Here is a 53,336-nt window from a genome sequence, read left to right on the forward strand (position 1 = left end):
CCTAAGTTTTATAAGTGATGCATTCAGTTCAAAGCCTAATAACAACATATTCGAGTTGAGCCAGATATAGAACATCAATATTAATAACGCTCCAATAGATCCATACAACTCATTATAATTTGAAAAGTTAGTTATATACAGACTAAACAAATAAGTAGTAATTAATATTAGCAGGGTCGTAAAAGAAGCTCCCACCGAAAAAAATCTGGCTTTTCTGGCTTCCCGGGTTCCAAAATAATACAAAATTGCAACAGATGTATAGATCAGGATAACAAATCCCACATATTTAATTAACTCTGCACTGGTTCCTTCAGCATTTACAAGACCCAGATCATTAAGATCATCTATTGCATACGCCATATAAACTGCACCTATTACAGAAATAAGCAACAACAGTGCCAATATAAGTGAAACTCCCACAGCCACAGCATATTGTCTTGCAATAGGTCTTTTTGCATTGGTATGGTAACTATGCTCGAAGCCAGTGAAAATTGCATTTATCCCATTTGTCATTAGAAATATGGACAATACAAAGGCAACAGACAAAAGACCTCCGCGAGGTGTACTGGCGATATCTTCAAAAATATTTCCGAAGAATTCTGAAGTTTCCGGCGGCAGCAAACTGTCCATGAAAACTAGAAACTCTATCTGAAAGTCATCGATAAACGTGATGTACGGGATAAGATTCAGTACAAATAATAAAAATGGAAAGATGGCCATAAAAAAGCTGAAAGCAATAGAACTGGCTCTTGTAGAAAAAGTTCCTTTAACTATACCGCCCCAGTAAATAATCCAGAGATTATAAAGCGACAAACCATCAAGCCCCGGAAGTATTACCTGCTTGGAGGTTCTTTTCCACCATACAGCAAGTTCCTTGAGTTTTGAATTGATCGCCTTTTGCGGGGCCATGCTAAACTGCTTTTAAGCTAAGATCCAGATTGTGCACAGAATGGGTAAGAGCTCCGCTCGAAATATAATCTACTCCACATTCAGCATAGCTTCTTGCAGTTTCAAGGGTTATACCACCGCTGGATTCTGTAAGACATTTTCCATTTATTAAGTCAACAGCTTTTTTTGTTTCCTCAAAATTGAAGTTATCGATAAGAATTCTGTAAACCCCATCGGTTTTTAAGATTTCCCGAATCTCTTCCATATTTCTGGCCTCTACAATAATTTTAAGGTCCAGGTCATTACGCTTCAAATAGCTTTTAGTCTTTTCAATGGCCTTGCCTACACCACCGGCAAAATCAATATGATTATCCTTGAGCATAATCATATCATACAGAGCAAAACGATGATTTTCACCTCCCCCAATTTTAACAGCCCATTTTTCCAGCGCACGAATTCCAGGCGTGGTTTTTCTGGTGTCTAAAATTTTGGTTTTTGTGCCTTCAAGTTTTTTCACAAATGCATTAGTCTTGGTAGCAATGGCGCTCATTCGCTGCACTGCATTTAAGACAAGCCTTTCAGCTTTTAAAATAGATTGAGAAGAACCTTCTACATATAAAACCACATCACCACGGGTCATTTCTTCACCATCCTTCATTCTAACACTTACTTCAAGATCTGGATCCACATAGGCAAAAACCTTTTTAGCAAACTCAACACCTGCAAGTATCCCCTGATCCTTTACCAGCAACTTAGCTTTCCCAACAGCGCTTTTAGGAATACAGGCTAAGGAGCTATGGTCCCCTTCCCCAACATCTTCACGAATAGCATTCTCAATAATTAGTTCAATTTCTTTTTCGAATTGTTTCGATGAGATCATTTTCTCTGCTTATTTTTGTAAATGTAGTAAAGTCTGTACTAAAATCACGGGATGACCATAAAATTAGTGTGTATCGGTAAGACCGATAATAAGGAACTTGAATCTTTGATCGAAATTTATAAAAACCGGCTTCAGCATTATATCAGGTTCGAACTTGAGATAATTCCCGACCTTAAAAAGGTGAAAAATCTGGATGAGAATCAGCAGAAGACCAAAGAAGGAGAACTGATTCTAAATGGCATACAAAATTCAGATTTCGTGGTTCTACTGGATGAAAACGGAAAACAGTTCAGCTCTGAAACCTTTTCTGATTATCTTCAGAAGAGAATGAACACAGGACTAAAGAAGCTAATATTTGTTATAGGTGGACCCTATGGTTTTTCTGAAGATGTTTACTCCAGAGCCGATTCAAAGATTTCTTTATCAAAAATGACTTTCTCACATCAAATGGTTAGGTTATTTTTCACGGAACAGCTTTACAGAGCCTTTACGATTTTAAAAAATGAACCCTATCATCACAGATAAAATTGAATTATGGAATTAGTTTTCGCCACTCATAACCTGAATAAACTGAAGGAGATAAAAAGTATGCTTCCTTCCTATATTAAATTATTATCACTGGATGATATTGGATGTACTGAAGATATCCCTGAAACAGGCCACACCATTGATGAGAATGCAATAATCAAAGCCGAATACGTAAGTAGCCGCTATGGATATAATTGTTTTGCTGATGATACCGGACTGGAAGTTAAATCCCTCGCCGGTGCCCCGGGAGTTTATTCAGCGCGATATGCAGGGGAAGAAAAAAATGACGAGGCCAATCAGGAGAAACTTTTAAGACAATTAGAGGAACGAGTAGATCGTTCTGCCAGATTTAAAACGGTTATCGCCCTAAAGCTGGATGGAAATGAAAATTTGTTCACCGGTATTTGCGAAGGCAGTATCGTTAATGAAAAACGCGGCACAAATGGGTTTGGTTATGACCCTATATTTCAACCAAAAGGTTATGATAAGACCTTCGCAGAGATGGATTTAAGTGAGAAATCAAAAATTAGTCATCGGGCCAAAGCTTTTAACGAATTGATGGATTACCTTTCTCAGTAATTAATCTTTATCTTTGAAATTAAAACCGTAAAACATTGTATTACAGTGATTTATTTTTGATCACTAAAAATTAGGTTGTGTGAGATAATTATGTATCTTTGCAGCTTGAAATTCCTCAGGGTGAGGATGTGTTACGGAAGTTTAGGTTTAAGTATGTCGATTCGCTTCTTATGTAACACTTACATAATATAATCGAATACTTACATAGACGAATGAACGCATTCCAAAAACTTGGACTGGACGCAGATTTGCTACAGGCCATTAACGACATGGGCTTTGAAACCCCAAGTGAAGTACAGGAAAAATCAATCCCAATTTTATTAGAACAGGAAACCGACCTTGTGTCTTTGGCACAAACAGGAACAGGTAAAACTGCCGCTTTTGGTTTTCCGCTAATCCAGAAAATTGACTCCAATTCCAAAAAAACTCAGGCATTAATTCTTTCACCAACCCGTGAACTGTGTTTACAGATCACGAATGAACTTAAGAACTACTCGAAGTATAAAAAATCTTTGAACGTAGTTGCAGTTTATGGTGGAGCAAGCATTACAGATCAGGCAAAATCCATTGAAAGAGGAGCTCAGATCATCGTTGCTACTCCGGGAAGAATGCAGGATATGATTAGAAGAAGACTGGCTAACATCTCTTCTATTGGTTACTGTGTACTGGATGAGGCAGATGAAATGCTTAACATGGGATTCTATGAGGATATAAAAAGTATCCTTTCCCATACTCCTAAAGAAAAGAAGACCTGGTTGTTCTCTGCAACCATGCCTAAAGAAGTTGCTAAGATCGCTCAAAAATTCATGAGTAACCCGGTTGAAATTACTGTTGGTTCCAAGAATATGGGTACATCTAATGTAGCTCACGAATATTACCTGGTAAATCACCGTAACAGATACGATGCATTAAAAAGGCTTGCTGATGCGAATCCTGATATATTTTCTGTAATCTTCTGTAGAACCAAAAGAGATACTCAAAAGGTTGCTGAGAAGCTTATTGAAGATGGATATAACGCTGCAGCGCTACATGGAGATCTAAGCCAGAACCAGAGAGACCTGGTTATGAAAAGTTTTAGATCCCGTCAAATTCAAATGCTGGTTGCAACAGATGTTGCTGCCCGTGGAATTGATGTAGATGATATTACTCACGTAATCAACTATCAGTTACCAGACGAAATAGAGACTTATACTCACCGTAGTGGTAGAACAGGTAGAGCTGGTAAAAGTGGTGTTTCTATGGTCATCATCTCTAAAAGTGAAGTTCGAAAGATCAGAACTATTGAGAAGATCATTCAGCAGAAATTCGAAGAAAAAGAAATTCCTGACGGAATGGAAATTTGTAAAACGCAACTTTTCCATTTAGCCAATGATATAAGCAAGACGGAGATCAATCATGAAATTGATCCTTATCTTCCTACAATTAACGAAGCGCTTGAAGACTTCACGAAAGAAGAATTGATCAAGAAATTTTTCTCTGTTGAATTCACCCGTTTTTTTAACTACTACCAAAAGGCTCCGGACCTTAGTGCGGAATCTGCCGGAGGTAGACCAGAAGTTTCAGAAGGAAATACCAGATACTTTATTAATGTTGGAACCAAGGATGGTTATGACTGGAAAAGCCTGAAAGATTTCCTTACCGAAGAACTTAATCTGGACAGGGATGATGTATTTAAAGTTGATGTTAAAGCGAGTTTCTCTTTCTTTAATACAGATGAAAAACATACTGACCTTATTTTAAAGACCTTTACAGAGTACAAACAAAATGGAAGGTTTGTAAATGTTGAAGTTACCAAAGACCAGAAGTCTGAAAAAGGCGGCGGTAGACGAAGAGAACGTTCCGGCGGCGGAGGCGGTGGAGGAAGAAGAAACTCCAAAAGCTTCGACGACAATAAAGGCAGCAAATTTGGAGGTCGAAAAAGATCTGAAAGAAGAGGAGATGATAAAGGACCACGAAAAGGTAGTCGCAATAAAAACATCGAGAATTCTATAAAAAGAAGAAGGTCTAAAGCCTAAATCATAAAGATGCCAAACTTAACTTTTAAGTTTGGCATTGTTTTTTATAAGGATTTTATACTTTTAGGCCCAATTGTTATGAAGAACACTTTACTTTTTATTTTTATCCTTATCACAGGAGTGGGCCTTGCACAGGAAATAGATTTCGTTTCGGGGACAGTGATGAACGCCGCAAACGATAAACCTATCGAGAATGTACATATTGTAAACCTTAATCAGGTTAAAGGATCGGTCACCAAAGAAGATGGAAAATTTGAATTACAGGCTACTGTAAATGATACTTTATACTTCTCCTATCTTGGTTTTAGATCCATTAGAGTTAGAGTTACTAACGACTGGCTAAAGTATGGCAATGTCAAGGTTAAAATGACCGAGCTTGGCTTCGCTTTGGAAGAAGTAACGGTAAACTCTAACAATCTTACAGGTTACCTGGAAATAGACGCTAAAAACATTCCTATTTACGATAATTACAGGTATAGTATTTCGGGACTTAATTCCGGATACGAAGGAGGCGACAAATCACCCGGTGCTGTTACCAAGGCATTAAGATCTCTGTCTAATCCTGCAGATCTGGTTTATAATATTTTCGGGGCACGACCAAAGCAAATGCGTAAGCTAAGGGAAATGAAGAAGGATGACAATATTAAAGAATTGCTTCGGAATAAATTCGATCGTGAAACTTTAATGGCCTTACTTCAGGTAAATCGCGCTGAAATTGATGAGATCCTTAACAATTGCAATTATTCTGAAGACTTCATGAAAACAGCGAACGATCTTCAAATCCTGAATGCGATCAATAGCTGTTACGAGGAGTACAAGGTATTGAAGAAAAACTAATTAGTTTCCAAAATCTTTTTTAGATCCTTTAAACCCTGGTCAAACTTTTCACCCAAAGCCTTTTCCGGAGAATAGAACAAACTGATAATGGTTAATGGAAATGCCAGATTACCTCTGGTTCCCCATACCATTTTACTTTTTTCATCTTCAATCTCCTTAACCCCCATATAAGTAAGTGCATTCACTTTGATGGGTTTTATGAACAGAATTCGGGTTTCGAAAACCCTCCCCTGTTTAGCCTTTACAATTTTTTGAACCCCTTCACCTACTCTATTGTTTCCTTTCCAGTAAAAACTAGCACCTTCTCTTCCGTCGTGTCCTTTGTATTTCATAATGGCATTAGGATCCCTTTGGAACCACGGATTCCATAGAGGCTGATTTCTTAATTGTCGGACAAAATTATAAATTTCCTCTCGGGACTTGTTAATTACAACAGTCCGGCTTACATCATAATCTTTTTTAGCCCATGCATGTAAAAAAGCAAAAAAGGTGATGGCAGCAATTATCAGATAAAAAAATAGGGTCATTAATAAACTTTAAGGCGTTGAAAAGTTACAAATATTTACTGACTCAAAAAACGTTCTATAATTTCTTCAGAATTTTTTATTGTTTTCTTCGTCCAGCTCATCCTGATCTCGTGTTTTTCCATTTCACTGTACTGCCAGGGAATATTGGAAGAGTCTAATCTCGATCTCAAACTTTGGAGAATAATAGCCGCAGCTACTGAAATATTCAGGCTTTCAGTGAACCCATACATTGGGATAGTAATGCTTTCATCGGCCGCATTTAATACTTCCTCTGAAAGCCCATCCTTTTCCGTTCCAAAAAATATTGCCGCTGGTTTGCTTAGGTCAAATTTTTCCAGTGTTGTGGAATTTCCATGCGGGCTGGTAGCCACTATTCTGTATCCTTTGGCTTTTAGATTCGAAATACATTCTTTCGTGGAATTATAGCGATGAACATCCACCCATTTCTGCGCCCCCATAGCGATCTCCTTATCAATTCTACGAGGTAGATTTTCTTCTATGATATGCAAATTTTGAATTCCGAAAACATCACAACTTCTAACCACAGCACTTGTATTATGAAGTTGATATACATCCTGAACTGCTACGGTTAAATGATCTGTTCTTTGAGACAGCACTTTTTCAAAAAGTTCTTTTCTACGTGGTGTCAAATATTCCTGAAGGTGTTCTAGTAAATCTTTATTTTCCATTTCGGGCTTAAAATTATAAAACCCATCTTCAGGAGAAACCTCTTTTTTAATTTAATTTTTAAAAGAATGAAGTTTTTATTATTTCAAATTCACCCTTTCGCTTAAAATTTTTTATCCTCATTCAACATTAAATCTGTACTTTCACAATGGATTGACTTAATTACAGAGTCTAATCTGCAAAATTTCCTAATCCCTAAAAGGAATCTAGATTTTAAATAGTAAAGAATGTCTCGAATAGTAATATTAACCGGCGCCGGTATAAGTGCCGAAAGTGGAATTAAAACATTCAGGGATGCTGATGGATTATGGGAGGGATATGATGTGATGGAAGTCGCCTCGCCCATGGGATGGAAAAAAGACATGGATCTTGTTTTGGATTTTTATAATCAAAGAAGAAGGCAATTGTTGCAGGTTGAGCCTAATGACGCTCATTTTGCTCTGGCCAGATTGGAAAAGAAATTTGAGGTTGAGATCATTACCCAGAATATTGATGATCTTCACGAACGCGCGGGAAGCTCAAGAGTTACACATCTTCATGGAGAACTCCTGAAAGTACGCAGCACTTTTGATGAAAATCTTATTATGGACTGGAAAAAAGATCTTAATCCGGGAGATTTTTGCGAGCATAATTTTCAGTTAAGACCACACGTAGTTTGGTTTGGCGAAGCTGTTCCCATGTTTGAAAAAGCAGCCGAAATCTGTGAGAATGCAGATATTCTTATTGTAATTGGAACATCTTTACAGGTTTATCCCGCAGCCGGCCTTTTGGATTTTATTCCTCATACCTGCCCGGTTTATTTTGTAGATCCTAAACCGAATATCCAGAATACCGGCCGTATCGAAATTATTCAGGAAAAGGCGGTTAAAGGAGTTCCCGCATTAGTGGATAAATTGCTATCTCAGGATTAAATATACCAAGGTCTTATTTTAGAAATTCAATTATAGAATTGATCTTAAGGAAAATGCTTAAGTTATTTTCTGATAAAAATTGAAGCGGTATCTTTAGCCTTTTAATTTTTAAAACTATAAAATGACATCCCTAACTGCAATTTCACCGATTGATGGACGATATAGATCCAAAACAAAAGAACTTTCGACTTACTTCAGTGAAGAAGCATTAATAAAATATAGAATTCTTGTAGAAGTAGAATACTTCATTGCGCTCTACGAGGCAGATTTACCACAGTTAAGGGATGTGGATTCTTCAAATTTCGAAAAGCTTCGTGCCTTATACAAGAACTTTACAAGTATAGATGCTCAGGCTATTAAAAATATCGAGAAGATTACCAACCATGATGTCAAAGCGGTTGAGTATTATTTAAAAGAGGAGTTCGATAAATTAGGAATGCAGGATTCCAAAGAATTCATTCATTTTGGACTTACTTCCCAGGATATCAACAATACAGCCATTCCCCTTAGCATGAAAGATGCTATTGAGCAGGTTTATATTCCAGAGATCAATAAGGTTATCCAAAAACTTGAATCTTTAGTTGAAGATTGGAAAGATATCCCACTCCTGGCACGAACTCATGGCCAGCCCGCTTCACCCACCAGATTAGGAAAAGAGATAGATGTTTTTGTGGTGAGAATTAAAGAGCAATTAAAATTTTTAAAGAACATCCCTCATGCAGCCAAATTTGGCGGTGCCACAGGAAATTATAATGCTCATAAAGTTGCGTATCCGGATACCGACTGGCAAAATTTCGGAAAGAATTTTGTTGAAAATAAGCTTGGTTTACATCACTCCTTCCCTACCACTCAAATTGAACATTACGATCATGCTGCTTCTTTATTTGATGCCTTAAAACGTATCAATAGTATTTTAATTGATCTGGATCGCGACATCTGGACCTACATTTCCATGGATTACTTTAAGCAGAAAATCAAAAAAGGTGAAATTGGCTCTTCAGCCATGCCTCACAAGGTAAACCCTATAGATTTTGAAAATTCTGAAGGAAACCTTGGAATAGCCAATGCGATATTTGAACACCTTTCGGCTAAATTACCAATTAGTAGATTACAAAGAGATCTAACAGACAGTACAGTATTAAGAAATATAGGTGTCCCGGTTGGCCACACCATCATTGGTTTTAAGTCTACGCTAAAAGGTTTAAACAAATTATTGCTGAATGAAGAGAAACTTAATGCCGACCTTGAAAATAACTGGGCGGTGGCAGCTGAAGCGATACAAACCATTCTAAGACGTGAAGGATATAAAAATCCTTACGAAGCTTTAAAAGGACTTACCAGAACCAATGAAAGGATCACTAAGAAGAGTATCGGAGAATTTATAGATCAGCTTGATGTATCTGATTCTATTAAAGAAGAATTACACCAGATAACGCCTCAAAATTATACAGGTATATAAATTAAAAAGCCCCGGCACAACCGGGGCTTTTTAATTTTCACTGATAATCTAAATTTATTCCTGAGACATCAAGGAGTCGGCAGGTTTTTCATTTTCAATTTTTGCAGAATCATTCTTGTGTGAAGTATGCCCAAAAATATCTATTATACCTTTAATACCATTGGTATTTACATCTTCCTCATGCAGGGATCTCATCATTTTCATGATCTTATCCGGATTCATATTTTCACCTAAAACTCTGGCGATTCCCAATCCCTGGTTGTCATCGTAACCGTACACAATTAGCTCGTCTATAGCACCTTCCTCACCTATAAAGTAAAGTTCTGCCTTTCTCCCGGAACCACCATATTTCATCAATAACTGATATTTTTCATCAGTAAAAATATCATTGAGCTTCTCTTTTTCCGCCTCAAATTTTGCAGGGTTAACCTCTTTTTTAAGCGCCAGTACATTTATCTTTTTAATGGTCTCCAACGTTTCTTTTTGATCAGATTCCAGAGTTTCACTGTTGGTAAACAAACTGGTTGGAACATCCAGGGCCAGGAAATCTGTATCCTGCTGGTTCTCTACATAATATTTCTGAATGGATTTATCATTCTCACAGGCTACCATAACAGCTAATACGAAGAGAATTAATATAGATTTAAATACTTTCATAATTAAGATTTTTTATTGGCTTTTTTAAGCTGTTCAGCTCCCGGAACTTTAAGGTCGGCTGTTAATTTAGATAATTGAGACAGGTCGATCTCGCCAGTGATGCTTAGGATGATACTCATAGGTTCAGCTCCTTCCCCACCTTCCAGATACATGAATAATTCTTTCACATAATTATCATTTTTCCCAGGTAACGAATAGAACTTGATATTTTTTCCATTCTCTGTCACTCTCATAAGTTCTTCCAGGGAACCTTTAGCAAGGTACGACTTAACATCTGAAGCCATTTGCGTCATCACTTTTGGATTGGAAGATTTATATATCTGGATCCGGTCCAGGTTTTCTATTAGCTTCATATATTCCCTGGCTTCAGGATCATTTTCACTAAGATCTACTTTGGCAAGCATTTTAAACATCTTGCTGGTCATTACCATGGCATCCACTTCTTTCATATTCTCATATTTTTCAAAATTCTGAGACTGACTTAAAAATGGCGCGAGGCTTAAAAGAAAGGCAATTATTAATTTATTCATGATTTCTGGTTTTATCTATTTCTATTATTTTACTGGCTGTTTTATTAAACTCTTTTAAATAAACAAGGTCTGCTTTCCCCTCATTCATATAGCTGGAAACCATTTTCAAGGTCTCTTTGGTTTTTTGAAGTGCTAACTCTTTATCACTAATTGTTCCCAAATCATTTTTTGATAAACTTCGGAACGGGTTTTCACTATAGAAAAATAAGCCAATGGCTACCAATATTACAGCGGCGATAGAAGTCCACGCATAATTATATTTTGGTTTTTCCCGGGGTAAATGAAATTCTTTAGAAGCTGTTATCCTCCTTTGATTATCTATATAACTGAATAAGCTCTTATAGTGCACCAACGAAGCAGGAACATTATCACTTTTAAAATATTCTAATAAAAGTTTTTCCTCCTCTCTGCTGGTTTCCCCATTCTCAAATCGGGTTAATAATTCTTTGATCTTATTTAATTCCATAATTGTGTTTCTTAATTAAGTTCTCCCTTATACTTTTGCGTGCCCTTGAAAGTGCTACTCTAATCGCTGCGGGGCTCATCTCCATTATTTCAGATATTTCCTTATAATCATACTGTTCTACATCCCTTAATTGAAAAATCATCTTTTGTTGAGCAGGCAAAGTATTTACAATACCATTTAAAAGTTGCATTTCATCATTAACTTCCACTTTAGCCTGAAGGGATTGATTGGTGCTTTCATAATTTTGATGCACGATCCGGAGATTATTATTCTGCTTGGATTTTAACTGATCCAGACAATAATTTTTGGTGACGGTTATTGCAAAGGCCTCAATACTGGCATAATGCTTGATTCTATTCTTTCGGCTCCATAGTTTTAAAATCACTTCCTGAGTAGCATCTTCGGCCGCTTCTCTTGAAGTCAAGAGTCTTAAGGCCATCCGGAATATATTATCCTTAACCGGATTTATAATTTTTAGGAAGGTTTGTTCTTTCATTTGGTTTTGGTCGGTTATGATGCCTTCTCAACCTTATGACGAATGTATAAGACTTTTGTTACAATTAATTTTTTAATTCTAAATATGTGAGTATTTTTAGCAAAAAATGTTAAGAAAATATTAACCTTATCTTTATTATGAAATTAAATAAGTATTTACTACTTCTTGTGGCAGCAGGAAGTATTTTAACCTCATGTTCCTCAGAGGAAGAAATTCCGAAGACGGATGGTGATGCAGACCTTCAGGAGAAATCAATTGAAGGAAATTTAGAACGTGAGATCAAAGATTTTGTGTGGAAAGGCCTTAATTTTTGGTATCTATACAAAGCAGAAGTCCCTAAACTTCAGGACGATGCATTTGCAACTCAAAATGAATATATAGACTTTATGGATAGCTATTCGTCTCCAGAAAGTTTCTTCAACAATGGTTTACTATATGAAGGAGACCGTTTTAGCTGGATAGTTGACAATTACGAAGATCTAGAAAATTCATTCGCCGGCGTTAGAACCACAACCGGTATCAATTATGGTTTATCATATATAAGCTCAGATTCCAATGATCTGGTAGGTATAATTAGATATGTGGTACCTGGTTCACCGGCAGATAACGAGAATCTTAAAAGAGGAATGTTATTTACCGAAATTGATGGTCAACAACTTACTGTTGAGAATTACAGGTCTTTACTAGGAGGTGAATCTCTTACTTTTGGATTTGCAGATTATACGGCTAATGGAATTGTTACTAATGGGAATGTTGCCACGGTTTCAAAAGTGCAGTTAAACGAAAATCCTATTCTTGTTGCAAAAACACTTGATGTTGACGGTATCAAAGTTGGATATTTAATGTACAATAGTTTTGTACATGATTATGATGGAGAATTAAATGATGCTTTTGGTCAATTTAAAAATGACGGAATTACAGAACTTGTTCTTGACCTTCGATATAATGGTGGTGGACGTGTTTCTTCTGCGGTAGATCTTGCAAGTATGATTACAGGCCAGTTCAATGGAGAAGTAATTATTCGTACTCGGTATAATCCAACCATTGATGTTCAGTTAAGCGAGGCCAGTAAAGTCACCAAGTTTGATAATATGATCTTTGACGGGAACGAAAGTGATCATCCTGGTCATACTCCAACTGCTATTAACAGCCTTAACCTTGATAAGGTATATGTGATCGCGACAAGATCTTCAGCCTCTGCAAGTGAGCTTATAATAAATGGTTTAGCTCCTTATATCGATGTGGTACATGTTGGACAAAAAACTGTTGGTAAAGTTCAGGCTTCTATCACGCTATATGATGCTAATCCTCCATATTATGAGAAAACCGGTTTAAACACTAAGCATAAATATGCCATGCAGCCTCTTATCTCAACTTCGGTTAACGCCAGTGGAGAAGCTTATCCAGAAGGATTAATTCCGGATATTGAAAAAGTTGAAAAGTGGGATAATTTTGGAACCCTTGGTGAAATGGATGAACCTCTTTTAGCTACGGCTTTAAATGAGATCAAAAGCAACAGAAGCTTTGAAAGAACCATTAAGGCAGGTAAATTTATTCCTACTTACGTTGGAGAGAGTTTAGAAGATGAAGATGCTTACCAGAACATGTATATCGATGTTCCTTCTGAAGATTCAGAAATTAAAAAATTGAAGACTACTACTTTTAAGGATTAATTAGTTCTTCATAGAAAATAAAAAACCCGCAATATTGCGGGTTTTTTTATGTTTAAAATTCTTAGTTAAAATAGATGGAATTGGGATTGATTCCGGCGGAATAACTATTCAGTAAATTTCCGGACACTGCATCATATACATTTAGTTTTCCATTTCCTGTAAAATCTGAATTAGGGGAAGCTATATATAAACGCTCGTCTTTAACTTCCAGCCCATATAAAACATCCACATCATTTAATACAAACTGGGGTGCTGATGGTAAGCTCTCCCCTATTTTATAGGTGTATACAGCTTTATCAACATTAAAGTAATAACTGCCATTCGAAAAAATAAGATTTGCAGGGTGAGTACTAATAGATTGGAAAGTTTTTGTTTCCATAAGTTCGTTGGTACTAAGGTTTATAAAAGAAAGACTCCCCGCGGTTTCTTCATCTGCATAAGCCGGTTTCCCGGATGAAAGCACAAAAAGGTTAGAACCTTCTATAACCATGGAATTTGGAAGATAACCCACCTCAATTTCTTTTGCTACTTCTTTAGAACTGCTATCCAGAACCGATATGATATTATTGTATCCAAACCCGCCTTTGTGAGCAACATATAAATTCTGATTGTAAGCCATGACTTTTTCAGGCCCTTCAGCTACTGCCACCTTCTCCTTAAAAGAAAAATCACTTAAATTATATATAGCCACGAAATCATCGTCTTTATTCATTCCATCTCCCCAGTTAGTAACATAGATCTCGTCTCCAACAACTTCAACATAACGCGGATTATCCAAATTTGAATTGATAGTTCCAAGATTTTTAAAAGTAAAACGATTTACAACTTCAATTTTATTGGAAACATTCACTACAATAAAGGCAAGTTCTTCATGAATTTCAATACTCTGTGCGGTATCACCAAGGTCTATTCCATTAACACTTACATATATCGCATTATTAATGGTCCCGGTATCAGTATTTAAGAAAGAAACCGAGGCATTTCCAGATCCAAAATTACCTTCATTTAAAACAATAATCCCTTTTTCATAATCGCTCTCTGGTACAGACACGGGACAACAATCATCATCACTACTGCAGGAGAATAATAACGTAGATGCCATAAAAAGGCTAAATAATCTTTTTTTCATGTTTAAAATTTAAAAGTTAGATGAGTATTAAATGATCTTCCGGGCATAATCCGGCCGGGAAGGCTTTGATATTTGGTATTGAAAATATTATTAATCTCTGCCCCCAATTCCAGAGATGGCTCTTTTAGTAACCTGTATGAAATTTCTAAGCCTGCGATCGAATAGTCTTCCAGATAGTATTGGTTGTCTGAAGATGTATAAATCGATCCATGATAAAGGGATTTAAGAGAGAATATAAATCTATCTAATTCATAAGCAGCAGTAAGATTTGCTTTGTGTAAAGGAGTATAAATTAGCTGATTCCCGGAACTTTGGTCAATTGACTTTGTAAAAGCATAATTTCCACTAATTCTTAAGTGCCGTTGCCCAATCACAGGCTGAGCAGTTAAAAAGACCTCTACGCCATAATTATATACTTCCGCTGTATTTTCAGGGGTCCAGACTCCCGCATTATTTGGAGTCCATCGAATAATTTGATCCAGATCAATATAAAAAGTAGTAAATCCAAACTCCAAATTCTTGAGTTGGATCACATTGCTTATTTCTGCCTGATAAGACTTCTCCGGTTTTAGGTCCGGATTCCCACCTTGCACCCAGAACAGGTCATTCATAGATGGAAGGCGATAATTACGGGAAATATTTAAACCTATGGAATATTGATCTAAAACCAGGTAATCCATCCCTGCTGAAAAAAGCAAAGGGGAATCATAATCTTTATTTAATTCCTGCCTAAGACTAAATTCATAATTTAATTTAGGCAATTCTTGCTTCCAGAATACTGAAAACCCGGTATTAACTCTATCGTCCTGGGAAATTTCTGAACCTTTCCCCGATATTTTTGTAATGTCTGCGATAAAATTAAGAGAACGTGATTTATCTAATTTATACTTTAGCTCATACTTCCCTATTAAAGAATTTGCTTTCCCGACGGAATGATCTTTCGTCTCCCGGTTTTCAAAATACCTGTAAGATTCATTAAGTTGTGCAAGTTTTAGACTGCTCACCAAATCACCATGAAAAGCCTTCCATTCCAGTAGATTTTTAAAATTTTCATCTACAAACTTACTTTTAGACTCAATATTTAAAGTTCCAGAAAATCCTCGTGCTCCCTTATAAAAATTAGAATAGAACTTTATTAAATTCTTATCATTAAACCACCGGCCCGCAGCTATATTGAAACTAAAATTCTTAAAATCACCATTTTGATTTTTTAAATCTTCTCCAGGGTATTTATAATCATTGTTGGAGGCGATTCCACCAAAACCAAAATTTAAACTGTTTTCATTATTTGAAAATGCCCCTTTATACACAGCTTCATAAGTATCAAAACTTCCGTAGCCTGCTTGAATTAACTGAGAATTCCCCGGTGTAAAAGACATTTCATTATTCAGGTGGATAGAACCTCCAATAGCTCCGCTTCCATATACCACACTACCACCGCCGGATTTTAATTTAACGTTGTTATATAATTTCCCATTAACAGCATTAAAATCTGTTTGACCGGTTAATTGAGAGTTGATATTGATCCCATTCCAAACTACGGCGGTATGAGCTGCCCCTGTACCTCTTGACGAAGCGGAAGACACCATTCCATTACCGTTCTCACGAAAGAATAGTGGTGAGTTGAATTTTAATAATTGGGTTAGTGAAGGTTGATTTTTGTTTATAACCGAATCATTAAGCTCCTTTACAATTTGTCCGCCGGAATGTGTTTTGAGCATTACATCGCTAAGCCGGACTTCCTGAAGCCAGTTTATGGAATCTACCTGTGCCGTAACAGAAATGTTACAGACCAATAATACCAGTAAAATGAGAAAGTTTTTTTTCATAATCCATAGACCTTTATCCCGAAAGTCACTCGATATTCGTTGAAATTCAGGCAGGTCTCCTGGCTCGCGTACTACAATTTACCTTCCCGTCTTAAAAGACAGTGGTTTGAAGAATTATTGCAGCCACCCATACGGGCAAAGCTCACAGTTGCGGGAACAGCTCAGGCTTGTAACTTGAAAATTAAAGACTTAAAAAAGTTTTCTGAATTTTCTTTTTTCCTGATTCCCTTTTAATCCACGCAGAAATAAATCGGCGCTGAACCAAAATTTCAATGCGAAAATAAACAAATAAGCTTGTAGGCAGGTTGAAAAATTGAAATAATCTTACTTTTGAAAACCAAACCACTGTTTTGAAAAGTAAAATTCTCCTTTTCTGTTTAATTATTTTTTGTTCCTGTAAGGACAAAGACCAGCAACCTGTGCCTTCCAATATGGAAGGCTCTGAAGTTATAGTTTCAGATGCAGAAGGATTTAAAATAACGGAGTTTGAAGGATATAAAATACTGAGTGTCAAATCACCCTGGCCGCAAGCTAAAGCACCTTTCAAATATCTTCTTAAAGAAAAAGATATTGAAGTACCCGGCAATATTAAATTTGATCAGGTGATTAACATACCTGTTGAAAGTCTTGTAGTAACATCCACTACTCATATTCCGGCTCTTGAAGCATTGGGTGTGGAAAATAAACTGGTTGGTTTCCCCGGCACCCATTACATTTCTTCAGAAATCACCCGCGACCTTATTGATACAGGTGAAATTAAAGAACTGGGTCAAAACGAAAATATTAATACTGAAGTTCTTATAAACCTTTCACCGGATGTTGTGATAGGTTTTGCGATAAATGCTTCAAATAAGGGTTATGAAACCATTCAGGAAACCGGAATTCCCGTTTTATACAATGGAGACTGGACCGAAAAAACTCCATTAGGAAAAGCTGAATGGATCAAGTTTTTTGGAGTTCTTTTAGATAAGCAAAAAGAAGCTGATTCTATCTACGGTCAAATAAAATCTGAATATATTTCTGCTAAAAAATTAGCCAAATCTGCTACAGAAATTCCCAAAGTTTTAAGCGGATCTATGTTCAATGACAAATGGTATTTACCTCATGGAAATTCCTGGCAGGCACAATTTATAAAAGATGCGAATGCGCATTATATCTATGAAAATACTGAAGGTGATGGAAGTTTAGCCCTGGCTTTTGAAAGTGTACTGGAAAAATCTGAAAATGTAGAAATATGGATAAGCTCCGGGCAATATGAATCTTACGAACAACTATTCAATGAATCTGAGCACTATAAAAGGTTTAAAGCGGTAAAAGACCAGGAAGTTTATAGCGTAAGTCTTACCAAAGGAGCTACGGGAGGAATTTTGTTTTATGAACTGGGACCGCAAAGGCCGGATATTATACTAAAAGACCTGATCTCAATTTTTCATCCGGATCTATTAAACAATTACCAACCCGTATTTTATAAGCCATTGCAATAATGTTGATACACAGGAAATTTACATTACCAATTGTCTTTCTATTCGTGGCTGTGATTATTACCTCCTTATTCAACATTAGTCTTGGGTCTGTAAATATTCCCGTTTCTGAGGTTATCGCCTCATTATTAGGGTTGGAAGTCAAGAATGACACCTGGAAATATATCGTTTTGGATTACAGGCTACCAAAAGCAATTACCGCAATTATTACCGGCTCCGGACTTGCAGTAAGCGGATTATTAATGCAGACCCTGTTTAGAAATCCTTTGGCAGGGCCATATGTTCTTGGTTTAAGTAGTGGTGCAAGTCTGGGCGTTGCAATAGTTTTTATGGGAGCTTCCCTGTTTGGTGCGTCAATGGCCGGTTTCCTTCTTTCTGAATGGAGTTTAGTGATCGCATCCAGTCTGGGAAGTTTACTGGTACTATTTGCTGTAATTTTAGCTTCCATTCGGTTAAGAGATACTATGGCTATTCTGGTAATAGGACTAATGTTTGCAAGTCTCACAGCTGCTATTGTAAGTGTTCTAGCCTACTTTAGTCCCGCCGCGCAACTACAGCAATATGTTTTCTGGTCCTATGGCAGCCTGGGAAATCTTAGCTGGAGCGAGGTTTGGATTTTAAGTTTATTCTGGATCACCGGGATCCTGATCGCCATAGGAAGCATTAAAAATTTAAATTCACTGCTATTAGGTGAACATTATGCCAGAAGTTTAGGTACCAATATTAAGAGAAACAGGTTATTGATCATCGTTGCTACGAGTATTCTTGCAGGGAGTATAACCGCATTTGCCGGACCTATTGCTTTTGTTGGATTGGCTGTTCCCCATTTAATCAGGCAGATCATCCCCTCTGCAAATCATATTACGCTGGTTCCTGCGGTAATATTCGGTGGAGCCATCCTTATGCTTTTATGTGATATAATTGCTCAGTTCCCGGGCAGTGAATTTAGCTTACCTATAAACGCTGTAACTTCACTAATTGGAGCACCGGTGGTTATCTGGTTACTTGTAAGAAAAAGAAGATTCAATTTTTAATGAATAAAGATTCTGCTAATATTATTTTAGAAACCAGGAACCTGGAAATAGGCTACAGAAAAAAGAAATCAACTGTATGCGTGGCCAGTGAGATCAATTTAAACATTGAACCCGGAGAACTCACCGCGGTTATTGGTATAAATGGCGCAGGCAAATCTACTTTATTAAAAACTTTAAGCGGAGTTATCCAAAATATTAAAGGTCAGGTTATTATAAAAAATAAAAACATTTTCACCCTTACTCCTTCTGAACTTTCAAAACATATTGGACTGGTACTTACCGAACAGGCAGTTTCAAAAAATTTAAGCGTTATAGAACTGGTAGCTTTAGGCCGGCAACCTTACACTAACTGGATAGGCACATTATCAAGAAAGGACCTTAAAAGGATATCCCAGGCGCTTGATATGGTTAATATCGAAAGCCTGAAGAATAAAAAATGCCACGAATTAAGTGACGGTCAGTTTCAAAAGGTAATGATCGCCAGAGCCATTGCACAGGACACCTCTATTATTATACTTGATGAACCCACGACTCACCTGGACATGTATCATACCGCCTATGTATTGAAATTACTTAAAAAGCTTAGCAGTAAAACCGGCAAAGCAATCCTGTTTGCAACTCACGAGATCAATCTTGCCCTCCAATTGTGCGATAAACTGGTTATTATTAAAGATAAAAAGACGTTGTTTGGAAAACCTGCAGATCTAATTGCTTCAGGTAATTTGAACGACCTGTTTCCTGATGAATTAATAGAGTTCGATAAAAACTCTTCAAGCTTTAGAATAAAGAAATAGTTTCCTTATTTTCATATTTTATTTCCCGGCAAAAGCGCTAACCTAAATGAACGACTATTTCATAATTGCAATTATTTCAATTTTTACTCTGGTTGCCGGTATATTGATTGGCTATTTTATTTCCCGTTTAAAATCACAATCTAAACAGGAAATATTAAAAGAAAAAATTGATCAATTAACTCTACAGATCAACGAACATAAAGAGCTTTTAAACAACACTTTAAGCGAAAACAAGATTGCAATTTCAGAATTAAAAAATGAAGCTAACAGAGAGATAGAGAACTATAAGAATGAATTAAAATCTCTTAGGCTGGAAAAAGAAAACATAAGTCTGGATCTGGTTAAAAAATCTGCCGATTTTGATAATCTGCTTCAGCAAAGTACTGAACAAAAATTAGAGGTTGAGAAGCTTCAGGAAAAATTCAGTAAAGAATTTGAGAATCTGGCTAATAAGATCCTTGAGCAAAAGTCAGAAAAATTCACGAGCTTAAACAAACAGAATATTGAAAATATTCTTGATCCCTTAAATAAGAGAATTAAAGAATTCGAAGAGAAGGTAAGTCTTACCAATATTGAATCTGTTAAACGTCATGCTGAACTTGGAGAAAAATTAAAGATTCTGAACGAACAAAACATCAAGATTAGTGAAGAGGCTACCAATCTAACCCGTGCTTTAAAAGGCAACATCAAAATGCAAGGGAACTGGGGAGAAATGGTACTGGAGAGGGTTCTTGAAAGAAGCGGACTTCAGAAAGACAGTGAATATTTTCTTCAGCAAAATTACAACACTTCAGAAGGTAAAAGGATAATCCCCGATGTGGTGATCCACCTGCCGGGAAACAAGAAAATGATCATCGATTCTAAAGTCTCACTTAACGCCTATGAACGTTATGTAAATGAGGAAGAGGTAACAGAGAAGTCAGGTCACCTTAAAAACCATTTGATCGCCGTACGAAACAGGGTAACAGAATTAAGTCAAAAAGACTACCATGCCCTGCATCAAACAGATAGTCCCGATTTTGTACTTCTTTTCATTCCTATTGAAGCAGCATTTGCCGTAGCTTCTAATGAGTATCCGGGCTTATACAATGAAGCTTTTGACAAGAACATCATTATCGTTACTCCAACTACTTTGCTTGCTGTATTAAAAACGATCGATAGTATGTGGCAGAATGAAAAACAAAAGCAAAATGCCATTGAGATCGCAACCCAGGCGGGAAATTTATATGATGCTTTCACCAATTTAACCACTGAATTACTAAAGGTTGGAAAACAGATAGAAACTGTGCAAAACTCCTACGACGGAGCGATGAAAAAATTGACCGGAAAAGGCAACCTTATTAGAAGAGTTGAAAAATTAAAGAAACTTGGTGCCAAGGCGAGTAAGCAAATTGACAGTAACTTAATAAAGGAAAATAACGAGTAAATTTGAGAGGAATATAGATTTTTGAATAACGAAGAAAGACTTGATCTTCCCCCTTTTTACATCATACAGAACAATTAAAAACATTCAATGAAAAAAACACTATTATATATATTTGGCGGAATTTTTATCCTTTGGCTTTTTTATTACGCCTTCATTCTTTTTGTCCCTTATAGCCAGGGAACCCGAAGCGGTGAACTTATCAAATTCAGTAGAAAAGGTGTAATCGTTAAAACCTGGGAAGGAGAAATAAGCCAGGGAATTAGCGGCGCTCAGATCTTCCAGTTTTCAGTTCTTGATAAGAATGAAGAGGTAATCGAAAACCTTAAGGAATTTGAAGGAAATTATGTGAAACTTACTTATGTAGAACGTTTTGCAACATTTTTCTTTTGGGGTGACACCAAATATTTTATTACAGAAGTAGAAAAGTCTGAAAGTCCACATTTTAGAAGATAATATGCAAGAAGAATTTAAAAACGTAGCCGAAAGTCAGGTTGTAATTTCAGAATTAATGCTTCCCTCCCATTCAAATTTTGGAGGAAAGATACATGGTGGATACATACTTTCCCTATTGGACCAGATCGCATTCGCCTGCGCGTCAAAACACTCAAGAGCTTATTGTGTGACTGCAAGTGTAGATACGGTCGATTTTCTTAGCCCAATTGAGATTGGGGAATTGGTAACAATGAAGGCTTCTGTAAATTATGTAGGGCGCAGTTCTATGGTAATTGGAATTAGAGTAGAAGCCGAAAATATTCAAACCGGAGTGGTAAAACACTGTAATTCCTCGTATTTCACTATGGTAGCAAAGGATAAGGAAGGTAATTCCATTTCGGTTCCCGGTCTTATCTTGAAAACAGATGATCAAATAAGGAGGTTTGCTAAAAGTATCAAACGTAAGGATATGAAGAAGAATCGTTCCCGGGAATTTCATGAAACCGATTTCTCGTCACAAAAATACCTTCATATCGTGGAAAACCATAAAGCTAAAATTGAAATGGAGCATTGAGATCCCACGGCTTTATATTAACCATCTTCCTTGCTATTATAGCGGCTTACCTTTTCCCGGGCGGCACAGAATTGCTTCCATTAAAGTCAATTACCGATGTTGGGATTGGATTAATTTTCTTTTTTTATGGTTTAAAACTGTCTCCGGCGGAGTTTAAGCAAGGCTTTATGAATTATAAAGTTCATATTATAATTCATTTAACCACATTTATAGTTTTTCCACTTCTCTGCCTTTTATGCCTACCTTTATTTAAAGATGGCCTGGAATCTGAATTATGGATTGCCCTATTCATTTTAGGAACTTTGCCTTCAACAGTATCGTCGTCTGTAGTAATGGTAGCGCTGGCAAAAGGAAATTTACCAACCGCAATATTCAATGCAAGCTTATCGGGGTTAATTGGTATTATTGCTACTCCTTTGTGGCTAAGCTTCGTTTTAGAAAAATCTACCGATTTTGACTTTTTAATCGTCCTGCAAAAACTATTCATTCAAATTATAGCTCCATTGATCCTTGGATTAATTTTGCAGAGATATTTGGGAAATATTGCCAGGAAGTATGGTAAACAACTAAGTCTCTTCGATAAAACCACAATCCTTCTTATTATTTATTCAAGCTTTAGCAACTCCTTTTCGTCTGATATTTTTTCAAGCATTGCCTGGATTGATATTCTTAAAATGTCAGCGATAGTTTTTATACTGTTTTTCGTTGTTTATTTTAGTTTAGAAGGGATCAGCAATTTATTAAAATTGAATACTGAAGATAAGATCACCGCACAATTTTGCGGAACAAAAAAATCACTGGTCCACGGGACTGTTATGCTCAGAGTGGTTTTTGGAGCCTCGGCTAACTCAGGCCTCATGTTGCTTCCCATCATGCTCTATCACTCGGCACAGCTAATCCTTATTGCCTGGTTTGCTGAAAAATACAGTAAAAGGGAGTTAAAGATTTAGGATTTTATTCTATTTTTAAAGAAAAAGAAATGAGATCTTTTTTAATTCCTGCCATCATATTTCTAAGTATCCTTCACTCCTGTGATAAAAACAGAAAAACCACCACCGAAAATGAGATTCAGAAATTTTCTGAATTTAAAAACATCGAGCGTATTGAGTGTTATGGCTATTTGAAGGATAGAGACACCATTTATATGGCCTTACATATTAAAAATGACACTTTGATTGAAGGAGACCTATCTTATTCTCTTAATGAGAAAGATTCCCAAAAAGGCTCAATACGTGGAAGGTTAAAAGGCGACAGTCTGTTTGCCGATTATACCTTTTCTGCCGAAGGGAAAAACAGTATTAGAGAAGTATTCTTTTTACGTACAGGGAAAGGATTTATGGAAGGTTCTACTGCATCTATTCAGAAAAAAAACAGAATGGTTTTTACTAACAAAGACTTTGACATTCACAGCGATTTTCCATTGATCAGAATGGATTGCCGATAGTTCACATTTACAGGTACGCTGAAATCTTTACTAATTGATAAGTAAACAAAATCCATCCTGCAATAAGAAACAAACCTCCTATTGGAGTCACCGGACCAAGGATTTTTAGTTTCTTCCCTCTTGAACTGCTATAGGTTAACCCATAAATACTAAAGGAGAACAATACCACGCCAATGATAAAACACCAGGCGGCCATATTCTGCCCACCTTCAGTGAATGGAAAAACAATTCCGCAAATAATTAATACTATAGAGTGGTACATTTGATATTTTACTCCTGTTTCAAAACTTTGCAGCTGATCATCATTAAAAGACCTCTTTAAAATATGGGCTCCAAACGCTCCCAGAATAACCGAAAGAGCTCCAAGTGATCCTCCGGCGATCAAGACTATTTCCTTCATAAATTAAGCGTATAAAAAAAAGTCATTCCAAATATAAAATATTCAGAATGACCTTTATAAATGCAGTTATTTGTTATTTACTCAAATACATTTTACGTCTTGAATAAAGATCGTAGAAATCATCATCTTTCAAACTATCAATAAACAGGATACTTTCCCCGGTACTTTTCATTTCCGGCCCCAGTTGCTTGTTCACATTATAAAACTTATTAAATGAGAACACCGGTTGCTTAATTGCATAGCCTTCCAGTTTAGGATTAAATTTAAAATCTTTCACCTTCTTCTCTCCTAGCATTACCTTGGTTGCATAGTTTACATAAGGCTCTTTATAAGCCTTGGCAATAAAAGGCACCGTTCTCGAAGCACGTGGGTTGGCTTCAATAATAAACACTTTATCATCTTTTATGGCAAACTGTATATTTATAAGGCCAACTGTATTAAGAGCCAGTGCTATCTTTTTAGTATGATCTTTAATTTGCTGCATCACCAGATCCCCAAGGTTAAATGGAGGTAACAACGCATTTGAATCTCCGGAATGTATTCCACAAGGTTCTATATGCTCCATGATCCCGATGATGTAAACATCTTCTCCGTCACAAATCGCATCGGCCTCAGCTTCAATAGCTCCGTCAAGATAATGATCCAGCAATAATTTGTTATTAGGTATCTTCCTTAACAGGTCTACTACATGAGCTTCAAGCTCATCTTTGTTAATTACGATCTTCATTCCCTGACCTCCCAAAACATAGGAAGGACGTACGAGAATTGGAAAATCAAGTTCGTCTGCCAGTTTTAATGCTTCTTCAGCTGTCTCAGCTGTTCCAAAATCAGGATAAGGGATATCATTTTCCTGTAGCAGTTTAGAGAAACTTCCGCGATCTTCAGCAAGATCCAGAGCTTCGAAACTTGTTCCCATGATCTTTATACCATACCTATCCAGCTTTTCAGCAAGTTTAAGAGCAGTTTGCCCTCCAAGTTGCACAATCACCCCTTCAGGCTTCTCATGCTGAATAATGTCATATATATGCTCCCAGAAGACTGGTTCAAAATATAATTTATCGGCAATATCGAAATCTGTAGAAACAGTTTCCGGGTTACAGTTGATCATTATGGTTTCATAACCACATTCTGAAGCAGCAAGTACTCCGTGAACACAGCTATAATCAAACTCAATTCCCTGACCAATCCTGTTAGGTCCGGATCCAAGAACAACGATCTTTTTCTTATCAGAAACTGTACTTTCATTCGAAGTATAGAACTCCCCTTCTTTAGAACGGATTCCTTCTTCGAAAGTAGAATAGTAATATGGAGTTTCGGCTTTAAATTCTGCCGCACAGGTATCTACTAATTTGTATACACGGTTAATGCCTAGTTCTGCTCGTTTTTTATAGACCTCACTTTCATAACAATCAAGCATGTGTGCGATCTGCCTGTCTGCAAAACCTTTTTGTTTTGCCTCCAGCATTAGATCTTTTGGCAAAGAATTTATATCATATCCGCTTATCTCAACTTCAAGGGCATTAAGCTCTTCATATTGTTTAAGAAACCACATATCGATCTTGGTGATCTCGTGGATTCGGCTTAATGGGATTCCCATTTGAATCGCATCATAAATCACAAAGACCCTGTCCCAACTTGGATTTGTAAGCTTATCTATAATCTGGTCATAATCCTTGTATCCTTTTCCATCTGCTCCCAGCCCATTTCTTTTTATCTCCAGAGACTGAGTTGCTTTGTGCAAAGCTTCCTGGAAAGACCTACCAATTCCCATTACTTCACCTACAGATTTCATTTGAAGACCTAAAGTCCTGTCAGACCCCTCAAACTTATCGAAGTTCCAGCGTGGAATTTTTACGATCACATAATCCAGTGATGGCTCAAATAATGCAGAAGTAGATTTCGTAATCTGGTTATCTAGTTCATCCAGGTTATAACCAAGAGCTAATTTGGTAGCGATTTTAGCGATAGGATACCCGGTAGCTTTTGAGGCAAGTGCAGATGATCGCGAAACCCTTGGGTTAATTTCGATTGCTACAATGTCTTCTTTTTCATCCGGGCTTACCGCGAACTGTACATTACAACCACCGGCAAAATCACCAATGCTGCGCATCATCTTGATTGCAAGATCACGCATCTTCTGGAATGTCTTATCACTTAAAGTCATTGCCGGAGCCACTGTTATGGAGTCACCGGTATGGATACCCATTGGATCCATATTTTCTATGGTACATATAATTACCACATTATCATTACGATCCCTTAAAAGCTCCAGCTCGTATTCTTTCCAGCCAAGTAGTGCTTTATCTATAAGTACCTCATGGATTGGAGAAGCCTCCAAACCTCTGGAAAGCATTTCGTCAAAATCTTCAGCTCTATGAACAAAACTTGCTCCTCCTCCACCAAGAGTAAAAGATGCACGAATTACCAAAGGAAAACCAAACTCCTGAGCCACTTCTTTTCCCTGAAGGTAAGAGGTAACCGTTTTGGCAGGTGCGACAGGCACTCCTAATTTCCCCATTAATTGTTTGAACTGCTCTCTGTCTTCGCAAATATTAATTGCGTCGATATCAACACCAATCAATTTTACATTAAAGTCGTTCCAGATTCCTTTTTCATCGGCTTCGATACACAAGTTTAATGCTGTTTGCCCTCCCATGGTAGGCAGTACAGCGTCAATTTCGGGATGATTCTTTAGAATCTCCACTATAGACTTGGTAGTAAGAGGTTTTAAATAAACATGATCTGCCATCGATGGATCGGTCATGATCGTGGCAGGGTTAGAGTTTATAAGGATTGTTTTGATCCCATCTTCTCTAAGAGAACGTAGAGATTGAGTTCCTGAATAGTCGAATTCACAGGCCTGGCCAATTATAATCGGTCCTGAACCTATAATTAAAACGCACTTGATGTTGTTGTTTTTAGGCATGATTATGTGTTGTATTCGCGTTAAGTTGTGTTCGCAATAAAAGTAAGAAGCGTTAGGGTATAAAAAAAGGCGTTACTCAAAAAGTAACACCTTTAATATTTCAATTAATGAGAATCATTAATGTTTATGTCTGTTTTCAGAAGATACAGATAACTTTTTTCTTCCTTTAGCCCTTCTTCTGGCCAGGACTTTTCTACCGTTTGCACTAGCCATACGCTCCCTAAAGCCGTGCTTATTTTTTCTTTTCCTCTTAGATGGTTGAAACGTTCTTTTCATTGTGTGTATCTTTTATCTTCTGTAAATTCGTTTTGGCTGTCTTTAAAACTGCGTGCAAATATACAAAGCTTTTTAAGTACTACAAATACTAAATTGAAAATATTTTTAATTGTTTTTCTTACCTTTGCCGCTCGAAAATCAAGATCCCTATGTTCAATAAGAATATTAAGTTAGTTTTAGCCGGTTTAATAATAGCTGTAGCTATATGGCAGTTTATAGAAGGTAAGATTGGAAACGGTATATTTTTACTATTGCTGTCTGGTATATTTATCTTCCTTTATTTTAAGAATGAAATTTTACTTCTGGCATTCCTAAGACTTAGAAAGCAGGATTTTGAAGGAGCAAAAAAGTGGTTAAATAAAATCAAGGATCCTGAAAAAGCTCTTATTACAAAGCAGCAGGGTTACTTTTGGTATCTTCATGGACTAATGGTTTCTCAAACCAATATCACTCAGGCTGAAAAATTCTTTAAACGAGCGATCAAATTAGGTCTTTCTATGGATCATGATCTGGCCATGGCAAAACTTAATCTTGCAGGAATAGCCATGACAAAAAGAAGAAAACGTGAAGCTACAACTCTGTTGAACGAAGCTAAAAAGCTGGATAAGCATGGGATGATGAACGATCAAATTAGAATGATGAAGGAGCAAATGAAAAAAATATAGCTCAAATTTTTTGTAAAATTATCATAATGCCCTTCTTTAACTAATATCCAAGTACTTTATCGAATAAATTTCTGAACCACTGATATCGAGCGTATTTTCGCGGTGTATACCCCAATACACCTATGAAGAGATATTTACTGGTACTAATATTGCTACTTATCAATAACCATATTTTCTCCCAGCAAAATATGGAAGAAAAGTATTTTTTCTCTGAAGCGCTCTTCGAACACCTTTCCGACTACAACAAAAAAGCCGATCTCGCATATAGATTTAACGACTACGAAAAAGGAAAAGAATTATTCCAGGAATTTACCAGCAATCATCTGGAAGGCTCCTATATGGATAATTTCAAATTTCGAAGGCTCAACAAAAAAGAGGTCAATTTATATGATTATGACAAGCCTGTTTTCCTTATTACCTATGCGAGCTGGATTATTCCTGCAAAAGGAGAAATCCCTGCGTTAAATAAACTCGCCCAGGAATATAAAGGCAAAATAGATTTTGTGGTACTTTTTTGGGACAAACGCGAAACTGTTAAAAAACTGGCAGATCAATTCTCTAAGAATATCTCCATAGTATATGTTGATGAATCTCAGAATAACGGCGCTTACGTAGTAAAACAGCTTAAACACTCTTTAGGTCTTCCTACCTGCTTTCTACTTTCAGAAGACAAACAGATAAGAGACATACGCAGAAGTGTTTTCACAGCGGCTTCAACAGACGAAGAAACCGCTTACAGGGAAAACTACATCGCTTTGGAAAGTTCGATCTCTAAAAATCTGATCTCAGATTATAATGAGGTTTATGCTGAAAATGTTACAAATCAGGAATAGAACCTCCTATTTAACCTCCGGATAGAATCCTTTTTCCGGGATATCTATATAATATAGTTTTCTGGTAGAATTTTTAAGGTGATCATCTCGTAACCACGGATTATGGATCTTCAGAATCTTATAATTGATCCCGAATTTTTTGGCGAAATCTGGAAAATCGGTTACCGCAGTATCCACTTTCACCTTTTTAACCGGGATATATTCATATAGATCTTCCTTGGTATAATCAAATCCATATTTTTCAGGGTTATTCATGATCTCTTTTAAAGCTACAATCCGGAATACATAACGACCCGTTTCTTCGCCCAATAATAAATCATAATACTCCTCCACTTTCTGTCTGTCTAATTGCTTATCAACACCATACTGCCCGGCATTATAAGAGGCCGCAGCCAGAGTCCAGGACCCAAATCTCGCTTTAGCTTTCTTAAGATAATCGGCAGCTACCCTGGTAGATTTTTCAATATGATATCTTTCATCAACATTTGCATTGATCTCCAAACCATACTCTTTTCCTGTTCCTTCCAGGATCTGCCAGAAACCAACAGCCTTGGCCGGAGAAACCGCCTGAGTCAAACCACTTTCTATAACCGCCAGATATTTAAAATCATCCGGCACTCCTTCTTCCTTAAGTATAGGCTCAATGATGGGGAAAAATTTACTGGCGCGCTTCATCAATAATAAAGCATTAGATTGCCAGTAAGTGTTCACAAGCAGCTCCCTGTCCATTCTTTCGTACACATCAGGATCTTTTAAAGGCACTTTTTCACCCGCAAATTCAAGATTTTCTGGCATTGGTAATGCTTTTACCCGGTAACTTTCAGCAACACTTCTATCCTTATCGAGTGAATTAGCTTTTGCTCCATTCCCTCCGCCATCTTCCTGCTGAATAACCGCATTGATACTTAACCCACAAACAGTAAGAAGTCCCACGATTATAAGTACACTCTTCAAAAAATTCATATTAACTGATTTAAATTGTTTTAATTTCTTTTGTAATCTTTCCGGTTTTGATCAGATTCGGTAAATTTTCATTAAACCAACGGAACCTGTTCACGATCATTATATGAGTACCATCTTTTACAATGATGGCATTTTTAATATTTTTAATTGGAAACACTTCATCTTTATCCCCATGAATATGCACCACCTGATCATCTGCTTTCTCACAATCCCAGGTTAGCATCTCTCTAATAGCCCAATCCAGATATTGTTTATCTGTAATTGAAATATATTGCTTGTATAATTTCGCTCTCGTCTTTAAAAAACTCCCAAAGGCAAACTTGTCAAAATGATCTACATAACTTACCAGGCTTGTAGGTAATATTTTAAATAATCCAGTTTTAGAGGCAAATTTCATTCGGGAAGGCAACTCATCATTACATTTAATACTGGAAATGATAATTACTCTTTTCACTTTCAGGATTTTTGACATTTCCTGAACAATAACCCCTCCAAAAGAGACCCCTATAAGAACGATATCCTCGTGATGAACGTATTTAGCCATTCTTTTTGAATACTCCTTTAAACTTTCATCGGCTTCCGGAATTTCCCATTCAAGATGATGAACATCAAATTCTGAAGCGGGTAGTTTTACATTTTCAAAAATCGAAGAACCTGCGGCCATTCCCGGCATGAAATATACGTGGATTGGCTTATTCACATTTCCCATTTTAACATGTATATAACAAGGAGTGCTCGCATAATATTGTAAATTTAACAATCAAAATTACTGCTAAAAACAGGACTTTCAAATTTCCTAAGCACAAATAATGGATAAAGTATTACACCCGGCAAATACTCGGGGTCGAGCAGATCATGGTTGGTTAAATGCCAATTTCTCCTTTAGTTTCGCAAATTTTTATGATCCGGAAAAAGTCCAATTTGGATTGCTTCGGGTTTTAAATGATGATTATGTAAAATCCGGCACCGGATTCGGCAAACATCCGCATCAGGATATGGAAATAATATCCATCCCATTAAAAGGCGCTATCAAGCATATGGATTCCATGAAACATTCCGCCGTTATAAGCGCAGGGGAAGTTCAGGTAATGAGTGCAGGTACAGGGATAGAACACAGCGAAATAAACTCTTCCGGTGAAGAACTCAACATGTTACAAATATGGATTCTACCGGATGCAAGCGGACACGAACCTCGATATGATCAAAAAGATTTTACTGAAGCGATTAAATCTGGCGAGCTGGTGAACATTGTTTCACCAATTTCAAATCCAAGCCCAAATTCTTTAACCATTAATCAGAATGCCTATTTACACCTTGGTGAATTTGAAACTGGCAGGGAAATTGAGTATAATTTAAAAAGTGAGAATAACGGAACTTATGTCTTTCTAATTGAAGGCGCCGCAGAAATTTGTGGTGAACACATAAAACGTCGGGATGCCATAGGAATTTGGAATACCAGAAATTTCACTTTGAAATTCACAAATGAATCGAAAGTACTTCTTATAGAAGTACCCATGAACTAATAAATTGAGGTATGAATAATGAAGATTTAAAGATTACAGATAATGAATTTTTAAGACAGTTTGAAACTACGATTAACGGCGAACTTGCTGTTATAGAATATTCACAACAGGATAGAAAAATATTTCTTACAAAACTAAGATTACCTGAAACTGCTAAAGACCATCAGGAGGATTTCATCAAAGCTGTTTTAACTGAAATAGTGGAGACCAGAAATACAAGAGTGGTGCCTACAAGTCCCGAAATTGCCAGTTATATACGTAGAAACCGCCGCAAATACAAAGACCTGCTGCCGGTAGGAATAAATATCTAAACACTTACGGGCTCAGGTAACTCTTCGAACCTTACCAGTCCATCTTCGGCAATTTCAGTTAATTTAATTGTTTGAAGAGTATTTACTTTATCAGGATTCCATGGAGCTTTTACTTTAACGTAATTCTCCGTGAATCCATGGATATACCCTTCTTTATTCTCACCTTCAAAAAGGACTTTAAGGGTATTCCCAAGCTGACTTTCGTAAAAAGCTCTACGTTTCTTAGCTGATAAACCACGGAGCATTTTACTGCGCTTTTTTCTGACTTTTAAAGGCACTACGCCCTCCATGTCAGCGGCCGGAGTATTATCCCTTTCTGAATATGTGAAAACGTGCAGATAGGAAATATCCAGATCATTCAGAAAATTATAGGTTTCAAGAAAATGCTCTTCTGTTTCACCGGGAAATCCAACAATAACATCAACGCCAATACAGGCATCTGGCATAACCTCCTTAATTCTCGCTACTCTGTCCACATAAAGGTCGCTCATATACCTGCGACGCATAAGCTTTAGAATCGCATCGCTCCCACTCTGCAATGGAATATGAAAGTGAGGAACAAATGTTCTGCTTTGAGCTACAAAATCGATGGTCTCATTTTTAAGCAGGTTAGGCTCGATAGAAGAAATTCTTAATCTTTCTATTCCCTGCACCTCGTCTAAGGCTTTTACAAGATCCAGAAAAGTATGCTCGTGTTTTTTATTTCCAAATTCACCTTTCCCATAATCCCCGATATTTACACCGGTTAAAACGATTTCCTTAATTCCCTGTTCAGAAATTTCAGCGGCATTCTGCAAAACATTTTCCAGTTTATCACTTCGGGAGATTCCACGAGCCAGAGGAATTGTACAATAGGTACATTTATAATCACATCCATCCTGAACTTTTAGAAAAGCTCTGGTTCTATCCCCTATGGAATAAGAACCAACATAAAAATCGGCTTCAGTAATTTCACAGGAATGAACTTCCCCGTGATCATTTTTGGTAAGATCGTTAAGGTAATCTGTGATTTTGAATTTTTCAGTAGCTCCTAATACCAGATCCACACCATCAACAGCAGCAAGTTCTTCAGGTTTCAACTGAGCATAACATCCAACCGCGATCATAAACGCATCTTCGTTACTTTTTTGCGCCTGCTTTACTATGGTTTTAAAACGTTTGTCAGCATTTTCAGTAACCGAACAAGTGTTAATCACATATATATCGGCTTTTTCATCAAATTCAACACGCTCCAATCCTTCGTTTTCAAAAGACCTGGCAATGGTGGATGTTTCTGAAAAATTCAGTTTACATCCAAGTGTATAAAATGCTACTTTCTTTGCTTCCATAATCCACAGTAAATTCCCAATCGATATTTGGGGTTGCAAAGATACCAACTAAAAATGTTTCTGTAAAATGATTCGGGATTTGTAATAATCTAAATTCCTGAGCTTTAAATAATAGTAGAGTTCGCCCCTTCTTTTTAAACAACAGAAACTTAAAAATTTAATAAACAAAACACCATAACTTAGAAAGCTATGGTGCCTGATATGTATCCCGCTTTTAAAAAGTATTATTTAATTCTTTCTCCATTTAGCGGAACTTTCAAAGACGTGGCTGAGGATCTTCTCATCTTCTTCAGTAAGCTCTTCTCCCCTGCGTTGCATAACCAGTCTTGAAGTTTCAAATACCTTCGCCAGTTTATACGTACTCGTTCCGGCACTACCACCCCAGCTAAAACTTGGGATAAAATTTCTTGGGAATCCGCTGCCAAATATATTTGCACTCACCCCAACAACAGTTCCTGTATTGAACATGGTATTAATCCCACATTTACTATGATCCCCCATGATCAAACCACAAAATTGAAGTCCGGTTTTTGCGAAATTTTCAGTGTTATAATTCCAGAGTCTAACTTCAGCGTAATTATTCTTAAGATTGGAATTATTAGAATCTGCTCCAATATTACACCACTCCCCTAAAACTGAATTACCTAAAAAGCCATCATGGCCCTTATTGCTATTCTGGAAAAGCACAGAATTGCTAATCTCCCCACCAGCTTTACAGGCTGGCCCAATAGTCGTAGGACCATAGATCTTAGCACCAAGCTTAATGGTTGCACCTTCACATAAGGCAAGCGGCCCACGAATTAAGGATCCTTCCATAATAGTAGCATTTTTACCAATATAGATAAGACCTGAAGATGCATTAAGAGAACAGTTCTCCACACTTGCCCCCTCTTCTATAAAAATATTTTCAGGTGATTTTACAAAGTTGGAAGTATCTATGGGCTGAGATTTTCGATTTTGAGTTAAAAAATCAAAATCAAGCTTTATAGCCTTATCATTTTTTGAGAAAATATCCCAGGTTTTTGCTATCTGTGTAACTTCTTCGTCAAATTGAATGGATTTAAAATCTTCAATATCCGCATCCTTTTCATTTTGATAATAAGCTATTACCAGCTCATCTTCTACCAGTTTTTCACCTACCTGAAGTTTATTAACTGCCGCCACCATTCCTGGAGTTGGCAAAATCGAAGAATTAATGAAAACATTGTTTTCGTCAAATTTTATCGGCCATTTACCGCTTAGATAATCTTCAGTTTTAGTAGAAGTTTCCTGTTGCAAATATGCTTCCCATTTCTCACGGATAGTTAGAACACCTACTCTTATATCGGCGACAGGACGGGTATAGGTAAACGGCAAAAGATCGTTACGAACCGGACCGTCAAAAAGAATGTAATTCATATTGAAAATTTTTCCAAAATTAATGGTTCCTGAAGAACAGCAAAGAAATTAACTAAAATAGCGCACAAAAAAAGCCGCTAATAGCGGCTCAATATATTTGAAAAGACAGGAAAAATTACTTTTTCTTGAATTTTGAGTATTTGTTTTTGAACTTGTCAATTCTACCTGCACTATCCACAAGCTTAGTTTGCCCAGTGTAATATGGGTGAGAAGTTCTGGAAATTTCCAGTTTTACCAACGGGTATTCAGTTCCGTCAACTTCGATAGTTTCTTTTGTTTTTGCGGTAGACTTAGTAATAAATACATCTTCATTTGACATATCTTTAAAAGCTACCAGTCTATAATTTTCCGGATGGATTCCCTGCTTCATCGCTTTGATCTTTTAATTTTCGAGGTGCAAATTTAATTAATAACTCCTTAACTGCAAATAAAAATGCAAAAACTTTTTATTAATTAAGGATTGTAACGTTTTCCTATATTTGATAACTAACTGCTAAACTAATCAATCTTCAATTAACAATGGAACAATCTTCTAAAAAATTAGCAACCAGCTACGGGGTGTATCTTGGTATTTCTTTAATTCTTATTACGGTACTTATTTACGCTTTCGACATTTCCTTAATGACCGAATGGTATTTAATGGTACTAAACCTTATTCTAATACTGGTATTGGGAACTATGGCTGTTAAGAAAGCAAAAACCGCCAGCACTACTCTCTTTACTTTTAAAAATGCTTTTTCAGCTTATTTTTTAACGGTAGTAACAGGATTGTTCATTGCAACCATTTTCAGCCTTATTCTTTTTAATTTAATTGACCCTGAAGCTGCAGAGACCTTGAAGGAACTTAGCATGGAAAAACAAGTGGAAATGCTTGAAAACTTTGGAATGACAGAAGCTCAAATAAATGAAGCTATGATTAAAATGCAGGAAGAAGAAACCTTTTCCATTAAAAATGTAACTATTAGCTTTGCATCTCAATTGATATTCTTTTCTATTATAGGTTTAATAATTGCATTGATCTTTAGAGAGAAGGATAAAACTAACGCATAATAAATGCAGATATCGGTAGTCATACCATTACTCAACGAAGAGCAATCTTTGGTTGAATTATATAATTGGATCGCAAAAGTAATGCGATCCAATTCCTTTTCCTATGAAATCATTTTTATCGATGATGGCAGCACCGATGGATCCTGGGATACCATTGAAGCCCTGGCCGATCTTGATGAAAATGTAAAGGGAATTAGATTTAACCGGAACTACGGTAAATCTCAGGCCTTACATGCCGGCTTTTTAAAAGCTGAAGGTGACGTGGTAATTACCATGGATGCCGACCTACAGGACAACCCCGAAGAAATCCCGGAGCTATATGCCATGGTCGCAAAAGAAGATTTTGATCTGGTATCCGGCTGGAAGAAGAAAAGGTATGACAATGTCATTACCAAAAACCTTCCCTCCAAATTATTCAATGCGGCGGCAAGAAAAACATCCGGGGTGAAACTTCATGATTTCAATTGCGGATTAAAGGCCTACAAAAATTCGGTCATTAAGAATATTGACGTTTATGGCGAGATGCACAGGTACATCCCGGTATTGGCTAAAAACGCCGGTTTTTATAATATTACCGAAAAAGAAGTAAAACACCAGGCCAGAAAGTACGGAAAGACCAAATTTGGCGTTAACCGCTTTATTAATGGATTTCTGGATCTTATTAGTATCTGGTTCTTATCCAAATTTGGAAGACGTCCCATGCACCTTTTTGGAGCCGTGGGCGTTATTATGTTCATTATAGGATTCCTCTCTGCAGGATGGATAGGAATTTCTAAATTATACAAGCTATATCACGGCTTACCCAATGTTTTGGTTGCACAAAATCCATGGTTCTACATTTCACTTACGGTGATGATGCTGGGAACTCAGTTTTTTCTGGCTGGATTTTTAGGAGAATTGATTCTCCGCTCCAAACGGGACAAAGAGAGGTATTTAATCAAGAAAACGACTCCTAATATTTAGGAACAATCATAGTATAATCATTATTTTTGCCAAGTAAAAAATTAATTATGTCTACAAACAAACCAGAAATACTCCAAAAGGCGGAAGCCTGGCTAACTGATACTTTTGATGCTGATACAAAAAAAGAGATCAATCGCTTAATAAAAGACGATCCCAAAGAATTGGAAGAGTGTTTTTATAAGAATGCCGAATTTGGAACTGGTGGAATGCGTGGCGTAATGGGTGTGGGAACTAACCGCATCAATAGATATACCCTTGGAAAGAATACTCAGGGATTATCAAATTACCTGAAAACATCTTTTCCGGGAGAAGATCTAAAAGTTGCGATCGCTTATGATTGCCGGAATAACAGTCAGGAATTGGCAAAAGTTGTTGCCGATGTATTTTCAGCAAACGGAATTAAGGTTTTTCTTTTTTCGGAATTAAGACCAACTCCCGAGCTTTCTTTCGCAGTTAAGAAACTAAATTGTCACTGTGGAATCGTGCTTACTGCCAGCCATAATCCCCCGGAATATAATGGTTATAAAGTATACTGGCAGGATGGTGGTCAATTGGTTCCGCCACAGGATAAAGATCTTATTACAATTATCAACGAATTGGAATACGATGCTGTTAAATTCGATGCTAACGAAGATTTAATTGAAAAGATTGATATAGAAGTAGATAAGGCTTTTGCTGAAGCTTCTGTAAAAAATGGAAGTTTTGATACTCCTGCATCTGCTAGAGAGGACCTTAAAATTGTTTTCACTTCCCTTCATGGAACTTCAATTACGATGATCCCTGAAGTACTTGAAAAAGCAGGATTCTCCAATGTTCATATTGTTGAAGAGCAAAGAGAACCGGATGGTAATTTCCCAACCGTAAAATCTCCTAATCCCGAAGAGCCTGAAGCTCTTAAAATGGCTTTGGAAAAAGCGGCTGAAATTGATGGTGATATTGTAATTGGAACAGATCCCGATTGTGACCGTCTTGGAGTTGCCGTAAAAGATCTTAATGGTGAGATGATCCTTCTTAATGGAAATCAAACCATGCTTGTTATGACATGGTTCCTGCTGGAAGAATGGAAAAAACAGGGAAGATTAAAAGGAAAAGAATTTGTAGCTTCTACAATTGTTTCCACTCCAATGCTTAAAAATCTTACTGAAGCCTACAACGTAAAATACATGGAAGTCCTTACCGGATTTAAATGGATCGCCAAGCTTATAAAAGATCATCCGGAGATGGATTTTATTGGTGGTGGAGAAGAAAGTTTTGGTTATATGGTGGGTGAGTTTGTAAGAGATAAGGATGCTGTTACCGCTACCCTACTTGCATGCGAGATTTCTGCGAAAATGAAAGCTGAAGGAAAATCTTTCTATGAAAAACTTCTTGAATTATATGTAGAACATGGACTTTACCGCGAAGAGCTGATCTCTTTAGTGAAAAAAGGTATACAGGGAGAAAAGGAGATCAAACAAATGCTTATCGACCTAAGAGAAAATCCATGGCAGGAAATTGATGGTGAAAAAGTGGTGCTTATTGAAGACTACAACACCTCCATAGCTAAAAATTTACAGGATCGTACTGAAAATAAGATTGACATTCCAAAATCGAATGTATTGATCTATTATACTGAAAACGGAACTAAAATAGCTGCCCGCCCAAGTGGTACAGAGCCTAAGATCAAATTCTACATTAGCGTGAATTCGCAATTGGATTCCATTTCTAATTTTAACGAAGAAGATCAAAAATTAAGCGACAAAATTGCCCGAATCAAAGAAGAACTAAAACTGGGCTAACAAACTATAAATGACATATTTCCGTAAAATACTTCAATTCGCAAAACCTTATAAGAACTTTGCGATACTGAATATTATTTGCAATATTTTTTATGCGATCTTTAGTACCCTTTCCTTTATAGCCCTTATTCCGGTTATTCAGGTTTTGTTCGATAAAACAAAAAGGGTTTCAAAACAGCCGGTCTGGGACGGACTGTCCGGAGCTAAAGATTATGTAACAGATTATTTTAATTATGAGGTTACCCAAAGAGTAAATGAGGATGAAGTTTCGGCTCTTATTTTCATTTGCGGTATTGTAGTTCTTTTGTTCTTTTTAAAGAACATGTTTGGATACTTAAGTTCATTTTTCCTAACATTTCTTCGGAATGGAGTATTAAGGGATGTAAGGGATGCCATGTATAAAAAGATCCTGGAACTTCCTGTCGCCTACTTTTCAGAAAAGAAAAAAGGGGATACGATTTCACGGATTACTGCCGACGTTAATGAAGTCCAGACTTCCTTTCTATCCATACTTGAACTAATTGTAAGAGAACCACTTACCATATTGTTCACCATTATCGCAATGTTGTTAATGAGTGCGAAACTTACGCTTTTCGTATTCATATTTCTTCCTGTTGCCGGTTTTGTGATCTCTCTTATTGGAAAACAATTAAAAAGAAAATCCAATTTAGCTCAGGAAGAGAACGGACATTTTTTAAGCATAGTAGAAGAAACACTTTCCAGCCTTAAGATCGTGAAAGGCTTTAATGCTGAGCAAAAGTTCTATTCCCGTTTTCAGGAATCAACAAACAGACTCAACGGAATCTTAAACAGTTTGGTAAACAGGCAGAATCTTGCTTCGCCAACCAGTGAGTTTTTAGGGATTTTTGTTATTGTGATCATCCTCTGGTTTGGAGGGCATATGGTACTTGTAGACGGAACTCTGGATGCTGCTACTTTTATAGCTTTTCTTGGTCTTGCCTATAATATACTTACACCTGCAAAACAGATTTCCAAAGCTTCCTACAGCGTTAAGAAGGGAAATGCTGCGGCCGAAAGGATCTTAAGCGTACTTGAAACACCATCTACTATAACCGATGCTCCGGATGCAATTGACAAGAAGTCTTTTGAAAAAGAGATCAGCATTAAAAAAGTGAATTTCGCCTATGAAGATGAAACGGTTTTAAAAGATTTTTCGGTTACTGTTCCCAAAGGTCAAACCGTTGCATTGGTTGGACAATCCGGATCAGGGAAGTCGACCATTGCCAATTTGATCACCAGATTTTATGACGTAAATTCTGGAGAGATAGAACTGGATGAAACCGATATTCGAAAAATTAAGAAAGCTTCCTTAAGAGATCTTATGGGACTGGTTACTCAGGATTCCATTTTATTTAATGACAGCATTAGGAATAATATTGGAATGGGTAAGGATAATGCAACCGATGAAGAAATTATAGATGCTCTTAAGATCGCCAATGCCTGGGAATTTGTAAAAGATCTTCCAAAAGGGCTGGACACCAATATTGGTGATAGCGGAAATAAATTAAGTGGTGGTCAAAAACAACGATTATCAATCGCCCGTGCCGTTTTAAAGAATCCACCAATCATGATCCTGGACGAAGCAACTTCAGCATTAGATACGGAAAGTGAGAAATTGGTTCAAAAAGCACTGGAAAACATGATGAAGAACAGAACCTCTATCGTAATTGCGCATAGACTATCTACTATTCAGAATGCAGATAAGATCGTAGTGATGCAGAAAGGTGAGATCGTGGAACAAGGAAAACATCAGGAATTGATCGATGTCAATGGTACTTATAAGAAGCTTGTAGACATGCAATCTTTTGAATAAGGCGGATTATTATAAAGTGATTTTGAGGTGTTATCCGGATTCGGTTAGGAAAGGCTATTTATACTTTACACTTTTTGGATGAGACTTTAATTAAAAAGAAAATGGATGACCTATAGTAGGGATCATCCATTTTTCAAAAATTACATCCACCTTGGGGCAGGTGAAGATAATTTAGATTCAATTCAATTTTTAAGGGGCAAAAAAAGGATTAAATCATTTTTCTTGTAGTAAATATACGACTAAATATGTTTCAAACAAGAAAAAAATGCTTTTTAGCAGAAATTTATGCTGTTTGGCGATAGAATCACCATAATTTGTTTGAAATTTCTTACATAATATTAAATTACACTGTAAGAAAATAGCTTGATTAATTTTATACTTTTAATACGGTTCAACCGGTTTATATTTTGCAGAGTACTGAAGAGCAATTACTTAAAAAACTAAAGGATAGTGCTACTTCCCATGAGGCCTTCCGTGAACTTATAAGTTTATATAAGGAACGTCTCTATTGGCATATTCGAAATATTACAAAAGATCATCAGGATACAGATGATATCCTGCAAAATACTTTTATTAAGATATATAAGAATATAGGTCAGTTTAAAGGTGACAGTAAGCTTTATAGCTGGATGTACAGGATCGCCACCAATGAATCTATCACCTTTATTAATAAAAAGGCTAAAAGGCTTAAGATTTCATCTTCAGAACTGCAGGATCAAATAATTGACAATCTGGAAAGTGATGTTTACTTCGAAGGGAGTGAAATTCAGCTTAAATTACAAAAGGCGATCGCCACGCTTCCTCAAAAACAACAACAGGTATTTAACATGAAGTATTTTCAGGAATTAAAATACCGGGAAATGGCCGAAATTTTAGACACAAGCGAAGGAGCCCTGAAAGCCTCCTTTCACATAGCTTCCAAAAAGATAGAAGAATATTTAAAGTCAAATTAAACCATTTACAATAATAGCAGTCAAATAAATAATGAAACCAAATAGATCTAAATATTGCAAAAATTCCGGCTTCAAGACCCCTGAAAATTATTTCAGTACTCTTGAAGATCGGGTTATGCATGCTATCGATCCTGAAGGAGTAGATCTGGAAGGACAGGTCGATTCTGGTTTCAAGGTTCCGGAAGCTTATTTCGATACATTGGAAAGCAGTATTCTTAAAAAGATCGAAAATGATAATAGACCGGTACGTCGAATTTTCAGAAAAGAATTTATTTATTATGCTGCTGCAGCTGCTGTAATCGCATTCTTAATGCTGGGAAATTTCTTCACTCCTTCTCCAAGTACAACGCCAGGATGGGATGATATTGAAGTTTCTGCCATGGAATCCTATCTGGATGAAGGTTACGAAATGGATTATCTGGATCTAAGCAGTTCAGATTATGCTGAATTTTTTAATAGTGGTAAACTTTTTGAAGAGTCAGATCTGGATCAACTCACATCAGAAGCAGTTATTCAATACCTGGATGAAAATGTTGAAGATCCTTTATATATAATGGAATGATAATGAAAAAATATATTTTTATAGTACTATTCTTATTCTCTGCTACTTTATCCTTTGCTCAGGAGGATTCAGGCGAGAGAGATGCTCAGCGTGAACGAATCAAAGCGCTTAAGGTCGCTTACTTCACTCAGGAAATGAACTTCACCGATAAGGTTGCCCAGAAATTCTGGCCAATTTATAATGAATATGAGAGTAAACGCCGGGAATTGCATAGGCGCGAACACATTGAACTTGACAATATAAGTTGTTATAATGAAGATCAGGCCGATGAACTTTTAGACGAATTCCTTTCTATAGAAAGTGAAGAATACAAGATCAAGAAGCAACTCTTTAAGGAACTTAAACAAATAATCTCAGCCCGGGATATTATAAAATTACATAAGCTTGAAAAGGAATTTCATAAAAAGCTTATAAAGGAATATCGTTCCAAGAGAGACAAGGATATTTCAAATGGTAATGGATAGAAGTAGTGAGCTATTCATAATTAGTTTTTTGGTTAGTTAGTAGTAAATACTCCGGTTATTGAATTCGCCGGAGTATTTTTTTTATCTGAAATTCAATTTGGAGATCCTTCCTTTCCCTGCTGCATAAGCCACACTGTCATTTAAAAATCTTAAAGTATAGAAACCTTCATCAGAAAGTTTTTCCCAGGTCTCACCGCCATCTTTACTATAGTGAATTCCCGTAAATCCGGTAGCAATAAGCTCTTTACCGTTAGTACCGGGAACATATCTAACAGAACTTTTATACCCTGGCTCCTGCCCTTCTGCTACTAAATTCCAGGTTTTCCCACCATCTTTGGTAACTGCTTTATTTCCGGTATTGCCTTCAGGATTTGTATAATCACCTCCAATAATAAATCCGGTTTTTTCATCATAAAAATCCAGGCTATAACCTCCACCGGTTGGAGTTCCCTGAGTTAATGGGATATCGAATACTTCCCAGGTTTTCCCCTTATCAGGTGAAAATAATATGCGTGAGCTCATTCCTCCCGTTAAGATCCAGGTTTTACTTCCCTGAATAGCAATATTGGAATTACTTGCCGCAAATGCAGCTTCTCCTTCATTCACTTTTGGAAGGTCCTTACAATTTAGTTTCGACCAGGAATTTCCTCCGTTACGGGTTATAATTACAGACATACAACCATCTGTTGGGTCACCAATTGCAATCCCTTCATTATCGTTCCAAAAAGCCATTGCATCATAAAAGACCTTTTCGTGCTCCTCTTTATAAACCAGTTCCATTGCACCAGAATCACCCGTTTTATATAAAAGTGCCGGAGTACCTACACTTAGCATGAAAAAATCATTGGAAGTACTTCCTACAGCTCTAAATTCCGGAGATAAAGTATCATGCTTTTGTTTTCCGGTTTTCCAGGAATCATTTACCGGATCATATAAACCATAGCTACCGTTATTTGCAGCAAAAGCTAGGTTGTTTCCCATAAGTTCAATGGCACGGATACTTAAAGAATCATCTTTTAAAAGGTTTTCCACCTCCATATTCGTAAATGCAACTCTCTCCTTTTTTTCAGAAGAAAACTCTTTGCTTTCATCTTTATCTCCCTTACAGGCTATTATCAACAGAATTAGTAAAATGCTTAATTTTTTCATATTTTGAATTTGAACCAAATATAAATTTTTCCGAATCAAAAAACCGTAACTTTGCGGCCTTAAAGAAGAAATATGCGCCTACACAGAAACCTTGTTTTTGCAACTATTGATGCCCTATCCGAAATATTTAATGAAGGAAGTTATGCCGATAAGGTAATCGAAAAGACCCTGAAGCGAGACAAGCGATGGGGATCCAGAGACAGAAGTTTTATTGCTGAAACCACCTATGATATTGTAAGATGGAAGAGATTATATGCTGAAATTGCTGAAGTAAAAGAACCTTACAAAAGAGAGGATCTATTCAGGATGTTCGCAGTATGGTGTGTTTTACGTGGAGTCACAATTCCGGAATGGCCACAGTTCGAAAAAACACCTGAAAGACGAATTAAAGGAAGATTTGATGAACTTAGCCGTACCCGAAAATTCAGAGAATCTGTGCCGGACTGGCTGGACGAACTGGGAGCCAAAGAACTTGGTGAAAAGGTATGGACTAAGGAGCTAAGCGCTCTAAACCAACAGGCTCCTGTAGTAATAAGAGCTAATAAATTAAAGACCAACCCTCAAAAATTAGCCGCAATTCTAGCCGAAGAAGGCATTGAAACGAAAGATCTTAGAAACTATCCGGAAGCTCTTGAGCTAAAGGAGCGTGCAAATATTTTTAGAACCAAAGCATTTCAGGATGGGTTATTTGAAGTCCAGGATGCGAGTTCCCAAAGAGTAGCAGAATTTCTGGATGTACAACCGGGAATGCGCGTAGTGGATACTTGCGCCGGAGCCGGTGGTAAAACGCTTCATCTGGCTGCTTTAATGGAAAATAAAGGTCAGATCATTGCTCTGGACATTTATGGAAATAAATTAAAGGAACTTAAAAGAAGAGCAAAAAGAGCCGGTGCTCATAATGTAGAAACCCGTAGCATTGAAACTACGAAGGTTATCAAAAAATTATATAATAGTGCCGACAGAGTTTTGATCGATGCACCATGTAGCGGATTGGGAGTTCTAAGCCGTAATCCAGATGCTAAATGGAAGTTACAGCCGGAGTTTTTGGAAAAGATCAGAAATACTCAGTCTAAAATTTTGGAACAATATTCTAAAATCGTAAAAAAAGGCGGGAAATTGGTTTATGCTACCTGCTCTGTCCTTCCTTCTGAAAATGATAAACAGGTTCAGAAATTCCTTAAAACCGAATCGGGCAAAGAATTCCGTTTACTTCGCGAAAAGAAAATTCTTTCCAGTGAAAGTGGTTATGATGGTTTTTACATGGCTTTACTGGAAAAAGAATAATTCTGTTTCCTAAAAAAGTTGTTTTAATATAAGTGAGGAACTCTCACCGTGTTCAAAGATGCCGGTGAGTTTTTCTTCATTTTCCAGCCCCTCTATCATATTTTCGCAGAGGGTTTCACAATCGATTGCATATTGATCAAGTAAGGAAAACTGAACTGCATCTCCGGTCACAAAATTGTTTCCATGTAACTTTAGTTCAATTTCGAATTGAGTATTGTTAGGGACTTTATTTTGGGACTTAACATTTACAAGAATGTATTTAATGGAAGATCCATCTGCAGGAGGATTTTCAAGTTGTACTTTTCGAACCCTTAGATCATAAACATAACCTGGGAAAAATTCAAAACCGTCGATATCTGCTCCCAAAGTAGACCACTCTTCCCCTCCTATTTTATCATTTTCCTGTACCTGTAGCGAAAGATACATCCCCTCGCCGATACCGGTCTTTTTAAAATGATTTACCCTCATTTCTACCATCTCTCCTTTTCCTCCTGAAAAACCGGAAGGGGAACAGGAGAATAAAATAATTAATAATCCTATAATTGGAAGAATGGATTTATAAAGCATTGAACAACAATTTGAAGTTTAACCGATCCTCGTTTTATATAAGATTCGGTACTTCTATAAAGATAATTAATCTTCCTAAGTCTGCAGGTAATTTCCTTATATAAAAACCATTAAGATTCCTGAGTATTAATTTCCTGAATTAACCGCAAAAAAGTAAATTTGTGCCTTGCTCATAACAACACAAACACAACATACATGATCCTTTTCTTCGGAAATCAAACTACTAAGATATTTGCGGTAGAAACGCATTCTAATCTTTCAGCTCAGGAAATCACTAAACTAAACTGGCTTTTTGGAAATACACAACAAATCAATAAATCTGCTCTGGCAGATTTTTTTGTTGGGCCACGTGCCGCCATGATTACTCCCTGGAGTACCAATGCTGTTGAAATTACCCAAAACATGGGAATCAAGGGCATCATTAGGATTGAGGAATTCCTTAGAGTTGATGAACATTTTCACGATTTTGACCCAATGTTATCTCAAAAATATGAAGGTCTTGATCAGGATATTTTTGATATTCATGTAAATCCCGCTCCTATTATTGAAGTTGATGATATCTCCGCTTATAATAAACAGGAAGGGCTGGCACTTAGTGACGATGAAGTTAAATATCTGGAAGATCTTTCAGATAAATTAGGACGTAAATTAACCGATTCTGAAGTTTTTGGTTTTTCTCAGGTCAACTCGGAACACTGCAGGCATAAGATCTTCAATGGAACATTTGTAATTGACGGGGAAGAAAAACCGGTTTCATTATTCAAGCTTATCAGAAAAACTTCCGAAGAAAACCCGAACGATATAATTTCGGCATATAAAGATAATGTGGCCTTTGTGAAAGGTCCAAAGGTGGAGCAATTTGCACCAAAGTCACCAGACGTGCCGGACTACTATGAAACAAAAGATTTCAATTCTGTAATTTCAATTAAAGCAGAGACTCACAATTTCCCGACTACCGTTGAACCTTTTAACGGAGCAGCCACCGGAAGTGGTGGTGAGATTAGAGACAGGCTGGCTGGTGGAAAAGGTTCTCTTCCGCTTGCCGGAACAGCCGTTTACATGACTTCCTATTCCCGATTGGATAAAGATCGTAACTGGGAAAACGGAATGAAGGAAAGAGATTGGCTTTATCAAACACCAATGGATATCTTGATCAAAGCTTCTAACGGAGCTTCAGATTTTGGAAATAAGTTTGGACAACCATTGATTTCAGGATCTGTTCTAACCTTTGAACATACCGAACATGACCGCATGTTGGGTTATGATAAAGTGATCATGCTTGCCGGAGGAATTGGATATGGCAAACAGGAACAGGCTTTAAAAGACACTCCAGAAAATGGAGATAAAATTGTAGTGCTTGGAGGAGAGAATTACCGGATTGGAATGGGTGGAGCTGCTGTTTCTTCAGCCGATACCGGAGCTGTTAGCAGCGGAATTGAATTAAATGCCATTCAAAGATCCAATCCCGAAATGCAAAAGCGTGCCGCGAATGCCGTACGGGGAATGGTAGAAAGTGAAGAGAATCCAATTGTATCCATTCATGATCATGGAGCCGGCGGACACCTTAACTGCCTGAGTGAGCTGGTGGAAGAAAAAGGTGGAAAGATAGACCTGGATAGTTTACCGGTTGGAGATCCTACCCTTTCTGCAAAAGAAATTATAGGGAACGAATCTCAGGAACGAATGGGATTGGTAATTGGTCAAAAAAATATCGATAAACTTAAAAGAGTTGCAGATAGAGAACGCTCTCCAATGTATGAAGTTGGTGAGGTAACCGGGGATCATAGATTTACTTTTGAAGGAGAACGTTCGGGACAAAAGCCTATGGACCTTGCTTTAACCGATATGTTTGGCAGCTCTCCTAAAACTATTATGAAAGATAAAACCTTGCATAGAAAATATGACAAGGTTAACTACCAACAGGAGAAAGTGCATGAATATCTGCATCAGGTTTTACAACTGGAAGCCGTTGCCTGTAAGGACTGGCTAACGAACAAAGTTGACCGTTGCGTTTCCGGTCGTGTTGCCAAACAGCAAACCGCCGGCCCATTGCAATTGCCTTTAAATAATTGCGGTGTAATGGCTTTGGATTATAAAGGAAAAGAAGGAGTGGCAACTTCTATAGGGCACTCCCCTGTTTCAGCACTTGTAGATCCGGTTGCAGGATCAAAGAATTCAATTGCCGAAGCATTATCAAATTTAATTTGGGCTCCTCTTGAAAATGGGCTTAAATCGGTTTCCCTTTCTGCAAACTGGATGTGGCCTTGTAATAATGAAGGTGAAGACGCTCGTTTATATGAGGCGGTGAAAGGAATTTCAGATTTCGCCATCAACCTTGGGATAAATGTACCAACCGGAAAGGATTCACTTTCCATGAAACAAAAATATAAAGATTCTGAAGTGCTTTCACCCGGAACTGTTATTATTTCGGCAGCCGGTCATTGTGATGATATCACGATTGTTGTGGAACCTGTTTTGAATAGAAATGGTGGAGATATCTATTATATCAATATGTCTCAGGACCACTTTAAATTGGGAGGCTCCTCTTTCGCACAGATTCTTAACAAAGTTGGAGATGAAGTTCCAACTATTAAAAATGATTCAGATTTCGCGAAGACTTTCAACGCCATCCAGTCCATGATCAAAAATAACATGATTATCGCCGGTCATGATGTTGCTTCCGGAGGTTTGATCACCACTCTATTGGAAATGTGTTTTGCAGATGTGGAACTTGGTGCAGACCTGGATTTTTCCGCGCTTGGAGAAAATGACCTTATTAAGCTTCTTTTTAATGAAAACTGCGGAATTGTATTTCAATCGGTAAACGATAATGCTGAAAGATTCCTGAAAGAAGTTGGGGTCGAATTTTATAAAATTGGACAGGCCACAACCAGCAATGCTCTTAATATTAAAAATGGTAAGGAAAACCTGAGTTTCCATATTCCTGAATTAAGAGATATTTGGTACAAAACCTCCTTTTTACTTGATGAAAAGCAAAGCGGAATTGATAAAGCCACAGAGCGATTTCACAATTATAAAGAACAACCCCTGGAATTTAAATTTCCGGCACATTTCACCGGAAAACTTCCTGAATTAGATAAAAACAAACCACGAATCAAAGCTGCCATAATTCGTGAAAAGGGATCAAATTCTGAAAGAGAGATGGCACGCGCCATGTATCTTGCCGGTTTTGATGTGAAAGACGTTCATATGACCGATCTTATCACAGGTAGAGAAACTCTGGAGGACATACAGTTTATTGCGGCTGTTGGAGGATTCTCCAATTCAGATGTTTTGGGAAGCGCCAAAGGCTGGGCCGGAGCATTTTTATATAATGAAAAAGCTAAAACAGCTCTGGACAATTTCTTTGCCCGTGAAGATACCTTATCATTAGGAGTTTGTAATGGCTGCCAGTTATTCATTGAATTAGGCCTGATCAATCCTAATCACGATCAAAAGCCTAAAATGCTTCATAACGAATCCCACAAATTCGAATGTAATTTTACTTCAGTAGAAATACAGGAAAACAATTCTGTTATGCTTTCCAGCCTAGCGGGAAGTAAACTTGGAATCTGGGCTGCTCACGGAGAAGGTAAATTCAGTTTTCCATATGAAGAGGAGAAATATAATATTGTAGGTAAATATGGTTATGAAGGTTATCCTGCAAACCCAAACGGATCTCATTATAATACTGCTGTTTTAACTGATGATTCCGGACGTCACCTGGTGATGATGCCGCATTTGGAGCGATCTACCTTCCAATGGAATTGGGCACACTATCCATCTAATCGAAAAGATGAAGTATCTCCATGGTTAGAAGGTTTTGTAAATGCAAGAAAATGGCTGGAAAACAAACAATAAGCTTATTTTTTTAAACAATAAATTAAAGGGATGTTAAAAACATCCCTTATTTTTTGAATTATCCATTTGTTATAGCTTGCTTTTTTCCTATTTTGCAAGGTATATATCTAATAATTCTTTTTCATGAAGGAAATTAAACGTCTCTTTGACTTTCCATATTACCAGTTAGAAAACCATCCCTTAGATGTAGCCTTTGCTACAAAATACGACGGTTCCTGGAAAACTTTATCTACCAAACAATATATAGATCAGGCAAATGCGGTTAGTCGCGGACTTTTGAGACTAGGCATAAAACCTAACGATAAGATCGCTGTTATTTCCTCTTCTAACAGAACGGAATGGAATGTGATGGACATTGGGATCATGCAATTAGGAGCTCAAAACGTTCCGGTTTACCCAACAATCTCAGAAGAAGATTATGAATATGTATTAAATCATAGCGAAGCAACTTTCTGCTTTGTTTCAGACGAAGAAGTTTTAGGCAAGGTTAACCGTATAAAGAATACGACCAGCATTAAAGAGGTTTTTAGCTTCGACAACATTCCCGGGTGCAAGCACTGGACAGATGTTGTAAAAGAAGGAGAAGATAAAAGTAATCAGGCTGAAGTTGATAAATTAAAGGATGCAGTAACACCGCAAGACCTTGCTACCCTGATCTATACCTCGGGAACTACAGGGAGACCTAAAGGGGTAATGTTAACCCATGAGAATATTGTTAGCAATGTTCTGGGAAGTGCGCCACGTGTCCCGTTTGATACGGGAACCTATGTAGCACTTAGTTTCCTTCCTGTTTGTCACATTTTTGAGAGAATGATCCTTTATCTATATCAGTATTATTCGGTATCGGTTTATTTCGCTGAATCTATTGAGAAGATCAGTGACAACCTAAAGGAGGTGAAACCACATGTGATCACGGCTGTTCCAAGATTACTGGAAAAAGTGTACGATAAAATTATAGCCAAGGGAACTGCGCTTGGAGGAATAAAACAAAAATTGTTCTATTGGGCTGTTGAACTGGGTCTGGAATATGAGCCATACGGGCAAAATGGATGGTGGTACGAAACAAAACTTAATCTGGCCAGAAAACTTATTTTCTCAAAATGGAAAGAAGGTCTTGGCGGGAATATAGAATTGATCGTTTCAGGAAGTGCTGCTTTACAACCTCGTTTGGCACGAGTTTTTGCCGCTGCTCAAATTCCGGTTATGGAAGGATATGGTCTAACCGAAACTTCACCGGTTATTGCAGTTAACGATGAAAGAAACCATGGTTTCAGAATCGGCACAGTTGGAAAGGTCCTGGATAATGTAGAAGTTAAGATTGCTGAAGACGGAGAAATACTTACCAAAGGTCCTAATGTGATGAAGGGCTATTATAAGGACGAGGAAAAAACACGTGAAGTATTAAACGGTGATGGATATTTCCATACCGGAGATATAGGGAATATTGACAAAGATGGTTTCCTTAAGATTACGGACCGTAAGAAGGAAATGTTTAAAACATCCGGTGGAAAATATGTAGCTCCTCAACTAATTGAGAATACTATGAAACAGTCTCGTTTCATAGAACAGATCATGGTTGTAGGAGATGGAGAAAAAATGCCTTCGGCATTAATTCAGCCTAATTTTGAGTTTATTGAAGAATGGGCAGAACGAAAAAATATAGACATAGGTGATAAATCACATGCCGCGATTGCCAGAAACGCTGCCGTTATTGATAGAATTCAGGAGGAAGTAGAATTTTACAATGAGAAATTCGGGAAGTGGGAAAGAGTAAAAACTTTTGAACTTACTCCGGACGCCTGGACCATAGATGATGGTCACCTCACTCCTACTATGAAATTAAAAAGACGAGTTATTAGAGAAAAATATAAAGACCTATACGAAAAACTGTATAGCCGTTTTTAATATTTATTATCAAATCAACAATAAAAACTCCTCCAGATGCGGGGAGTTTTTTCGTTTTAAGAATTTAACAGATACATAATCAAGATTTTAATAATTTTAAATCAATTTTATTATGCATGCATAGTATTTTTTCCTAACTTTGGGTTCAACCCAAAATCCCTATGAAGGAAAAAACAATTGATTATGTTTTGCGTGCCACATGGATGGCCGTTTCCAAAATGTATAATGAGGAAGCAGGTAAAGCTGGCAGCACTATGGCAACGGGGTTTGCCCTGCTTAGTATAGATCCTGAAGAAGGCACTCCTTCTACTTCCCTTGGACCTAAAATGGGAATGGAAGCCACAAGCCTTTCCAGGATCCTTAAGAATATGGAAGAGAAAGGATTAATTGAAAGAAAAAGGAATCCTCATGATGGCCGCAGCGTTCTTATCCATCTTACCAAATTTGGAAAAGAAATGCGGGATTATTCCAAGAGGGTTGTTTTAAGGTTTGACGAAGCTGTAAAGGAAAATGTATCTGAAAAAGATCTCAAAACCTTTATTGCTGTTGCACAAACCATTACTGACTTAATAAGTGATAAGAAAATATATACTGAAGAAATCAGTGTAAAATAAATTTAGACCAGCTCCTTTAAAGGATATGGACTATCTAACCTATAAATTTTAAATAATGAAAAGAAGGATTAATAAAGTTGCAGTTATCGGCTCCGGAATTATGGGAAGCGGTATAGCATGTCATTTCGCCAATATTGGTGTGGAGGTGTTATTGCTCGATATTGTTCCCCGGGAACTAAATGATAAGGAAAAGAAAAAAGGTTTAAGCCTCGAAGATAAAGTTGTAAGAAACAGGATTGTGAATGATGCCTTACAGGCTTCAGTTAAATCTAAACCTTCTCCTATCTATCACCTTGACTTTGTAAACCGAATTACGACAGGGAATCTTGAGGATGATATTCATAAGGTAGCCGAAGTTGATTGGATCATTGAGGTTGTAGTAGAAAGACTTGATATTAAAAAGCAGGTCTTTGAGAATCTTGAGAAACATAGAAAACCGGGTACTCTTATTACCACTAACACTTCGGGTATTCCAATCAATTTTATGACCGAAGGTAGAAGTGAGGATTTCAAGAAACATTTCTGCGGAACCCATTTCTTTAATCCACCACGTTATTTAAGATTATTTGAAATTATCCCGGGAAAAGAAACTTCATCAGAAGTTCTTGATTTTCTGGTAATGTATGGTGAAAAATTCCTTGGTAAGAAAGCGGTGCTTGCTAAAGACACTCCTGCTTTTATTGGTAACCGAATTGGAATTTTTTCCATCATGAGCCTTTTCCATACGGTAAAGGATATGGGTATGACCATTGAAGAGGTTGATAAATTAACCGGACCCGTAATTGGTCGCCAGAAATCGGCCACCTTTAGAACGGTTGACGTTGTTGGTTTAGACACCCTAGTTCACGTTGCGAATGGATTACATGAAAATGTACCTAAAGATGAGCAGCATGATCTTTTTGCCCTTCCGGATTTCATCAATAACATGATGGATAAAAAATGGCTGGGTAGCAAGACCGGACAGGGATTCTATAAAAAGTTAAAAAATAAGGATGGCTCCAGTGAAATTCAGTCTCTGGACCTTGACACACTTGAATACCGCGGAAGAAAAAGCGCCTCTTTCGCTACGCTTGAAATGACCAAGTCAATTGATAATGTAGCCGATCGTTTTAAAGTTCTTGTAAAAGGAAAAGACAAAGCAGGTGATTTCTATAGAAAGAGTTTTTCTGCTCTTTTCGCGTATGTTTCTAACAGGATTCCTGAAATTTCAGATGAGCTTTACAAGATCGATGATGCCATGAAAGCCGGTTTTGGCTGGGAACATGGACCATTCCAGATCTGGGATGCCATTGGTGTTGAAAAAGGTATCGAAATGATGAAGGCGGAAGGTTACGAACCTGCAGCCTGGGTTAACGAAATGCTTGAGAACGGCAGTAATAGTTTCTACACCGTAAAAGAAGGTAATACCTATTATTATGATATTCAGGACAAGAAACAAGCGAAAGTTCCCGGACAGGATGCTTTTATCATTCTGGACAATATCAGAGAATCTAAAGAAGTCTTCAAAAATAGCGGTGTTGTTGTAGAAGATCTGGGAGATGGAATCCTGAACGTTGAGTTCCGCAGCAAAATGAATTCCATTGGTGGAGACGTCCTGGATGGATTGAATAAAGCCATTGATATGGCTGAAAAAGATTACCAGGGACTTGTAGTGGCCAATGATGGAAAGAACTTCTCGGTTGGTGCCAATATTGGGATGATCTTTATGATGGCCGTGGAGCAGGAATATGACGAATTGAATATGGCTATCAAATATTTCCAGGATACCATGATGAGAATGCGCTACTCCTCTATTCCAACCGTCGCTGCACCTCATGGAATGACGCTTGGAGGTGGATGCGAACTATCCCTGCATGCAGATAAAATAGTAGCTGCGGCTGAAACCTATATAGGATTAGTTGAATTTGGAGTTGGTGTGATCCCCGGAGGTGGTGGAACCAAGGAAATGACGGTTAGAGCTGCAGATACTTTCCAGAAAGATGATGTGGAGTTGAACAGATTAAGAGAACATTTCCTCACTATTGGAATGGCGAAAGTTTCAACTTCGGCTCATGAAGCTTATGACCTGAACATCCTGCAAAAAGGAAAAGATATAGTGGTGGTAAATCCAGACCGTCAACTGGCAATTGCTAAAAAGCATGCGTTATTGATGGCTGAAAATGGATATACCCAACCTATAAAACGAAGAGACATTAAAGTACTGGGTAAACAGGCTTTAGGAGCTTTCCTTGTGGGAACAGATCAAATGGCCGCCGGAAAATACATCAGTGAACATGATAAGAAAATCGCTAATAAACTGGCTTATGTAATGGCCGGTGGTGACCTTTCAGAAAATCAACTGGTAAGTGAACAATATTTACTGGATCTGGAAAGAGAAGCTTTCCTATCGCTAACAGGAGAACGAAAAACCCTGGAGCGTTTACAGCACATGTTGAAGAAGGGGAAACCACTAC

51 protein-coding genes and 1 riboswitch are annotated in these 53,336 nt (G+C 37.2%); of the genes, 31 read left to right on the forward strand and 20 right to left on the reverse strand.

Annotation, left to right across the window (positions count from 1 at the left end; translation table 11 throughout):
• Both ACNKXV_RS08520 and nadC read right to left on the reverse strand, forming a co-directional pair.
• Nucleotides 1-909: YihY/virulence factor BrkB family protein (locus ACNKXV_RS08520; protein ID WP_417907286.1), on the reverse strand; the 909-nt coding region annotated here is incomplete at its 3' end.
• Between the two features lies 1 nt (nucleotide 910).
• The gene (nadC, locus tag ACNKXV_RS08525; RefSeq protein WP_417907287.1) at nucleotides 911-1,768 is read right to left on the reverse strand and encodes a carboxylating nicotinate-nucleotide diphosphorylase; all 858 of its coding nucleotides are present in this window, start codon (nucleotides 1,766-1,768) and stop codon (nucleotides 911-913) included.
• A gap of 51 nt (nucleotides 1,769-1,819) precedes the next feature.
• On the opposite strand from nadC, the gene rlmH reads away from it, so the two are divergent.
• From rlmH to ACNKXV_RS08545, 4 genes are all read left to right on the forward strand, one after another.
• The gene (gene rlmH / locus ACNKXV_RS08530) at nucleotides 1,820-2,293 is read left to right on the forward strand and encodes a 23S rRNA (pseudouridine(1915)-N(3))-methyltransferase RlmH (protein ID WP_417907288.1); all 474 of its coding nucleotides are present in this window, start codon (nucleotides 1,820-1,822) and stop codon (nucleotides 2,291-2,293) included.
• Nucleotides 2,294-2,302: 9 nt separating this feature from the next.
• Complete coding sequence (locus ACNKXV_RS08535) at nucleotides 2,303-2,875, forward strand: non-canonical purine NTP diphosphatase (protein ID WP_417907289.1); 573 nt, start codon at nucleotides 2,303-2,305, stop codon at nucleotides 2,873-2,875.
• 212 nt (nucleotides 2,876-3,087) lie between these two features.
• Nucleotides 3,088-4,890 (forward strand): DEAD/DEAH box helicase, encoded by a 1,803-nt coding sequence (locus ACNKXV_RS08540; RefSeq protein WP_417907290.1) that lies wholly within the window; start codon nucleotides 3,088-3,090, stop codon nucleotides 4,888-4,890.
• Between the two features lie 78 nt (nucleotides 4,891-4,968).
• Nucleotides 4,969-5,727: a carboxypeptidase-like regulatory domain-containing protein gene (locus tag ACNKXV_RS08545; RefSeq protein ID WP_417907291.1), complete on the forward strand. Its 759-nt coding sequence runs from the start codon at nucleotides 4,969-4,971 to the stop codon at nucleotides 5,725-5,727.
• Here the strand turns inward: ACNKXV_RS08545 and ACNKXV_RS08550 are convergent.
• Both ACNKXV_RS08550 and ACNKXV_RS08555 read right to left on the reverse strand, forming a co-directional pair.
• The gene (locus ACNKXV_RS08550) at nucleotides 5,724-6,254 is read right to left on the reverse strand and encodes an SRPBCC family protein (RefSeq protein WP_417907292.1); all 531 of its coding nucleotides are present in this window, start codon (nucleotides 6,252-6,254) and stop codon (nucleotides 5,724-5,726) included. The two genes, ACNKXV_RS08545 and ACNKXV_RS08550, sit on opposite strands and share 4 nt — an antisense overlap.
• Before the next feature lie 35 nt (nucleotides 6,255-6,289).
• Complete coding sequence (locus tag ACNKXV_RS08555) at nucleotides 6,290-6,943, reverse strand: TrmH family RNA methyltransferase (RefSeq protein WP_417907293.1); 654 nt, start codon at nucleotides 6,941-6,943, stop codon at nucleotides 6,290-6,292.
• Between the two features lie 225 nt (nucleotides 6,944-7,168).
• On the opposite strand from ACNKXV_RS08555, the gene ACNKXV_RS08560 reads away from it, so the two are divergent.
• Nucleotides 7,169-7,852, forward strand: coding sequence for an SIR2 family NAD-dependent protein deacylase (locus ACNKXV_RS08560; RefSeq protein WP_417907294.1), 684 nt, complete (start codon nucleotides 7,169-7,171; stop codon nucleotides 7,850-7,852).
• A gap of 121 nt (nucleotides 7,853-7,973) precedes the next feature.
• Nucleotides 7,974-9,311, forward strand: coding sequence for an adenylosuccinate lyase (gene purB / locus ACNKXV_RS08565; protein ID WP_417907295.1), 1,338 nt, complete (start codon nucleotides 7,974-7,976; stop codon nucleotides 9,309-9,311).
• 54 nt (nucleotides 9,312-9,365) lie between these two features.
• Here the strand turns inward: purB and ACNKXV_RS08570 are convergent, their stop codons facing one another.
• Genes ACNKXV_RS08570 through ACNKXV_RS08585 form a run of 4 tightly spaced genes read right to left on the reverse strand, consistent with a single transcriptional unit; the run spans nucleotide 9,366 to nucleotide 11,460 of the window.
• A complete protein-coding gene (locus ACNKXV_RS08570; RefSeq protein ID WP_417907296.1) occupies nucleotides 9,366-9,968 on the reverse strand; it encodes a DUF4252 domain-containing protein in 603 nt (200 codons plus the stop codon).
• 2 nt (nucleotides 9,969-9,970) lie between these two features.
• Nucleotides 9,971-10,498 carry a DUF4252 domain-containing protein gene (locus ACNKXV_RS08575; RefSeq protein WP_417907297.1) on the reverse strand — a complete coding sequence of 176 codons (528 nt, stop codon included), beginning with the start codon at nucleotides 10,496-10,498 and terminating at the stop codon, nucleotides 9,971-9,973.
• Nucleotides 10,491-10,964, reverse strand: a complete 474-nt coding sequence (locus tag ACNKXV_RS08580) for a hypothetical protein (protein WP_417907298.1) — start codon at nucleotides 10,962-10,964, stop codon at nucleotides 10,491-10,493. The genes ACNKXV_RS08575 and ACNKXV_RS08580 overlap by 8 nt, the downstream gene beginning before the upstream one ends.
• Nucleotides 10,951-11,460, reverse strand: a complete 510-nt coding sequence (locus ACNKXV_RS08585; protein ID WP_417907299.1) for an RNA polymerase sigma factor — start codon at nucleotides 11,458-11,460, stop codon at nucleotides 10,951-10,953. Before ACNKXV_RS08585 ends, ACNKXV_RS08580 begins: the two co-directional genes overlap by 14 nt.
• A gap of 137 nt (nucleotides 11,461-11,597) precedes the next feature.
• Between ACNKXV_RS08585 and ACNKXV_RS08590 the strand changes: the two genes are divergently transcribed.
• Entirely contained in the window at nucleotides 11,598-13,133 is a 1,536-nt protein-coding gene (locus ACNKXV_RS08590; RefSeq protein WP_417907300.1) for a S41 family peptidase, read from the forward strand.
• Between the two features lie 61 nt (nucleotides 13,134-13,194).
• Here the strand turns inward: ACNKXV_RS08590 and ACNKXV_RS08595 are convergent, their stop codons facing one another.
• Together ACNKXV_RS08595 and ACNKXV_RS08600 are read right to left on the reverse strand one after the other, a co-directional pair.
• On the reverse strand, nucleotides 13,195-14,262 hold the full coding sequence (locus tag ACNKXV_RS08595) for a DUF5074 domain-containing protein (protein ID WP_417907301.1): 1,068 nt from the start codon (nucleotides 14,260-14,262) through the stop codon (nucleotides 13,195-13,197).
• Between the two features lie 2 nt (nucleotides 14,263-14,264).
• Nucleotides 14,265-16,091, reverse strand: a complete 1,827-nt coding sequence (locus tag ACNKXV_RS08600) for a TonB-dependent receptor (protein WP_417907302.1) — start codon at nucleotides 16,089-16,091, stop codon at nucleotides 14,265-14,267.
• Nucleotides 16,092-16,123: 32 nt separating this feature from the next.
• Nucleotides 16,124-16,372, reverse strand: a riboswitch (cobalamin riboswitch).
• A 69-nt stretch (nucleotides 16,373-16,441) separates the two neighbouring features.
• Here ACNKXV_RS08600 and ACNKXV_RS08605 point away from each other — a divergent pair.
• The 8 genes from ACNKXV_RS08605 to ACNKXV_RS08640 all read left to right on the forward strand — a co-directional run bounded on the left by ACNKXV_RS08605 (nucleotide 16,442) and on the right by ACNKXV_RS08640 (nucleotide 23,276).
• Nucleotides 16,442-17,575, forward strand: coding sequence for an ABC transporter substrate-binding protein (locus ACNKXV_RS08605; protein ID WP_417907303.1), 1,134 nt, complete (start codon nucleotides 16,442-16,444; stop codon nucleotides 17,573-17,575).
• Nucleotides 17,575-18,606 carry an iron chelate uptake ABC transporter family permease subunit gene (locus ACNKXV_RS08610; RefSeq protein WP_417907304.1) on the forward strand — a complete coding sequence of 344 codons (1,032 nt, stop codon included), beginning with the start codon at nucleotides 17,575-17,577 and terminating at the stop codon, nucleotides 18,604-18,606. The genes ACNKXV_RS08605 and ACNKXV_RS08610 overlap by 1 nt, the downstream gene beginning before the upstream one ends.
• Complete coding sequence (locus ACNKXV_RS08615) at nucleotides 18,606-19,400, forward strand: ABC transporter ATP-binding protein (RefSeq protein WP_417907305.1); 795 nt, start codon at nucleotides 18,606-18,608, stop codon at nucleotides 19,398-19,400. The genes ACNKXV_RS08610 and ACNKXV_RS08615 overlap by 1 nt, the downstream gene beginning before the upstream one ends.
• A gap of 46 nt (nucleotides 19,401-19,446) precedes the next feature.
• Entirely contained in the window at nucleotides 19,447-20,826 is a 1,380-nt protein-coding gene (locus tag ACNKXV_RS08620; protein ID WP_417907306.1) for a DNA recombination protein RmuC, read from the forward strand.
• A gap of 87 nt (nucleotides 20,827-20,913) precedes the next feature.
• A complete protein-coding gene (locus tag ACNKXV_RS08625) occupies nucleotides 20,914-21,279 on the forward strand; it encodes a 6-phosphogluconate dehydrogenase (protein ID WP_417907307.1) in 366 nt (121 codons plus the stop codon).
• A 1-nt stretch (nucleotide 21,280) separates the two neighbouring features.
• Nucleotides 21,281-21,832 carry an acyl-CoA thioesterase gene (locus ACNKXV_RS08630; RefSeq protein ID WP_417907308.1) on the forward strand — a complete coding sequence of 184 codons (552 nt, stop codon included), beginning with the start codon at nucleotides 21,281-21,283 and terminating at the stop codon, nucleotides 21,830-21,832.
• Entirely contained in the window at nucleotides 21,829-22,782 is a 954-nt protein-coding gene (locus tag ACNKXV_RS08635; protein WP_417907309.1) for a bile acid:sodium symporter, read from the forward strand. Before ACNKXV_RS08630 ends, ACNKXV_RS08635 begins: the two co-directional genes overlap by 4 nt.
• A 29-nt stretch (nucleotides 22,783-22,811) precedes the next feature.
• Nucleotides 22,812-23,276 carry a hypothetical protein gene (locus ACNKXV_RS08640; protein WP_417907310.1) on the forward strand — a complete coding sequence of 155 codons (465 nt, stop codon included), beginning with the start codon at nucleotides 22,812-22,814 and terminating at the stop codon, nucleotides 23,274-23,276.
• Nucleotides 23,277-23,283: 7 nt separating this feature from the next.
• Here the strand turns inward: ACNKXV_RS08640 and ACNKXV_RS08645 are convergent, their stop codons facing one another.
• The 3 genes from ACNKXV_RS08645 to rpmH all read right to left on the reverse strand — a co-directional run bounded on the left by ACNKXV_RS08645 (nucleotide 23,284) and on the right by rpmH (nucleotide 26,878).
• Nucleotides 23,284-23,676, reverse strand: a complete 393-nt coding sequence (locus ACNKXV_RS08645) for a DUF423 domain-containing protein (protein ID WP_417907311.1) — start codon at nucleotides 23,674-23,676, stop codon at nucleotides 23,284-23,286.
• A gap of 73 nt (nucleotides 23,677-23,749) precedes the next feature.
• Nucleotides 23,750-26,602 (reverse strand): carbamoyl-phosphate synthase large subunit, encoded by a 2,853-nt coding sequence (carB, locus tag ACNKXV_RS08650; RefSeq protein ID WP_417907312.1) that lies wholly within the window; start codon nucleotides 26,600-26,602, stop codon nucleotides 23,750-23,752.
• Nucleotides 26,603-26,719: 117 nt separating this feature from the next.
• Complete coding sequence (gene rpmH, locus ACNKXV_RS08655) at nucleotides 26,720-26,878, reverse strand: 50S ribosomal protein L34 (RefSeq protein WP_011708966.1); 159 nt, start codon at nucleotides 26,876-26,878, stop codon at nucleotides 26,720-26,722.
• Nucleotides 26,879-27,027: 149 nt separating this feature from the next.
• Here rpmH and ACNKXV_RS08660 point away from each other — a divergent pair, with 149 nt between their 5' ends.
• Together ACNKXV_RS08660 and ACNKXV_RS08665 are read left to right on the forward strand one after the other, a co-directional pair.
• Nucleotides 27,028-27,543 (forward strand): tetratricopeptide repeat protein, encoded by a 516-nt coding sequence (locus tag ACNKXV_RS08660; protein WP_417907313.1) that lies wholly within the window; start codon nucleotides 27,028-27,030, stop codon nucleotides 27,541-27,543.
• A gap of 122 nt (nucleotides 27,544-27,665) precedes the next feature.
• The gene (locus ACNKXV_RS08665; RefSeq protein WP_417907314.1) at nucleotides 27,666-28,376 is read left to right on the forward strand and encodes a TlpA family protein disulfide reductase; all 711 of its coding nucleotides are present in this window, start codon (nucleotides 27,666-27,668) and stop codon (nucleotides 28,374-28,376) included.
• Between the two features lie 6 nt (nucleotides 28,377-28,382).
• On the opposite strand, the gene ACNKXV_RS08670 is transcribed toward ACNKXV_RS08665, so the two are convergent.
• Together ACNKXV_RS08670 and ACNKXV_RS08675 are read right to left on the reverse strand one after the other, a co-directional pair.
• Nucleotides 28,383-29,339, reverse strand: a complete 957-nt coding sequence (locus ACNKXV_RS08670; RefSeq protein ID WP_417907315.1) for a lytic transglycosylase domain-containing protein — start codon at nucleotides 29,337-29,339, stop codon at nucleotides 28,383-28,385.
• Between the two features lie 10 nt (nucleotides 29,340-29,349).
• Nucleotides 29,350-30,048 (reverse strand): alpha/beta hydrolase, encoded by a 699-nt coding sequence (locus ACNKXV_RS08675; protein WP_417907316.1) that lies wholly within the window; start codon nucleotides 30,046-30,048, stop codon nucleotides 29,350-29,352.
• Nucleotides 30,049-30,148: 100 nt separating this feature from the next.
• Here ACNKXV_RS08675 and ACNKXV_RS08680 point away from each other — a divergent pair, with 100 nt between their 5' ends.
• A complete protein-coding gene (locus ACNKXV_RS08680; protein WP_417907317.1) occupies nucleotides 30,149-30,862 on the forward strand; it encodes a pirin family protein in 714 nt (237 codons plus the stop codon).
• A gap of 11 nt (nucleotides 30,863-30,873) precedes the next feature.
• Nucleotides 30,874-31,173, forward strand: a complete 300-nt coding sequence (locus tag ACNKXV_RS08685) for a GNAT family protein (protein WP_417907318.1) — start codon at nucleotides 30,874-30,876, stop codon at nucleotides 31,171-31,173.
• Here the strand turns inward: ACNKXV_RS08685 and mtaB are convergent.
• From mtaB to ACNKXV_RS08700, 3 genes are all read right to left on the reverse strand, one after another.
• On the reverse strand, nucleotides 31,170-32,501 hold the full coding sequence (mtaB, locus tag ACNKXV_RS08690; RefSeq protein WP_417907319.1) for a tRNA (N(6)-L-threonylcarbamoyladenosine(37)-C(2))-methylthiotransferase MtaB: 1,332 nt from the start codon (nucleotides 32,499-32,501) through the stop codon (nucleotides 31,170-31,172). The genes ACNKXV_RS08685 and mtaB overlap by 4 nt on opposite strands.
• Nucleotides 32,502-32,729: 228 nt before the next feature.
• Nucleotides 32,730-33,899: a GlmU family protein gene (locus ACNKXV_RS08695; protein ID WP_417907320.1), complete on the reverse strand. Its 1,170-nt coding sequence runs from the start codon at nucleotides 33,897-33,899 to the stop codon at nucleotides 32,730-32,732.
• Nucleotides 33,900-34,014: 115 nt separating this feature from the next.
• The gene (locus ACNKXV_RS08700) at nucleotides 34,015-34,269 is read right to left on the reverse strand and encodes a type B 50S ribosomal protein L31 (protein WP_131395043.1); all 255 of its coding nucleotides are present in this window, start codon (nucleotides 34,267-34,269) and stop codon (nucleotides 34,015-34,017) included.
• A 149-nt stretch (nucleotides 34,270-34,418) separates the two neighbouring features.
• Here ACNKXV_RS08700 and ACNKXV_RS08705 point away from each other — a divergent pair, with 149 nt between their 5' ends.
• The 7 genes from ACNKXV_RS08705 (at nucleotide 34,419) to ACNKXV_RS08735 (ending at nucleotide 41,503) form a co-directional block, all read left to right on the forward strand.
• Nucleotides 34,419-34,949, forward strand: a complete 531-nt coding sequence (locus tag ACNKXV_RS08705) for a DUF4199 domain-containing protein (RefSeq protein WP_417907321.1) — start codon at nucleotides 34,419-34,421, stop codon at nucleotides 34,947-34,949.
• Nucleotides 34,950-34,952: 3 nt separating this feature from the next.
• Nucleotides 34,953-35,912 (forward strand): glycosyltransferase family 2 protein, encoded by a 960-nt coding sequence (locus ACNKXV_RS08710; protein WP_417907322.1) that lies wholly within the window; start codon nucleotides 34,953-34,955, stop codon nucleotides 35,910-35,912.
• Between the two features lie 47 nt (nucleotides 35,913-35,959).
• Nucleotides 35,960-37,690 (forward strand): phospho-sugar mutase, encoded by a 1,731-nt coding sequence (locus ACNKXV_RS08715; protein ID WP_417907323.1) that lies wholly within the window; start codon nucleotides 35,960-35,962, stop codon nucleotides 37,688-37,690.
• Nucleotides 37,691-37,700: 10 nt separating this feature from the next.
• Nucleotides 37,701-39,524, forward strand: a complete 1,824-nt coding sequence (locus tag ACNKXV_RS08720; RefSeq protein WP_417907324.1) for an ABC transporter ATP-binding protein — start codon at nucleotides 37,701-37,703, stop codon at nucleotides 39,522-39,524.
• A gap of 407 nt (nucleotides 39,525-39,931) precedes the next feature.
• Nucleotides 39,932-40,477 (forward strand): RNA polymerase sigma factor, encoded by a 546-nt coding sequence (locus ACNKXV_RS08725; RefSeq protein WP_417907325.1) that lies wholly within the window; start codon nucleotides 39,932-39,934, stop codon nucleotides 40,475-40,477.
• A 31-nt stretch (nucleotides 40,478-40,508) separates the two neighbouring features.
• Nucleotides 40,509-41,039 (forward strand): hypothetical protein, encoded by a 531-nt coding sequence (locus ACNKXV_RS08730; protein WP_417907326.1) that lies wholly within the window; start codon nucleotides 40,509-40,511, stop codon nucleotides 41,037-41,039.
• A gap of 2 nt (nucleotides 41,040-41,041) precedes the next feature.
• Nucleotides 41,042-41,503: a hypothetical protein gene (locus ACNKXV_RS08735; protein WP_417907327.1), complete on the forward strand. Its 462-nt coding sequence runs from the start codon at nucleotides 41,042-41,044 to the stop codon at nucleotides 41,501-41,503.
• An 81-nt stretch (nucleotides 41,504-41,584) separates the two neighbouring features.
• On the opposite strand, the gene ACNKXV_RS08740 is transcribed toward ACNKXV_RS08735, so the two are convergent.
• Entirely contained in the window at nucleotides 41,585-42,652 is a 1,068-nt protein-coding gene (locus ACNKXV_RS08740) for a WD40/YVTN/BNR-like repeat-containing protein (protein ID WP_417907328.1), read from the reverse strand.
• A 72-nt stretch (nucleotides 42,653-42,724) separates the two neighbouring features.
• On the opposite strand from ACNKXV_RS08740, the gene ACNKXV_RS08745 reads away from it, so the two are divergent.
• Nucleotides 42,725-43,936: an RsmB/NOP family class I SAM-dependent RNA methyltransferase gene (locus ACNKXV_RS08745; protein WP_417907329.1), complete on the forward strand. Its 1,212-nt coding sequence runs from the start codon at nucleotides 42,725-42,727 to the stop codon at nucleotides 43,934-43,936.
• A 9-nt stretch (nucleotides 43,937-43,945) separates the two neighbouring features.
• Here the strand turns inward: ACNKXV_RS08745 and ACNKXV_RS08750 are convergent, their stop codons facing one another.
• A complete protein-coding gene (locus ACNKXV_RS08750; protein ID WP_417907330.1) occupies nucleotides 43,946-44,503 on the reverse strand; it encodes a DUF4377 domain-containing protein in 558 nt (185 codons plus the stop codon).
• 195 nt (nucleotides 44,504-44,698) lie between these two features.
• Between ACNKXV_RS08750 and purL the strand changes: the two genes are divergently transcribed.
• The 4 genes from purL to ACNKXV_RS08770 form a co-directional block, all read left to right on the forward strand.
• Nucleotides 44,699-48,364, forward strand: a complete 3,666-nt coding sequence (purL, locus tag ACNKXV_RS08755; protein WP_417907331.1) for a phosphoribosylformylglycinamidine synthase — start codon at nucleotides 44,699-44,701, stop codon at nucleotides 48,362-48,364.
• 123 nt (nucleotides 48,365-48,487) lie between these two features.
• Complete coding sequence (locus tag ACNKXV_RS08760) at nucleotides 48,488-50,269, forward strand: AMP-dependent synthetase/ligase (RefSeq protein WP_417907332.1); 1,782 nt, start codon at nucleotides 48,488-48,490, stop codon at nucleotides 50,267-50,269.
• A 161-nt stretch (nucleotides 50,270-50,430) separates the two neighbouring features.
• Nucleotides 50,431-50,883, forward strand: coding sequence for a MarR family winged helix-turn-helix transcriptional regulator (locus ACNKXV_RS08765; RefSeq protein WP_417907333.1), 453 nt, complete (start codon nucleotides 50,431-50,433; stop codon nucleotides 50,881-50,883).
• Nucleotides 50,884-50,938: 55 nt separating this feature from the next.
• Nucleotides 50,939-53,336: 3-hydroxyacyl-CoA dehydrogenase/enoyl-CoA hydratase family protein (locus ACNKXV_RS08770; RefSeq protein ID WP_417907334.1), on the forward strand; the 2,398-nt coding region annotated here is incomplete at its 3' end.

Source organism: Christiangramia aquimixticola, from assembly GCF_048285835.1.
Taxonomy (GTDB): domain Bacteria; phylum Bacteroidota; class Bacteroidia; order Flavobacteriales; family Flavobacteriaceae; genus Christiangramia; species Christiangramia aquimixticola.

What these genes read in the sequence shown, in the direction of transcription:
- ACNKXV_RS08600 (WP_417907302.1), bottom strand. Translation starts at nt 16,091, where the DNA reads ATGAAAAAAAACTTTCTCATTTTACTGGTATTATTGGTCTGTAACATT.
- ACNKXV_RS08750 (WP_417907330.1), bottom strand. Translation starts at nt 44,503, where the DNA reads ATGCTTTATAAATCCATTCTTCCAATTATAGGATTATTAATTATTTTA.
- ACNKXV_RS08560 (WP_417907294.1), top strand. Translation starts at nt 7,169, where the DNA reads ATGTCTCGAATAGTAATATTAACCGGCGCCGGTATAAGTGCCGAAAGT.
- ACNKXV_RS08730 (WP_417907326.1), top strand. Translation starts at nt 40,509, where the DNA reads ATGAAACCAAATAGATCTAAATATTGCAAAAATTCCGGCTTCAAGACC.
- ACNKXV_RS08610 (WP_417907304.1), top strand. Translation starts at nt 17,575, where the DNA reads ATGTTGATACACAGGAAATTTACATTACCAATTGTCTTTCTATTCGTG.
- ACNKXV_RS08670 (WP_417907315.1), bottom strand. Translation starts at nt 29,339, where the DNA reads ATGAATTTTTTGAAGAGTGTACTTATAATCGTGGGACTTCTTACTGTT.
- ACNKXV_RS08615 (WP_417907305.1), top strand. Translation starts at nt 18,606, where the DNA reads ATGAATAAAGATTCTGCTAATATTATTTTAGAAACCAGGAACCTGGAA.
- ACNKXV_RS08740 (WP_417907328.1), bottom strand. Translation starts at nt 42,652, where the DNA reads ATGAAAAAATTAAGCATTTTACTAATTCTGTTGATAATAGCCTGTAAG.
- mtaB (WP_417907319.1), bottom strand. Translation starts at nt 32,501, where the DNA reads ATGGAAGCAAAGAAAGTAGCATTTTATACACTTGGATGTAAACTGAAT.
- ACNKXV_RS08590 (WP_417907300.1), top strand. Translation starts at nt 11,598, where the DNA reads ATGAAATTAAATAAGTATTTACTACTTCTTGTGGCAGCAGGAAGTATT.
- ACNKXV_RS08555 (WP_417907293.1), bottom strand. Translation starts at nt 6,943, where the DNA reads ATGGAAAATAAAGATTTACTAGAACACCTTCAGGAATATTTGACACCA.
- ACNKXV_RS08585 (WP_417907299.1), bottom strand. Translation starts at nt 11,460, where the DNA reads ATGAAAGAACAAACCTTCCTAAAAATTATAAATCCGGTTAAGGATAAT.
- ACNKXV_RS08675 (WP_417907316.1), bottom strand. Translation starts at nt 30,048, where the DNA reads ATGGGAAATGTGAATAAGCCAATCCACGTATATTTCATGCCGGGAATG.
- nadC (WP_417907287.1), bottom strand. Translation starts at nt 1,768, where the DNA reads ATGATCTCATCGAAACAATTCGAAAAAGAAATTGAACTAATTATTGAG.
- ACNKXV_RS08630 (WP_417907308.1), top strand. Translation starts at nt 21,281, where the DNA reads ATGCAAGAAGAATTTAAAAACGTAGCCGAAAGTCAGGTTGTAATTTCA.
- ACNKXV_RS08705 (WP_417907321.1), top strand. Translation starts at nt 34,419, where the DNA reads ATGGAACAATCTTCTAAAAAATTAGCAACCAGCTACGGGGTGTATCTT.
- rpmH (WP_011708966.1), bottom strand. Translation starts at nt 26,878, where the DNA reads ATGAAAAGAACGTTTCAACCATCTAAGAGGAAAAGAAAAAATAAGCAC.
- ACNKXV_RS08745 (WP_417907329.1), top strand. Translation starts at nt 42,725, where the DNA reads ATGCGCCTACACAGAAACCTTGTTTTTGCAACTATTGATGCCCTATCC.
- ACNKXV_RS08570 (WP_417907296.1), bottom strand. Translation starts at nt 9,968, where the DNA reads ATGAAAGTATTTAAATCTATATTAATTCTCTTCGTATTAGCTGTTATG.
- ACNKXV_RS08700 (WP_131395043.1), bottom strand. Translation starts at nt 34,269, where the DNA reads ATGAAGCAGGGAATCCATCCGGAAAATTATAGACTGGTAGCTTTTAAA.
- ACNKXV_RS08595 (WP_417907301.1), bottom strand. Translation starts at nt 14,262, where the DNA reads ATGAAAAAAAGATTATTTAGCCTTTTTATGGCATCTACGTTATTATTC.
- ACNKXV_RS08545 (WP_417907291.1), top strand. Translation starts at nt 4,969, where the DNA reads ATGAAGAACACTTTACTTTTTATTTTTATCCTTATCACAGGAGTGGGC.
- ACNKXV_RS08540 (WP_417907290.1), top strand. Translation starts at nt 3,088, where the DNA reads ATGAACGCATTCCAAAAACTTGGACTGGACGCAGATTTGCTACAGGCC.
- ACNKXV_RS08535 (WP_417907289.1), top strand. Translation starts at nt 2,303, where the DNA reads ATGGAATTAGTTTTCGCCACTCATAACCTGAATAAACTGAAGGAGATA.
- ACNKXV_RS08735 (WP_417907327.1), top strand. Translation starts at nt 41,042, where the DNA reads ATGAAAAAATATATTTTTATAGTACTATTCTTATTCTCTGCTACTTTA.
- ACNKXV_RS08720 (WP_417907324.1), top strand. Translation starts at nt 37,701, where the DNA reads ATGACATATTTCCGTAAAATACTTCAATTCGCAAAACCTTATAAGAAC.
- ACNKXV_RS08620 (WP_417907306.1), top strand. Translation starts at nt 19,447, where the DNA reads ATGAACGACTATTTCATAATTGCAATTATTTCAATTTTTACTCTGGTT.
- ACNKXV_RS08680 (WP_417907317.1), top strand. Translation starts at nt 30,149, where the DNA reads ATGGATAAAGTATTACACCCGGCAAATACTCGGGGTCGAGCAGATCAT.
- rlmH (WP_417907288.1), top strand. Translation starts at nt 1,820, where the DNA reads ATGACCATAAAATTAGTGTGTATCGGTAAGACCGATAATAAGGAACTT.
- ACNKXV_RS08665 (WP_417907314.1), top strand. Translation starts at nt 27,666, where the DNA reads ATGAAGAGATATTTACTGGTACTAATATTGCTACTTATCAATAACCAT.
- ACNKXV_RS08645 (WP_417907311.1), bottom strand. Translation starts at nt 23,676, where the DNA reads ATGAAGGAAATAGTCTTGATCGCCGGAGGATCACTTGGAGCTCTTTCG.
- ACNKXV_RS08550 (WP_417907292.1), bottom strand. Translation starts at nt 6,254, where the DNA reads ATGACCCTATTTTTTTATCTGATAATTGCTGCCATCACCTTTTTTGCT.
- ACNKXV_RS08640 (WP_417907310.1), top strand. Translation starts at nt 22,812, where the DNA reads ATGAGATCTTTTTTAATTCCTGCCATCATATTTCTAAGTATCCTTCAC.
- ACNKXV_RS08715 (WP_417907323.1), top strand. Translation starts at nt 35,960, where the DNA reads ATGTCTACAAACAAACCAGAAATACTCCAAAAGGCGGAAGCCTGGCTA.
- ACNKXV_RS08660 (WP_417907313.1), top strand. Translation starts at nt 27,028, where the DNA reads ATGTTCAATAAGAATATTAAGTTAGTTTTAGCCGGTTTAATAATAGCT.
- ACNKXV_RS08575 (WP_417907297.1), bottom strand. Translation starts at nt 10,498, where the DNA reads ATGAATAAATTAATAATTGCCTTTCTTTTAAGCCTCGCGCCATTTTTA.
- carB (WP_417907312.1), bottom strand. Translation starts at nt 26,602, where the DNA reads ATGCCTAAAAACAACAACATCAAGTGCGTTTTAATTATAGGTTCAGGA.
- ACNKXV_RS08625 (WP_417907307.1), top strand. Translation starts at nt 20,914, where the DNA reads ATGAAAAAAACACTATTATATATATTTGGCGGAATTTTTATCCTTTGG.
- ACNKXV_RS08760 (WP_417907332.1), top strand. Translation starts at nt 48,488, where the DNA reads ATGAAGGAAATTAAACGTCTCTTTGACTTTCCATATTACCAGTTAGAA.
- ACNKXV_RS08695 (WP_417907320.1), bottom strand. Translation starts at nt 33,899, where the DNA reads ATGAATTACATTCTTTTTGACGGTCCGGTTCGTAACGATCTTTTGCCG.
- purL (WP_417907331.1), top strand. Translation starts at nt 44,699, where the DNA reads ATGATCCTTTTCTTCGGAAATCAAACTACTAAGATATTTGCGGTAGAA.
- ACNKXV_RS08710 (WP_417907322.1), top strand. Translation starts at nt 34,953, where the DNA reads ATGCAGATATCGGTAGTCATACCATTACTCAACGAAGAGCAATCTTTG.
- ACNKXV_RS08580 (WP_417907298.1), bottom strand. Translation starts at nt 10,964, where the DNA reads ATGGAATTAAATAAGATCAAAGAATTATTAACCCGATTTGAGAATGGG.
- purB (WP_417907295.1), top strand. Translation starts at nt 7,974, where the DNA reads ATGACATCCCTAACTGCAATTTCACCGATTGATGGACGATATAGATCC.
- ACNKXV_RS08765 (WP_417907333.1), top strand. Translation starts at nt 50,431, where the DNA reads ATGAAGGAAAAAACAATTGATTATGTTTTGCGTGCCACATGGATGGCC.
- ACNKXV_RS08685 (WP_417907318.1), top strand. Translation starts at nt 30,874, where the DNA reads ATGAATAATGAAGATTTAAAGATTACAGATAATGAATTTTTAAGACAG.